The organism is Microbacterium sp. 8M (genome assembly GCF_902506375.1).
GTDB lineage: Bacteria > Actinomycetota > Actinomycetes > Actinomycetales > Microbacteriaceae > Microbacterium.
Genome location: NZ_LR733284.1, coordinates 3,549,575 through 3,605,743, shown reverse-complemented (window position 1 = coordinate 3,605,743; position 56,169 = coordinate 3,549,575). Strand labels below are relative to the sequence as shown.

The window sequence follows — 56,169 nt, the reverse complement described above, 5'->3', positions numbered from 1 at the left end:
AAGAAAGCAGGAACGGAAATGACCAGCAGGTCTCTCGGGCTGCGCAAGCTCGCAGCCGGGCTCGGAGTCGCGGCCCTCGCCGCCCTCGGCGCCCTCGCCGTGTCGCCGGCCGCCAACGCCGCCGACACGCTGAGCCCGTCGAACATCACGGGCACCACGGGCAGCATCACCATCCACAAGCACGCCGGCGACCCCGGCGCCGCGGGTGACGGCACCCAGATCACCGACCCGGCGAAGATCGCCGCGCTCGGGCAGGGCCTCGAGGGGGTCCAGTTCAGCGTGCAGCGCGTGAGCGCGAACGGCACGCCGATCGACCTCACCACCGCCGCGGGCTGGGACCAGGCGAAGACCGCGACCCCGGCGAACGTGTCGTCGGCGCCGTTCTCGCTCGGCACCGGCACGACCGCGACCACCGACGCCTCCGGGCAGGCCGTGGTCTCCGACCTGCCATACGGTCTGTACCTGGTGACCGAGACCAGCTCGGGCCCGAATCCGATCGTCTCGCCGGTCCAGCCGTTCCTGGTCTCCGTGCCCTACCCGAACCAGGGCACCTGGCTCTACAACGTGCACGTGTACCCCAAGAACAAGCTGAACACGACCGAGCCGACCAAGACCGTCGCCGACCCGAAGGCCCCGGTGCTCGGCTCGCAGATCGTCTGGACGGTCGACGCGCCGATCCCGGCCCTGGCCGCGGGTGACACCTACCGCAGCTTCTCGATCACCGACAACCTCGACTCGCGCCTGACCTACGTCGGCGCCGTGGTCAAGATCGACGGCACCACCCTCGCCGAGGGCACCGACTACACCGTCTCCGGCAACACCGTGATCACCTTCACCGCGACCGGTCTCGGCAAGCTCGCGGGCAAGACCGCGGTCACCGCCGACATCACCACCACCGTGACGTCGCTCGGCGCCGACGGCCAGATCCTGAACACCGCCGTCGTCAACACCAACGGCTCCGACCGCACCACCAACACCCCGCAGACCAACTGGGGTCCGCTGAAGGTCGTCAAGCAGGACGGCAACACGAAGAACACGCTCCAGGGCGCGATCTTCGAGGTCTACGACGCCAAGAACGGCACCAAGGTCGCCGGTCCGGTCACGACCGACGCCAACGGCCAGATCCTCATCGACGGCCTGTGGGTCGGCAACAACGACGTGAAGAGCAAGGACTACTGGCTCAAGGAGACGCAGGCGCCGGCCGGCTACGTGCTGCCCGCCGACCCGTGGACCCAGGTCACCGTGACCGCCAACGGTCAGGCCGACCCGACGAGCATCACGATCTCCAACACCCAGCAGTTCGGTCCGAACCTGCCGCTGACCGGTGGCGCGGGCAGCACGCTGTTCGCCGTCATCGGCGGCCTGCTGGTCGTCGCCGGCGTCAGTGCGATCCTGGTGCGTCGCGTGCGCGCCCGTCGTCACTGATGATCAGACGTCCGTGAGCGGTCCCCTCGAGGATCGCTGACGGACTCGAGGAGGGCAGGCCCCCAGAGCTCCTGCCCTCCTCTTCCCTTTCCCGCTGATCCTTCCCGCTCAGCACCCGAGCGGCCCGGATCCGCTCACATCAGCGCATCGAGGCTGAGAGGAGTCGTCGTGAGCCAGACCGTGCCGCTGCGCCGCCGCGACGCGAGGCCCGCGCCCCGCCCGCGCTGGCGGATGCCCTGGACGACCGCGCTGCTCGCCGCCGTCGCCTTCGTCGGCGTCCTCGTGCTGATGTACCCCACGGTGGCGAGCTGGTGGTCGCAGTACAACCAGTCGCAGCTGATCGTGAAGGTGGACGCCGAGGTCGGGGGATCCGCGACCGACGCCCGGCAGCAGGCGCTCGATCAGGCCAGCGCGTACAACCGGGCCCTGGTCGGCGGGGCGCTCGTCGCACCGGGGTCGCGCATCCCCACGAGCACCGCCGCCGCGCCCGGCTTCGACTACTCGCGCATGCTCAGGGCCGACGCCGACGGCGTCATGGCCCGGCTGCGCATCCCCGCCATCGGCGTCGACCTGCCGATCTACCACGGCACCTCCGACACGACGCTGACCAAGGGCGTCGGGCATCTCGAGGGCACGTCCCTCCCCGTCGGCGGGACCGACCAGCACTCCGTGCTCACGGCCCACCGCGGTCTCGCCGGCGCGACCCTGTTCGACAACCTCGACCAGCTCAAGGTCGGCGACACCTTCACCGTCGAGGTGTTCGGTGAGGTGCTGACCTATCGGGTGCGCGACACCAAGGTCGTCCTCCCCGAGGAGACGCAGACGCTGAGCGCGCAGCCGGGGGAGGACCTCGTCACCCTCGTGACCTGCACCCCGCTCGGCATCAACACGCACCGCATCCTGGTCACGGGCGAGCGCGTGACGCCGACCCCGCAGAAGGATCTGGATGCCGCCGGTGCGCCGCCGGACATCCCCGGCTTCCCCTGGTGGACGCTCGTGATCGGCGCCGCTCTCCTGCTGCTGGTCGGCGTCGTCGCCGCCGCCGGGCGTCCCCGTCGCGACGTCGCCCGCGGAGCAGAGGCCCTCGTCGAGGCGCCGGGATCCGTCGACGCGGGGACGGACGCGCCGATCGGCGTGTGACCGTCGCCCGGGGCAGGCGCCGCAGGACATCGCATCCCCTGCCGTCAAGCGGGGCGCAGCCCGTTCATCGCAGGCCGTCTTCGCACGTGCTGCCCGGGCGCTCCCTCGACCACAACTCGTGCGTGGACCGGGTGCTGGTCTCGACCTGCCACGGCGGAAAGCGGACGAACTCGTCCATCGCGAGACCCCACGTCGAGCCCTCCGCGGCCCGATGGGCCTTGGCCCATTCGTACATCCGCTGCCCGGTCCCGGACCAGTCCCGCTCGTTCATCTCCTGCGCGACGGCAGCAGGCATCGGCGCACTGTTCGGGGTGCTGTAGTCGTACGTGCAGGAGTAGGTCCGCCCGTCGTCGCCGACGTAGCTCAACGAGAGGGTGACGTTCGTCGTGTAGCGGGAGTCGCGCACCACGGCGAGGGTCACGGAGACGGCGGTGGCGGCGATCGCGATCGCGCCCACGACGGCGATCACCGCGATGAGCCACGGTCTGAGTCGACGCGTCCGGCCGGGTGCCACGAGGGGGTGGACCACGGATCCCTCCTCGGTCACCCCAGGAACTCCCGCGCCGCGACCGTGAGCGCCTTGACTCCGACCTCGATCGTCGGGTGGATCTCGACGGCGAAGTACGGGGAGTGGTTTGTCGCGATCTCACTGTCGACCGTGCCGTGGGCCACCGCGGCGGCGAAGCGGGCGGGGGCGATGCCGCCCCAGAACCAGAACACGAGAGGCACGCCGGCGTCGCGGGCGAACCATGACACGTCCTCGCTGCCGGTGAACAGCCCGGGGTCGACCACGTTGTCCTCGCCGAACGCGGCGCGGAAGGCCGCGGTCGCGCGCTCCGTGGCGGCGGCGTCGTTGATGGTGGCGGGGAGCGTGTGCAGCGTCTCGATCGTCGGCTCCTCCGTGGCGCCGCTCGCCATGGCCTCGGCCTTGATCACGCGCTCCACCTTCGCGAGCATCTTGGTCCGCAGCGCGTCGTCGGGGTAGCGCAGGCTGAGATCGAGCGTGGCCTCGGCCGGGATGATGTTGTTCTTGGTGCCGGCGTGGATGGCGCCCACCGTGACCACGGCGAGGTCGTGCGGATCCACCTCGCGCGAGACCACGGTCTGCAGGCGCATGACCGTGGCGGCGGCCATGACCACGGGGTCGATCGTGGAGTGCGGGCGGGAGCCGTGCCCTCCCCGGCCGTGCAGCACCACGTGCAGGCCGTCGGAGGCCGACATCTGCGGTCCGGGGCGCACGCCGATCATGCCGGCGGGGAGCGGGGTGACGTGCTGCCCGATGACGACGTCCGGCCGCGGGAACCGGTCGAGCGCGCCGTCGTCCAGCATCGCGCGGGCGCCGGCGCCGAACTCCTCGGCCGGCTGGATCACCACGACCAGAGTGCCCGACCACTCGTCCCTGGTGCGGACGAGCTCCTCCACGGCGCCGATCATGGCGGTCACGTGCATGTCGTGGCCGCAGGCGTGCATGATGCCGACCTCGCGGCCCTCGGCGTCCACGCCTCGCGCGGTGCTGGCGTAGGGCAGTCCCGACTCCTCGACGACGGGCAGGGCGTCCATGTCGGCGCGCGCCCAGACCACCGGGCCGTCGCCGTTGCGCAGCACGCCGACGACGCCCGTGCGCCCGACCCCCTGGGTGACCTCGAGCCCCAGGTCGCGGAGGTGCCCTGCGGCGATGCCCGCGGTGCGCACCTCCTGGAACGACAGCTCGGGGTTGCGGTGCAGGTCGATGAAGAGCGCTTCGAGGTCGATCGTCATAGCGCCGAGCCTACGCGGATCCGGCCGGGGGGCCCGCCGATGCGCCGTCACCGGCCGGCGTAGGTCTCCAGGGCGGGGCCCGGATGCAGCACGCCGTTGACGATCGCCTGGATCGCGAAGGCGCTGGCGTCGGCCAGGTCGACAGCCGTGGGGTCCAGCAGCCACTGCAGCTGCAGCCCGTCCATGACCGCGAGGATCGACGCCGCGGCCTTGCCGATCACGGCGGTGTCGGTCACGCCCTCCTGGGCGCACAGCTCGAGGAACGCCGCCGACACCTCGGTGCGGAGCTTGTCGTAGCGGTGCTCGAAGAAGGCCCGGGCGGGATGCCCGTCGGTCACCGACTCGTTCGACAGCACCGTGTACGTCTGCACGATCCCGGGACGTCGTTCGTTCGCGAGCGCTGTCTTGACCAGGTGCAGGAACAGTTCAGGGCCATCGGGGATGTGCTGATCGGCCAGCTCGGCGACGTCGCTCTTGTCGCGGTAGTCGAGCACCTCGAGCAGGAGCTTCTGCTTCGACCCGAAGTGGTGCAGCACCCCGGCGTGCGTCATGCCGACCTGCTCGGCGATGTCGGCGAGGGTGCCGTTGGTGGATCCTTTCGCGCCGAAGATCTCGATCGCCGCGTCGAGGATCTCCGTGCGCTTTCGCTCGGTCTCGGGCCGTGATTTCACGCGCGCCGACGTTGTCGTGACCATTTCGTCCCCTTCGCCGCTTGTCATCCAGCTTACTCATCGGTAACCTCACTCCTACTTACTTTCTCGCTAGTAAGTAAAGTTCCGCGGAAGCGGACCCCGCACCAGGTGGCGCACGATGGCCGTGCCCAGAAGGAGAAGCAATGAGGCTCACCAAGACCCTGCTCGTCGTCTCGGCGATCGCGGCCCTCAGCGCCGTCGCGCTGACCGGCTGCTCGTCGGGCTCCACCGCCGGCGCATCCGGCGGCGGCTCGCTCACGATCGCGAAGCCCGACGGCGCCGCGATCCTGTCGACCCAGACCAACAACCCGTTCATCTCCACCGGCTCGGGCATGTCGCTCGGATACGACCGGATGATCTACGAGCCCCTCGCGATCGTGAACCCCGTGGGGAAGAACGAGACGACCCCGTGGCTCGCCTCCAAGGTCGAGTGGAACGCCGACTACACGCAGCTCACCGTCACTCCGCGCGCCGACGTGAAGTGGAGCGACGGCAAGCCGTTCACCGCCGACGACATCGTCTTCACGTACACGATGATCAAGAACACCCCCGCGCTCGACCTCGGCGGCCTCAAGCTCGCCGATGTCAAGAAGGACGGCGGGAACGTGGTGCTCTCGTTCAGCGAGTCGAAGTTCGTGAAGCAGGGCGACGTGCTGCAGGTCACCATCGTCCCCGAGCACCAGTGGAAGGGGATCTCCGACCCCTCCAAGGACCCGGTCAAGGACGCGGTCGGCACCGGCCCGTACACGATCAAGAGCTTCTCCTCGCAGGGCGTGGTGCTGAAGGCCCGCACCGACTACTGGGGCGGCAAGGTGCCGGTGGGACAGCTCAAGTACCTCGAGTACAACGACAACACCGGACTCCTCCGCGCGCTGCAGAGCAAGGAGGCCGACTGGGCGCAGATCTTCATCACCGACTACCAGAAGAACTACGTCGACAAGGATCCGAAGCACAACGTGTTCTGGGGCGCGAACGTGCTGAGCCCGGACATGGTGCTCGTGAACACCACGAAGGCGCCGTTCAACGACGTCGCCTTCCGCAAGGCCGTCAACATGGTCGTCGACCGCAAGGCGCACGCCGAGAAGGCGCGCAGCAACGCCGGCCCCGAGCTCACCAGCGTCACCGGCATTCCGCAGCCCACCGGCGACCAGTACATCGCCCCGGAGTACAAGGACAAGACGTTCTCCGTCGACGTCGACGGCGCCAAGAAGGTGCTCACCGACGCGGGCTACACCTGGAAGGACGGTGCGCTGATCGATCCGTCCGGCAACCCCGTCTCGTTCACGCTGCAGGATCCGCAGGGCTGGAACGACTACGTCACCGGCATCCAGCTCGTGGCCACGCAGATCAAGAGCACCCTCGGCGCGGACGCCAAGGTGGCCACGCCCGACGCCGACACCTGGTTCACGAACATGGCGACCGGGAACTTCGACGCGGCGCTGCACTGGTCGGGCTCCGGCTCCAACCCGTGGCACATCTACGACGACGTGATGAACGGCGCCTACCTGGAGCAGGCCGCCGACGGCAAGGTCTCCGACAACTTCGGCCGGTACAACAACCCGGAGGCGACCGCGCTGCTCAAGCAGTACGCCCAGGCGTCGGACGACGCGACCCGCACCGAGGCGCTCAACAAGATCCAGAAGATCTTCGTCGAGGACGTCCCGGCCATCCCGATCGGCACCCACCCGCAGCTGGGCGAGTACAACACCCGCACCTTCACCGGGTGGCCGAGCGAGAAGGACCAGTACGCGACGGCGGACCCCACGCAGCCCTCGGCGGTCCAGGTGATCATGAACCTGAAGCCGGCCGGCAAGTAACCGCCCATCCCTCTCGGTCGTTGAGCGAGCGCACCGCGTTTCGTCTCGGTCGCGCTGCGCGCGGCCTCGCTCAACGACCGCTACCGGAGCATGCCCCTCATGAACGACACCCTTCTCTCCGTGCGCGACTTCTCCGTCGTGTACGACGTGGATCCGCCCGTGCGGGCGGTGAAGAACGTCACGATCGACATCCGGCGCGGTGAGATCGTGGGCCTCGCCGGCGAGAGCGGCAGCGGCAAGACCACGCTCGCCTACGGCGTGCAGCGGCTGCTCAAGCCGCCGGCCGTGATCACCGGAGGCAGCGTCGTCTTCCACGACGCCGACGGCTCGGACATCGACCTGCACGCCCTCGACGTCGAGCAGATGCGCCGGTTCCGCTGGGACAAGGTGTCGATGGTGTTCCAGGGAGCGATGAACGCGCTCAACCCCGTGGCGACGATCGGCGCGCAGCTGGACGACGTGTTCCGCGTGCACCGGCCGGGGATGAGCCGCGCGCAGCGCCGGGCGGAGGTCGTCGAGCTCCTCGAGATCGTGAAGGTCGGCGGCCAGCGGATCCGGTCATACCCGCACGAGCTCTCCGGAGGCATGCGCCAGCGCGTGATGATCGCGATGGCGCTCGCGCTGCGCCCGCAGCTCATGGTCATGGACGAGCCCACCACCGCGCTCGACGTGCTCGTGCAGCGCGAGATCCTGAAGCAGATCTCCCAGCTGCGCCACGAGTTCGGCTTCTCGGTCGTGTTCATCACGCACGACCTGCCGCTGCTGCTGGAGATCAGCGACCGCATCGCCGTGATGCGCGAGGGCGAGATCGTCGAGCTCGCCGACGCCGAGCGGCTGTGGACGGATCCGCAGCACGAGTACACCCGCGACCTGCTGCGCTCCTTCCCGCGCCTGACCGGAGAGCGGGGGGTGGTGGTGCGATGACCGTGCTCGAGTTCCGGGGCGTCACGAAGATCTACAACGTGCGCGGATCCGGTCAGCTGAAGGCCCTGGATGACGTGAGCTTCACGCTGCACTCGGGTCAGACGATCGGCCTGGTGGGCCAGTCCGGCAGCGGCAAGTCGACGATCGCCAAGATCCTCACCCAGCTCGAGACGCCCACGCGCGGCGAGGTGCTCCTCGACGGCGAGCCGATCCCGCGTCGTGGCAAGGGCCTGCGGAAGTACCGGCAGCAGCTGCGCATGGTGTTCCAGGATCCGTTCGCCTCGCTGAACCCGTACCACTCGATCCGCCACCACGTGGAGCGCCCCCTGCGGCTGGACCGCGTCGTGCCGCGCGAGCAGGTCGACGCCGAGGTGCGTCGGCTGCTCGAGCGCGTGCGGCTCGACCCGGACGCCGTGATGGAGCGGCGGCCTCACGAGCTTTCCGGCGGCCAGCGCCAGCGCGTCGCGATCGCGCGGGCGCTCGCGTCCCGGCCGGCGCTGCTCGTGGCCGATGAGCCGGTGTCGATGCTCGATGTGTCGATCCGCCTCGGCGTGCTGAACCTGCTCGCCGACCTGCAGCGCGAGGAGGGACTCGGCGTGCTCTACATCACCCACGACCTGGCGACCGCGCGCCACTTCAGCGACGAGATCATGGTGCTCAACCAGGGCCGGGTCGTGGAGAGCGGACCCGCGGACGACGTCATCCTGCGCCCCCGCGATCCGTACACCCGGGAGCTGCGGGCCGCGTCGCCCGATCCGGAGGAGTTCTTCCGCCGCCGGGCGGCACAGACCACGGGAGGTGCGCGATGAGCGCCGACACGTCCGCACCCGCGACCGAGGCGTCGCCCGCCGCGCCCGAGCCGGTGGATCCGACGCTCGTCGGCACGACCGCCACGCGCGCCGAGCGCGGCCGCATGCGCGTGCCCTGGCGGTTCATCGGCGGCCGGGCGGCCTTCTACGTGTTCACCGCGTGGGCCGCGATCACCATCAACTTCTTCATCCCGCGGCTGATGAAGGGCGACGCGGTCGACGCGTACATGGCGCGCAGCCAGGGCCAGCTCACGCCGGACGCCGAGAAGGCGCTGCGCCTCATGTTCGGCCTCGACCACTCGGTGCCGCTGTGGCAGCAGTACCTCGACTACTGGGGCATGCTGCTGCGCGGCGACCTCGGCGTCTCCATCTCGACGGGCATGGCCCCGGTCGGCGACGCGATCGCCGCCGCGCTGCCGTGGACCCTGGGACTGGTCGGCTTCGCCACGATCGTGTCGTTCCTCGTCGGAACCGTGCTGGGCGCCGTGATCGGATGGCGGCGCGGCGGGCGCCTCGACGTGCTGGTGCCCGTGACGACGTTCCTCGGGACCGTGCCGTACTTCTGGCTCGGGCTGATCTTCATCGCCCTGTTCTCGACCCTGCTCGGCTGGTTCCCCGCCGGGCACGCCTACGAGGTGGGCGTGGATCCGGGCTGGAACCCGGAGTTCATCGGCCAGGTGCTCTCGCACGCGGCCCTGCCCGTGATCACGATCGTGATCGCCTCGCTCGGCGGCTGGGTGCTCGGCATGCGCAACATGATGCTCACCGTGCTGGACGAGGACTACATCACCGTCGCCCAGGCCAAGGGCATGTCGAACCGGCGCGTGCTCTGGCGGTACGCGGCCCGCAACGCCGTGCTCCCGCAGATCCAGAGCTTCGCCCTCTCGCTCGGCTTCATCGTCGGCGGCACCATCGTGATGGAGATGGTGTTCTCCTATCCCGGGATCGGGCTGCTGCTGCTCGGCGCGACCAACGCGAAGGACTATGCGCTCATGCAGGGCATCTTCCTCGTGCTCGTGATGGCGGTGCTCGTCGCGAACATCATCGCCGACATCGCCTACGCCATCCTCGACCCGCGCACCCGTCAGACGGAGGCCTGATCATGACCACTCCCGTTCCCCCCGAGGTCGCGCAGCCGGCCGCCGGCGCCCCGGAGACCGCGGCGCTGCTCACCGCCGAGCGGCGGCCCGCGCCGCGTCGCACCTTCTGGACGCAGCTCAGGGCGTCGCTGGCCATGTTCGGCAACCGCAAGTCGGCCGCGGGCCTGATCATCCTCGGGGTGTTCACCCTCGTGGCGATCTTCGCGCCGTGGATCGCGCCGTACAGCCCGACCGCACAGCACCTCGACGCGACGCTGCAGCCGCCCTCCCTGCAGCACCTGCTGGGCACGACCCACATCGGCGAGGACGTGTTCAGCCAGCTCGTCTACGGCACGCGCGGCGTGCTCGTGGTCGGCTTCCTCGCCACGATCATGGCCACCGTGGTGGCGATCGTGGTCGGCGTGACCGCCGGCTACCTGCGCGGCTGGAAGAGCGAGTCGCTGTCGGCGCTGTCCAACGTGTTCCTGGTGCTGCCGGGGCTGCCGCTGATGATCATCATCGCCTCGCAGTTCCAGGATCCGCCCCTCGTCGTCATTGCGGCTGTGCTCGGCCTGACCGGCTGGGCGTGGGGCGCGCGGGTGCTGCGGGCGCAGACGATGTCGCTGCGCAACCGCGACTTCATCCAGGCGGCGCGTGCCAACGGCGAGCCGCTGCGCCGGATCATCCTCGTCGAGATGCTGCCGAACCTCATGGCGATCATCGCGTCGAGCTTCGTCGGCACCATGACGGCCGCCGTGCTCGGTCTCACCACCCTGGCGTTCATCGGCGTCATCCCGGTCTCGAACCTGAACTGGGGCACCATCCTGTTCTGGGCGCAGCAGAACAGCGCCTTCCCGGACTACTGGTGGTGGTATGTGCCCGCGGGCCTGTGCATCGCGCTGCTCGGAGTCGCGCTCGCGCTGATCAACTTCGGAATCGACGAGTACGTGAACCCGCGGCTGCGCTCCGCAGGGGAGCGGGCCCGCGCCCTGAAGAAGCGCGGCATCGACGCGAACGCCGCCGTGACGGCGGTGCGCACCGCCGGCGGCACCGACCGCTCCGGCGGCTCTGATCGCTCCGGCACCGACCGCACCGGCACCGACCGCTCCGGCACGGCCGGCCGCTCCGGCGGCGACGCAGAGGGCCGCACCGCGTGAGCAACGTCCTGCCCTTCCGTGACCCCGCGCTGTCCACCGCCGACCGGGTGGCCGACCTCCTCGGCCGCATGACGGTGGAGGAGAAGGTCGGCCAGATGCTGCAGCTCGACGCGCGCGACGACCTGCGCGACCACGTGCTGCGGCGGAATGCCGGCTCGATCCTGCACACCTCGCCGGAGCGGATCCTGGAGGCGAACCGGCTCAGCGCCGAGACCCGGCTGCGCATCCCGCTGCTCGTGGGCGAGGACTGCATCCACGGCCACTCGTTCTGGCCGGGCGCCACGATCTTCCCGACCCAGCTCGGCATGGCGGCGTCGTGGGACGGGGATCTGCTGGAGCGGGTCGCACGGGCGACGGCCGAGGAGGTTGCCGTGACGGGGGTGCACTGGACGTTCTCCCCGGTGCTGTGCATCGCCCGGGACCTGCGCTGGGGGCGGGTCGGCGAGACGTTCGGGGAGGATCCGTTCCTCATCGGCGAGCTCGCGTCCGCGATGGTGCGCGGCTACCAGGGCTCCGGGCTCGGCGACCCCACGGCGATCCTCGCCACGGCCAAGCACTTCGCCGGGTACTCGGAGACCCAGGGCGGCCGGGACGCGTCCGAGGCCGACATCTCCCGCCGCAAGCTCCGCTCCTGGTTCCTGCCGCCGTTCGAGCGCGTGGCGAGGGAGGGATGCCGCACGTTCATGCTCGGCTACCAGACCACCGACGGGGTGCCGATCACCGTGAACGACTGGCTGCTCAGCGAGGTGCTGCGCGGCGAGTGGGGGTACGGCGGCACCCTCATCACCGACTGGGACAACGTCGGCCGGATGGTGTGGGAGCAGCGGGTGCAGCCCGACTACACGCACGCGGCGGCGGCCGCCGTGCGGGCCGGGAACGACATGGTGATGAACACGCCGGGCTTCTACGAGGGCGCCCTGGACGCGGTGGAGAAGGGGCTGCTCGCCGCGGACGCGTTCGACACGGCCGTGGCCCGCATCCTCACGCTCAAGGTCGAGCTCGGCCTCTTCGAGGATCCGCGGCTGCCGTCGGAGCACCTCGATGCCGTCGTCGGCAGCACCGCCCACGCCGCCCTGAACCTCGAGGCGGCGCGGCGCTCGCTCGTGCTGCTGGAGAACGACGGCACGCTGCCCCTGAGCGTCTCGGCGGGGGCGGATCCGCTCCGCGTCGCCGTCGTGGGTCCGCTCGCGGACGACGCGCAGACCCAGCTCGGCGACTGGGCCGGCGGATCCGGTCAGGCCGGATGGATCGACGGCCAGCCGCGCGAGATGATCACGACCGTGCTCGGCGGGCTCCGCGCGACCGTGGGGCTCGCGGTGGGGTACGCGCAGGGCGCCGACATCCTCACCCTCGAGGAGGATCCGCTCGGCGCGACGTTCCCGGACGGTCAGCCGCGGCCGCCGGTGGTGGTGCCGGCCGCGGTCGACGAGGCCCGGCTCGCGGAGGCGGTGGCGGCCGCCGAGTCGGCGGACGTCGTGGTGGCGGTGGTCGGCGACCGCATCGAGCTCGTCGGCGAGGGGCGCTCCACGGCGACCCTCGAGCTCCTCGGCGGCCAGAACGCGCTGCTCGACGCCGTGATCGCGACGGGAACCCCCGTGATCGTGGTGCTGCTGGCGTCCAAGCCGCTCGTGCTCCCCGCCTCGGTCGCGAACGCCGCGGCCGTGGTCTGGGTCGCGAACCCGGGCATGCAGGGCGGGCGCGCGATCGCCGAGCTGCTCACCGGCGCGATCGAGCCGTCGGGGCGCCTGCCGATCTCGTTCGCACGGCACGTGGGCCAGCAGCCCACCTACTACAACCAGATCCGCGGGCAGCACGGCACCCGCTACGCCGATCTCACGCAGGCCCCGGCCTGGGCCTTCGGCGAGGGCCTGTCGTACACGACCGTGGCCTACTCCGCGCTCCAGCTCGCGTCGTCCGAGCTCGGCATGGGCGACACCCTCGTCGCGGAGGTCACCGTCGCCAACACCGGATCCCGTCCGGTGCGGGAGACCGTGCAGGCGTACGTGCGCGACGTCGTGACGAGCGCGAGCTGGGCCGACAAGGAGCTCAAGGCCTACCGCCAGGTCGACCTCGCGCCGGGGGAGGCCGCGCAGGTGCGGCTGGAGGTGCCCGTCGCCGACTGCACGATCGTCGACGGGGCGGGGGTGCGCCGGGTGGAACCGGGCGCGTTCGAGCTGCTGGTCGGGCCGTCGTCCCGGGACGAGGTGCTGCTCTCGGCCGCCTTCGAGGTGGTGGGCTGAGGTGCCGTCCGACAATTCGTCCGGAATCCTTGCAAAAGGGGCGCGCGACGGGATCCGCTCTGCTTGGATGACCTGGTGCGAACGACTGCTGACGACACCGGCTTCCGTGCCGGGGCCCTGATCTGGCTCGCCGTCGCGACCTTCTCGATGGGGATCGACGGCTACGTGCTGGCGGGACTGCTGCCCCAGATCGCCACCGACCTGCACGTGGACGCCGCGGCGGCCGGTCAGCTGATGAGCGTCTTCGCGGCGACCGGCGCGGTCGCCGGCCCGGTGCTCGGTGCGCTCACGGGGCGCTGGGAGCGCAAGATGACGATCGTGCTCGCGCTCGCCGTGTTCGTGCTGGGCAACCTGCTGGTCGGCCTCGCTCCGACGTACTTCTGGGCCATGACGGGCCGCGTCCTCTCGGCGCTGGGCGGGGCGCTGCTGAACGCCGTCATCGGCTCCTACGTGATCGCGCGCACCCCCGAGCACTACCGCGGCCGGGCGCTCTCGCTCGTGATGGGCGGCTTCCTGTTCGCGACGGCGCTCGGCGTGCCGGTCGGACTCGTGATCGGGCAGGCCGACTGGCGGATCCCGCTGTTCCTCGTCGTGGGCGTCGGCACCGCCGCGCTCATCGGCATCGTCGCCCGCGTTCCCGGTCTGCACCTGCCGCCGCTGTCGCTGCGCGCCGCGCTGAGCCCGCTCACGCGCCCGGCGATCCTGGCCGTGCTGCTGGTGCCGATGGGGCTCATGTGCGCGAGCTATCTCTGCTTCACGTACGCCACGCTGATCCTGGGTCCGCGGATCGGCGAGGGCTACCCCATGATCGGCGCGCTGTTCGGCTACGGCATCGTCAGCCTCGCGGGCAACATCGTGTCCGGTCGCGTGACCGACCGGCGCGGGCCGGTCGCCGTGCTCACCGTCATCGTCGCCACCGTGCTGGCGGCCGCGCTGCTCGGCTGGGCCGGCCTGATGCTGCCCGGGATCGCGGGCGCCGTCGCGGGCCTCGCCTGGTTCCTCACGTGCGCCTTCTTCAACGGCGGCTCCGGCGTCGCGGCGCAGACCCGCCTCGCCACGATGGTGCCGCCGGCCGTCGCCGCTCTCGTGCTCGCCCTGAACAACAGCGCCATGATGCTCGGCAGCGCGCTGGGCAGCGCTCTCGGCGGGGTCGCACTCGCCGTCGGCGCTCTGCCGGATCAGCTGCTGCCGCTGTCGGGCGCCGTGCTCGCGGCGACCCTGGGCGTGCAGCTGGCCACCGCGGCGGCGCACCGGCGCCGGGACACCGGCGGCCCGGTCGGCGTCGGAGAGCCGCCGGTGGGCGCGATCGAGCCCGTCTGAGCCGCGGGCCCCGCGTGGGTGCGGTCGGGCGCCGGCGCAGAGAGTGCGGCCCGGCGACGGCGCGGGGGGGCGTCCGGTGGTGGCTGCGGAGCGGCCGGGATGCTCAGGATGTGCGAGGCTGGGATCGGCGCCGCAGTGCGGTCATCCGGACCGCGCCTCATGGCACGGGTTCCGTGGCGACATGCAGACGAGACGGGTGAACCCGATGGGCTTTCTTTTCTATGGCAGTGCCGAGCACGAGATCGAGATCGAGGACCTCGCTCTCGCCCACCTCAAGGTCGTGATCGCGACCAAGCTCCGGCGCAACGAGAGCTTCACGCTGTCCTGGCGGCACGACGACGACCAGCCCCGCGGCAGGTCCACGATCTGGCTGCATCCCTCGATCCAGCTCCGCTTCGAGTTCGCCGACCCGGAGCCGCCGCAGCTCGACCCCGCGCGGATCCAGACCTACGCGAACTCCGCGAACACGTCCGGCGGCGTCCTCATCCCCGACGAGCACATCCTCGGCTCGAAGTGAGGCGGGTGCCCGGCGGCTTCTGCTGAGTCCGCGATCCGGGATCTCCGCGCTCCGGTCGTGCTGACGACGACGGCGCGGACCGCGGATCCGGATCCCCTGCCGTCGGGATCGGAGAGAATGGAAGACTCTGGACTTGCCGGAGTCCCGCCGTGCGGCCCGCCGCACCCTCGCTCCGAAGGATGCCCGCATGCCCCAGATCGTCAGGTTCCAGTCCCGCGAGCGGTCCGCGGTGGAGCAGGCGTGGGCGCAGTTCGCGCCCTCCGCCCGCCTGCACCGCGCCGAACCGGAGCTGCGCCTCGACTGGTCCTCTGCGGCGCTCGAGCACGTCGGGATCGTCGAATACCGGCTTTCGGCGGCGGCCGTGCGCTCGTCCGTGCGGCCGGAGGGGCAGCTGTTCGCGTGCAGCGTCCGGTCCGCGCGGGGCTCCGTCCGCAGCGGGCGCCAGGAGCTGGCCTCCGGTGCTCCCTGGCTCAGCGACGGACGCGAGGTGACGGCCCGCTGGGATGAGGAGGCGCACGTGCGTGCGGTCGTTCTCGACCCCGGTTGGGCGCAGGAGACGGCGCGCCGGATCCTCGGCGACGACCGCCTGCTGATCCGCGTGACGGACCCGGCGCCGGTGGACCGCCGAGCGGCGGCGCACTGGTCGCGGACCGTGGCCGGTCTCGCTGAGGAGGCGGAGGCCGCCGTCGGCCACCCGCTCATCGAGGCGGAGATCGCCCGGCACGCGCTGATGGTGACCCTCGCCGCGTTCCCGTCGGCCCTGCACGGCCGCGAGCAGCGGGCCGCGCAGACGGCGCCGGCTCCCTCGACGGTGCGTCGGGCGATGGCCTTCATGGAGGAGCACGCCCACGAGCCGATCACCGTGGACGACGTCGCCCGCGCCGTCCACATCTCCACCCGCGGTCTGCAGTACGCATTCCGGCGCGCGGCCGGCATCACCCCGCGTCAGCATCTGGTCCGGGTGCGCCTCGACGGCGCGCACCGTGACCTGCTGCGGGCAGGGCCGGGTGAGACCATCGCGGAGATCGGCCGTCGCTGGGGGTTCTCGCACCCGTCCCGGTTCGCCGCGGAGTTCCGCCGGGTCTACGGCCGAGCGCCGGCCGAGATGCGCGGCGACCGCTGACGTTCCGTGCCACCGCGTGGCGGCGGTGACGCGGCGCGCACAGTCCGTTCCGGCGGTGTCCTCATCCGGCCCGGCGCTGCCGGGGTCGAGCCGGCGCCGTCCTACGGTCGGGGAGATCGGAGGACGACACAGGAATGGGAAGCATCTACTACGGCCAGAGCTCTGAGCCGATCTACATCGAGGATCGGACCCTGGCGCATCTGAAGGTCGTCATCGCGACGAAGCTGCGGCGCAACGAGAGCTTCACGCTCTCCTGGCGCCACGAGGAGGGTCAGGAGCGCGGGCGCGAGACACTGTGGCTGCACCCGTCCATCCCGCTGCGCTTCGTCTTCGACGAGCCCGAGCCGCCCGAGCTCAGCGCGGAGTGGCTGCGTACTCTTGCCGGCTCGGCGAGCAGCACCGGCGGGATCCAGCTGCTGCCGGAGCACATGAACGCGTCGAACGGCGCGGTCGCGGCGAGCGCCGATGCGCGCGGATCCGCCGATGTCGGCTCGCCGTCGGAGGACTGATGCTCCCGCTGGCGTCAACGGGTCAGCGGGCCGCGGGCCCGGTCGGCTGACCGCGGCGCGTCAGCCCAGCGTGTACCAGGCGGCGGAATCCGGCGGCAGCACGGTGCCGGCCGCGGCGGCGCTGTGCACGACGACCGTGGCGCCCTCCGGCAGGGCGAGCGGCGCCGTGCCGAGGTTCGCGGCGACGTGCAGGTCGCCACGGCGGAACGCGATCGCGTCCGACCCGAGGTCCTCCCACACGAGGGAGCCGGATCCGAGTCCGCGCTCGCGGCGCAGGCGCAGCAGCCGCTTGTAGAGCTCGAGCGTCGAGCCGTCGGCGCCCTCCTCGGCGGCGCGGGCGTACTCCGCCCACTCCGCGGGCTGCGGCAGCCACGAGGCGCCGGTGTCGTTGAAGCCGTAGGACGGCGCCGTCCCGCTCCACGGCAGCGGCACACGGCAGCCGTCGCGGCCGTAGCGCTCGCCGTTCGTGCGGAACCAGCTCGGATCCTGGCGGAACTCGTCGGGGATCTCCATCGCCTCGGGCAGGCCCAGCTCCTCGCCCTGGTACAGGTAGGCGGATCCGGGCAGCGACAGCATCACCGTCGTCGCGGCGCGGGCGCGCGCGAGGCCGATCGCGCGGTCGGGCTTGGGCTCGTCCCGCGGGCCGATGCCGTCACCCTGCGGGTTGTCCCAGGTGAGGGCGAGGCGCGACGCGTGCCGCACGACGTCGTGGTTGGACAGCACCCAGGTGCTCGGGGCGCCGACTGCGCCGAACGCGTCGAGGGAATCGCGGATCACCGTGCGCAGCTCTTCGGCGTTCCACGCGGTCATCAGATAGTTGAAGTTGAACGCCTGGTTCATCTCGTCCGGACGCACCCAGAGGGCGATCTGCTCGAGGGTCGGCATCCACGCCTCGGCGCACAGCGCGCGCTCGCCGTCGTACTCGGCGAGCACGTCGTGCCAGTCGCGGTAGATCTCGTGCACCCCGGGCTGGCCCCAGTACGGCACGTCCTCCTGGTCGCCGCCCATGGAGTCCGCGCCCTCGTCGGGCGTGTAATCGGGCAGGCCGGCCTTCTTGATCATGCCGTGCGCCACGTCGACCCGGAAGCCGTCGACCCCGCGGTCGAGCCAGAACCGCAGCACGCTGCGGAACTCCTCGCGCACCTCCTCGTTCGTCCAGTCGAAGTCGGGCTGGCTGGTGTCGAAGATGTGCAGGTACCACTGGCCGGGAGTGCCGTCGGCCTCGGTCACGCGGGTCCACATGCCGCCGCCGAACACGCTCTGCCAATTGTTGGGGGGCAGCTCGCCGTGCTCGCCCTTGCCGTCGCGGAAGATGTAGCGGGCGCGCTCGGGGCTTCCCGGCGCCGCCGTGAGCGCCTCCTGGAACCACGCGTGCTGGTCGGAGGAGTGGTTCGGGACGAGGTCCACGATCACGCGGATGCCCCGGGCATGCGCTGCAGCGAGCATGGCGTCGAAGTCGTCGAGCGTGCCGAACAGCGGATCCACGCCGCGGTAGTCGGAGACGTCGTAGCCCGCGTCCTTCTGCGGGCTGGGCATGAAGGGGCTCAGCCAGATGGCGTCCACGCCGAGCTCGACGAGGGCGTCGAGGCGGGACGTGATGCCGGGCAGGTCGCCGATGCCGTCGCCGTTCGCATCCGCGAAGGAGCGGGGGTAGATCTGGTAGATGACGGCGGTGCGCCACCACTCGGATCCGGGGGCGGACTGCTGCTCGATCTGGGCCATTCGATCAGGCTACCGGGAGGCGCGCTTCCCGGAAAATCACGGATCGAATCGGTTCGAGCGCGCGGGTGTCGCCGGCCCTTCTACCGCGAGACTGCAACTGAACGACGAGACTGCGCGATTCTGTTGCAGTCTCGTCGCGTGGTTGCAGTCTCGCGGATCCGGAGGGGGTCGGTGGCGGATCCGGGGCCGCGTCAGTGCTCGATGAGGTTCAGCGGCTCCTCGCCGGCGAGCATGCGGTCGATCTGCGCGCGGATGAGCGCGGCGATGCGCGGCGCCATCGCGGTCGACGCCCCGCCGACGTGCGGGGTGAACAGCACCCCGGGGGCGTTCCACAGCGGGTGCCCCTCGGGGAGGGGTTCGGGATCCAGCACGTCCAGAGCGGCGCGGATCCGGCCGTTCTCGGCGACCAGCGCGTCGGTGTCGACGAGCGAGCCCCGCCCGACGTTGACGAGCAGCGCGTCGTCGGCCATGCGCGCGAGCATGGCCGCGTCGAACAGCCGGTGCGTGGCGGGCCCGCCCGGCAGCGAGAGGATCACGATCTCCGCCTCGGGGAGCACAGCCGGGAGGTCGGCGAGCGCGCGCACCGGGATCTCCCCGATGCCCTCCACCACCTCGGTGCGCGCGGTCTGCGCGACCGCGGTGACGGTGACCTCGAAGCCGGCGAGGCGACGGGCCACGGCCTTGCCGACACCGCCGATGCCGACCAGCAGCACGCGCCGGTCGGCGAGGCTCGAGGTGAACGCGCGGTCCCACACGCCCGCGTCCTGCGCGCGCACGAACCGGGGCAGTTCGCGCTGCGCGGCGAGGGTCAGGGCGAGCGCGAGCTCCGCCGTGGCGGGCTCGTGCACGCTCGCCGCGTTCGCGAACGGGACGCCGGCCGGGATCCGGTCGATGACGGCCTCGTATCCGATCATCTGCCCCTGCACGAGGCCGACGTCGAGGCCCTCCAGCGAGCTCAGGTGCTGCCTGCCGAGGTACGACGGCACGACGATGTCGATGCGCCGAGCCGGAGGAGGCGTCGCCATGTCCCATACCCGCACCTCGACGCCCGCGGGCATCCGGCCCCGGGCGATGACGTCGGCGGCGAGTTCGGCGGTGGGAACGGTGACGAGGAAGCTCACCCTTCGAGGGTAGAGCCGGAGCCGCCGGTGCGATCGGGCCACTCGAGCGCCGGTGGCCCCGGCGCGGCGTGCTGCGAGGGATCGAAGGCGGGAGAATCGGCTCGGCGCCGGGTCGGGGATTGACATTTCTGCGTTCTGTATACAGAATACGAAGCGCGTCCTACACCCGAATCTGCTCTTCCGACGATGAAAGAGGTGGCCTCATGCCTCGCTTCTCCTCTCGCTTCACCCGCTCGCTGGCCCTGGCCACCGCGGGCGTCCTCACTCTCGGACTCGCTGCCTGCAGCGGAGGCGCCGCCGGCGGTGGATCCGCCGGAGGGAAGACCACCGTGGTGTGGTCGACCTGGGGCAGCGCCGATGAGCTCAAGCGCTACCAGGAGTTCGATGCCGACTTCATGAAGCGCCACCCCGACATCACGGTAAAGCTGCAGCCCGTGGCCGGCTACGACGACTACCACTCCAAGCTGCTCGCACAGCTGACGAGCAACACCGCGCCGGACGTCTTCTACGTCGGAGATGACATGATCGGCCAGTTCGTCGGCTCGCACCGCCTCATGCCGCTCAAGGCGCTCATGAACGGCTCGAAGAGCCAGAGCAAGGAGGCCGACTTCTCTTCCGGTCTGTTCGGCGCCGCCGAGCAGGACGGCGAGATCTACGCCGCGCCGAACGATTCCAACCCCGATGTGTTCTGGTACGACAAGGAGGCCCTGAAGGCCGCCGGCGTGACGGACGACCCCGCGACGCTCGCCGCCGCCGGCAAGTGGACCACGAGCGCCTTCCTGGACATGAACAAGAAGCTGCACGATGCGGGCCTCACGGGCACGATGTTCTGGAACTACTGGGCCACCCAGTGGAGCTGGCTGAGCTCGCAGGGCGCATCGGCGCCCTATGACAAGAGTGGGAAGTTCGTGGCCAACAAGGACGCGGACGCGGTCAAGGTCCTCGACCAGTTCGGATCCCTCTTCCAGGACAAGACCTTCGTGGTCGCGGACACCCTGCCCGACGGGGCCGGAGCCGACAGCGTGTTCGTCGCGCACAAGGCCGGGTTCCTCGTGCAGGGCCGCTACACGATCGGAACGGTCGCGGCGGCCGGATCCAAGGACTCCTACGACATCGCGCCCTGGCCCACGCCGGACGGGAAGGCGGCGCCCACCGGCGTCGCGACCTCGTTCCTCGCGATCAACAAGGCCACCAAGGTGAAGGACGCCGCCTTCACGTTCTGGACCGAGTTCCTCTCCGCTCAGGGACAGACCTTCCGCCTGCAGGGCGGCGGCAACGCGGTCCCCTCCATCAAGGGCGCGGACAAGGTCGTCCTCGACGGCTACCCGGCGCACGCGCAGACCTTCCTCGACATGCGCGACATCGGCTTCGTGAACTACCCGACGGAGGCGCGCCTGCCGGGCATCCGTTCCGGCATCGGTGACCAGTTCCTGGCGCTGTACCAGGGCAAGCAGGACGCTCAGGCCACGCTCGACGCCGTCGCCGAGCTGGTCCAGGACGGCAAGTGAGCATGACCGCATCGTCGGTTTCCACCCGGGCGTCGTCATCGACGGCGCCCGGGTGGCGGCGCGAGGCCGCGTGGCGGCGACGCGACCGCCGCTGGGGCTACGCGTTCGTCGGCCCGCAGCTCGTAGGTATGGGGCTCTTCGTGCTGCTGCCGTTCCTCGCCAGCCTCGTGCTGGCGTTCGCGCGGTGGGACGGGCTCACCGACCTCAGCTGGGTGGGGTTCGAGAACTTCGGCACCGAGCTGGCGGATCCGCTCTTCGGGCGCGCGATCCTGAACACGCTGCTCATCGCGATCATCACCGTCCCGATCGGCCTGGGACTCGCGGTCGTCATCGCGGTCGCCCTCGAGAAGCTGAAGACCCGAACCCTCTACCTCGTGCTGTTCTTCGCGCCGGTGGTCACCTCGACGGTCGCCGTCGCCATGATGTGGCAGCAGCTGTTCCGCGCCGACGGCGTGCTGTCCACCACGATCTCGAAGGTCTTCGGGATCGCCCCTCCGGACTGGCTGCAGGATCCGCGCCTCGCCCTGATCGCCGTGTGCATCGTGACGATCTGGTCGTCCCTGGGACTCAACGTGATCATCTTCCTCGCCGGCCTCCAGAACATCTCGCCGTCCGTGATCGAGGCGGCCCGGATCGACGGCGCCGGCGCGTGGCGGCTGTTCACCGCGATCCGGCTGCCGCTGCTCTCGCCGATCGTGTTCTTCTCCTCGGTGATCGCGTTCATCTCCTCGCTGCAGACCTTCGACACCGTGTACGTGCTCGTGCGGAACGCAGGACCCGACAACGCGACGCGCACGATCGTCTATCACATCTACGACCTCGGCATGAAGAAGTTCGAGTTCGGGCTCTCGTCGGCGGCGAGCATCATCCTGCTCCTGCTCACGCTGGTCATCACGGCGATCCAGTTCGCCGCGCAGAAGAAGTTCGTCCACTACGAGGATGACCCCGCATGAGCATCGACACCACGAGCCTCACCCGCGGCGGCGCCGCCCCCGCCACCGATTCCACGATCGCCATCGTCGCGCCCGGTCGTCGGGTCCGGCCGAAGCCTGCGGGTCGGGGACGTCGTCGCGTGTCCGCGACGGTCCTCCACGTCGTGCTGATCGCGGCCGGCCTCGGCATGGTCTTCCCGTTCGTGTGGATGATCCTCACCTCGTTCAAGACGCTGCCGCAGCTGCTGAAGGATCCGCTCTCGCTGTTGCCGAATCCCTGGACCTTCGGCAACTACGCCGAGGCGTGGAACGCCGTGCCGTTCGCGCAGGCCTACCTGAACAGCGCCTACATCGCCGTGCTCGTCGTCGTCGGCACGCTCATCACGGCGTCGATGGCCGGGTACGCGTTCGCGCGGATCCGCTTCCGCGGATCCCGGGTGCTGTTCATCGTGTTCCTCGCGACCCAGATGATCCCCAAGCAGGTCACACTCATCCCGTTCTACCTGCTGATGACCCAGCTCGGCTGGGTGGACTCGCACCTCGCGCTCATCGTCCCCGGCATGATCGCGAACCCGTTCGCGGTGTTCTTGATGCGCCAGTTCGTGCTGTCGCTGCCGAAGGAGCTCGAGGAGGCGGCGCTGGTGGACGGCGCGGGGCGGATCCGCACGTTCTTCCAGGTGATCCTGCCGAACCTGAAGCCCGGCCTCGCCGCACTCAGCATCATCGTGGCGCTGGACGTGTGGAACTCGTTCCTGTTCCCCCTGGTGCTGCTGAACACCCCCGACCTGTTCACGGTGCCGCTGCTGCTGCAGTCGTTCCAGGGCCAGTTCGGATCCGTCAACTACGGCCTCGTCATGGCGGCGTCGGCGATCTCGACCGTGCCGATGCTGATCGTGTTCGTGATCGGCCAGCGCCGGATCCTGAACAGCATGGCGGCGTCCGGCCTCGGGGGGCGCTGATGGCGGTCGTCGCTCCGTCCGCGGCGGAGCTTGCGCTCGCGGCGGGGCGCCATCTCGACCTCGTCACCGCGCCCTTCACGATCCCGAGGTCGCGGCTGCTGGTCTTCCGCGAGGGTGCAGGCGTGCGTGTGCACACCTCTGAGTACGAGCGGGGACTCGGCGAGTGCCGGGTGCTCGACGAGCTCGGGGTCGTCGACGCGGAAGGGCGCCTGCTGCCCGTGGTCGACGTGCAGCCGCATCGGATCCGGTTCGCGGCCGACGGCTCCGCCTCCGTGACGCTGACGTTCGACGGGCTGCGCGCATTGAGCCTCGGCGGGAGCGGGAGCGCCACGGTGCGCCTGGTGCTCCCGGACGGGACCGCGGCCGAACACCCGCTGGGTACCGGCCTGCGCATCGACGTCGCGGCCGACCGGACCACGACCGTGACCGCGCAGTCGGCGGAGGCGCACGAAGCCGCCGAGGCCGCGCTCGAACGGGAGTGGGCGGACTGGTTCACCCGCTGTCCGCGCGTGCGCGACGACCTGCAGGACATGACCGCCTTCTGCTGGTGGGTGCTCGGGGCGAACATCGTCGAGCTGCCCGCGCTCGCCGGCGCCCGCGCCGTCGTGCCGTCGAAGATCGGCTACGTCGGGCTGTGGCAGTGGGACGCGTACTTCATCGCGGTCGGCCTGCGCCACGGCGACCCCGCGCTCGCCCGCGAGCAGCTCGAACTCGCGTTCCGCTTCCCGCGCGACAACGGGCAGCTGCCCGACGTGGTGCACGAGGAGGGGATCCTCGCCACGAGCGACGACCTGCCGGATGCGGACCGGGCGAACCTGCGCCGAGCGGGATCGCAGGTCGCCGACCCGTCCGCCCCCGTGCCGCTGACCAAGCCGCCGCTCGCCGCCTGGGCGCTGCGCCTCGTGCTCGAGGTCGAGGACGCGCCGGAATGGGCCGCCGAACAGCTGCGGCGCGTGATCCGCTCGCAGGACTGGTGGTTCGCCGGCCCGGAGCAGAACGGATCCGACCTCGACGGCGACGGGATGCCCGAGTACGGTCACCCGTACTCGTCGGGGCTCGACGACAGCCCGGTCTTCGACGGGCCGATCCCGACGGCCGCGCCGGACCTCGCGTCCTACCTCGTGCGGCAGGACCGGGAGATCGCGGCGCTCGCCGAGCGGTACCTGCCCGGCCACGACGTCGGCCGGCACCGGGCGCGGGCCGACCGCACCGAGTCCCTGATGCTGCGGCAGATGTGGGATCCGATGGAGCGCCGCTTCTTCGCGCACGGCCCGGAGGGCGAGCGCATCGCCAGTGACACGGTGCTGGGCCTGCTGCCGCTGCGCACCGGGACGCTCCCGAGCGAGGTTCGCAAGGCGCTCGTGGAGGCCCTGGACGACCCCGCGCGCTATGCACTGCCCTGGGGGCTGCCGACCGTGGCGGCATCTGATCCCGACTTCTCGGCGGAGCGCATGTGGCGCGGCCCGATCTGGATCAACACGAGCGCCCTTGTCGCCGAGGGCCTGGATGCCTCCGGGCTACCGGAGCGTGCTCGGGCGCTGCGCGAGCAGACCGCGCGGCTGGTGATCCACGGCGGTGGCCCGCACGAGTACTACAACCCGCTCACGGGCCTCAAGGCGCCGCGCGCGACGACCGCGTTCGGGTGGTCCGCGGCGCTGTTCATCGATCTCGCGGTCACCCTCAGCCGCTGACGCGCGCCCAGCGCGCGATGAGCTCGGCGTCGAAGCCCCTCGCGACGTCGAGGCCCCCTCGCATGCGCGCAGCGGCGAGGGGGCCTCGACGGGCTGAGGGGGCTTCGATGTGTGCAGTCTGTGCCGCGCGCGGCAGGTCCAAGAGGGCCAGCTGCCCTCGCGGACGGCCTGGTGTTTGCGTAACCACGCGTGTACTGTATGCAATATCCAATTCTGACAAGGAGGTCATGATGAAGCGACGCGGCATGCTCGCGCTGGCGATCGGGGCGACGGCGGCCGTCGCGCTGTCCGGATGCGCGTTCGGAGGAGGAGCGCCCTCGAGCGAGAAGCCCCTCGCCTCGGATGCGAAGGCGACGGGCACGATCACCGTCTGGTCGTGGGACGTCGCGGCCACCGCGCTCAAGCGGCTCGGCGCCGACTACGAGAAGGCGCACAAGGGCACCACGATCAAGGTCGTCGACATCGGCTACGACAACGCCTACGACAAGATCTCGGTCGGCCTGCAGGCCGGCACCGGCCTGCCCGACCTCATCACCCTCGAGACCGACCACGATCAGAGCTACCTCACGCAGTTCCCCAAGGGCTTCGCGGACCTCTCGCCCGTGCTCGGCGACAAGAAGGCCGACTTCGATCCGTTCAAGTGGTCAACGGGATCCGACAAGGACGGCAAGCTGCGCATGGCGCCCTGGGACTCCGGCACCGTCGGCCTCTACTACCGCACCGACTACTTCCAGGCCGCGGGCGTGGATCCGTCGGCCGTCAAGACGTGGGACGAGCTCGTCGCCGCGGGCGAGAAGATCAAGGCCGCCACGGGGCACACCCTGCTCACGGCCGACCTTTCGGCGGGCGGCTCCCTGGCGATGTACCTGCAGCAGCAGGGCCAGGGCTACTTCGACGACGAGGGCCGGATCACAGTGAACTCGCCCGCCGCGGTGCGCGCGCTCACCCTGCTGCAGACGATGCAGCAGAAGGGCCTCATCACCAATGCCAAGGGCTGGGACGCGAGCGTCACCAGCGCCAAGGACGGCGACTCCGCCGTCACCCCGGAGGCCGTCTGGTGGATCGGGACCCTCGAGGGCGAGGCGCCCGAGCTCAGCGGCAAGTACGCGGTGCGCGATCTGCCGGTCTTCGACGACGCCAGCGCCCCGACGTCGAACAACGGAGGATCCGGACTCGCGATCCCGACGCAGGCGAAGAACCCGCAGCTCGCGGCCGACTTCCTGACCTACGTGCTCGCGAACACCGAGAACCAGTCGAGCATGATGCAGAAGGAGGGCCTGTTCCCGGCCTACCTGCCGGCGCTGAAGTCCGGCTTTTTCGAGCAGCCGAGCGACTACTTCGGCGGGCAGAAGGTGTTCCAGACCTTCGCCGGGCTGACCCCGAAGATCCCCTCCATCTCCTTCACGTCCGACCAGTCCGTCGCGAGCGACGCGGTGGCCAACGCGGTGGGCGCCGCGGTGCTGAACGGCGAGGACCCGAAGAAGGCTCTCGACGATGCGGCGGCGCAGATCGCGAACTCGACCGGCCGCAAGATCGCAGGCTGAGATGACGGTCGCCACGATGCGGCGGCCCGCGCGCGAGGGGGATCGGGACGGGATCCGTCGCGATCCCCCTCGGCGGGAACGGCGCTTCGCCGCGCGCATGCAGCGCCCCGGGATGTGGTTCGCCCTGCCCGCGGCCGCGCTGCTCACGCTGTTCTTCGCCTATCCGCTCGCGGTGTCGCTACTGCAGAGCCTGTTCCGCACCTCGGGAGGGGTCAGCGCGTTCGTGGGCGTCGAGCAGTACGCGCGCATGCTCCGGGATCCGCTCGTGCTGAAGAGCCTGGGCAACGCGCTGCTGATCCTCATCGTGCAGGTGCCGCTGATGATGGCGCTCGCCGTCGGCCTCGCCTATCTGCTGAACCAGGCCTGGCTGCGCTTCCGCGCAGGATTCCGGCTGCTCACGTTCCTGCCTGCCATCACCACGCTGGTGGCCTACTCGGTCGTGTTCCGCGTCATCATGACCACCGACGGGGGCATGCTGAATCAGGCCCTCGCGCTGTTCGGCGCGGCGCCGATCGACTGGCTCAACAACGAGTGGTGGGCGCGGGTCGCCGTGATCGCCTCGATCACCTGGCGCTGGACGGGCTACAACATGGTCATCATCCTCGCCGGGCTCCAGTCGATCCCGGCCGAGCTCTACGAGGCCGCACGCATCGACGGCGCAGGGCGGTGGCAGACCTTCCGGCACATCGTGGTCCCCCAGCTGCGCCCCGTGCTCGTCTTCACCAGTGTCACCTCGACCATCGGCGCCCTGCAGCTGTTCGACGAGAACTACATCCTCACCGGGGGCGGCCCCAACAACGCGACGCTGACTCCGGTGCTCTACCTGTACAAAGTCGGCTTCCAGCAGTTCGACTTCGGCTACGCGAGCGCGATCGCCTGGATGCTCGTCGTCCTCACCGGGATCATCGCGCTGATCCAGTTCCGCATCATGAGGGAGAAGCCGTGACCACGCAGCTGATCACCACCGGCCGGCCGCGCCGCAGCGGTCAACCGTCGACGCACGGCGGACAGCCGCTGCTGCGCCGGATCGCTCTGCGTGCCCCCGTCTACCTCGCCCTGATCCTGGCCAGTGCGCTCGCGCTCATCCCGTTCCTGTGGATGGTCATCGCCTCGACGCATCGGACGAGCGACCTGTTCGTCACGCCGCTGCCGATACTCCCGGGCGGCGAGTTCTGGCAGAACCTGGGCCGGCTGCAGGAGAGCGTCGGGTTCGGGCAGGTCATGCTCAACAGCGTGCTCGTCGCCGTGATCTACACCGTGTTCAGCTCGATCGTGAGCATCATGTGCGGATACGGCCTGGCCACGTACCGGTTCCGCGGGCGCGGGGTGCTGCTGGGGGTCATCCTGGTCACGATGATGATCCCGATGCAGGTGCTGCTCGTGCCGCTGTTCCAGATGATGGCGAGTGCCGGCTGGATCGACAGCTACCAGGCGCTCATCGTGCCGTTCCTGGCGAACGCGTTCGGCATCTTCCTGATGCGGCAGGGATTCCTCGACTTCCCTCGGACGCTGATCGAGGCGGCGCGCATCGACGGGGCGGGCGAGCTGCGCACGTTCTACCGGATCGTGCTGCCGGTCGCCCGCCCGCAGATCGCGGCGCTCGTGATCTACACGTTCATCAGCCAGTGGAACTCGTTCATCTGGCCGCTGCTCATGCTCAACTCCGAGGACCGGTACACGGTGCCGGTCGCGCTGAACACGATGATCGGGCTCAGCCGCGTGGACTACTCGGGGCTCATGCTCGGATCCCTGCTGGCGACCCTGCCGCTGTTCGTGCTGTTCCTGGTGTTCCAGAAGCAGTTCGTCGCGGGCCTGCTCGGCGGCGCCGTCAAGGGCTGAGGGGTGTCCGGGTCAGGCGGAGAAGTAGGCGCTCGAGGAGTTGTCGAGGATCCGCCGCATGCCCTGCATCCAGTTGACCTTGAGGGCGGCGACGGCCGCGGGCACGTCACCGGAGGCGAGGGCGTGCGCGATCGCGGCGTGCTCGGCGGCGACGCGGTCGATCTTCACGTCCTCAGCGACGAGGAGGGCCTCGTAGCGGTGGAACGCCCCGCGCACGCTCTCGATCACGTCCAGGAGGCGGCGGTTGGGGCAGGCCGACAGCATGACCGCGTGCCACTCATCGTCCTTGGTCATCACGAGCGCGTGCTCGACGTGCTCGTCGGTGAACTCCTCGGCGAGCTGGACCAGGCGGACGCCGACGCGCTTCAGCTCGTCGACGGGGCTGAGCTCGAGCGCGAGACTCTCCAGCGTCGCCATCACGGGCGCGAGATCCTCGAACTCGCCGGCGCTGAGCGGGACGAAGCGGAAGCCCTTGCCGTTCTCGCTCGTGATCTGCCCCTCGGACTCCAGGGCGATCAGGGCTTCGCGCAGGGGCGTGCGGCTGACGCCGAGCTCGGCGGCCAGCTGCACCTCGTTGATGCCTTCGCCAGGCTGCACCTGGCCGGTGCGCATGCGGCTGAGCAGCTCCTCGCGCACCTGGGAACGCAGGTTCTTGCGTTCGATCGCCATTCGTTCTTCCCCTTCGGCCGGTGCGGTCAGCCTACGGCTTGACCAGATCTCTCATTCGTCTTACGCTTCCTGTATACAGAATACATTGAACAGCGCAGGTGTACAGACTCAGAGAGGAACCTCCGTGGCGCAGCTTCCCGACGGCGAGCGGATCCGCGAGGTCCGCATCGACGCCCTGGCATACGGCGGCGACTACAACCCGGACCAGTGGTCCGAGGACGTCTGGCGCGAGGACATCCGGCTCATGCTCGAGGCGGGCGTGAACATGGTCAGCCTGCCGATCTTCAGCTGGCCGCAGCTCGAGCCCGAGCCGGGCGTCTACGACTGGGGCTGGCTGGACCGGATCCTGGATCTGCTGCACGAGGCCGGGATCCGCATCGACCTCGCCACGGCCACCGCGACCCCGCCGTCGTGGCTGCTGCGCGCGCACCCCGAGATGGCTCCGTGGGACTCCGACGGGCACCGGCTCGAGTTCGGCTCCCGCCAGACCTACTGCCCGTCGTCGCCGGTGTGGCGCGAGAACGTGGCGCGGATGACCCGCGCCATCGCGGAGCGTTACGGCGACCACCCGGGGCTGGCGATGTGGCACATCTCGAACGAGTACGGCGACCACGTCTCGCGGTGCTGGTGCCCCGAGTCCGCCCGGCACTTCCGACGCTGGCTGCAGGCGCGCTACGGCGACCTCGACGGCCTGAACGAGGCCTGGGGCGTGAACGTGTGGGGCCAGCGCTACACCGCCTGGGAGCACATCGAGACGCCGAAGAAGGCGCCCGGGCCGGTCAACCCCACGAAGCTGCTCGACTTCGAGCGGTTCTCCTCCGACGCGATGCTCGAGCTGTTCCAGGTGGAGATCGACGTGCTGCGCGAGGTCACCCCCGACATCGCGGTGACCACGAACTTCATGAGCATGTTCCGCGACCTCGACTACTGGCGCTTCGCCGAGCGCGAGGACGTCGTCACCGACGATGCCTACCCGGATCCCATGGATCCGACGTCGCACATCGGCGCGGCGCTCAACTACGGTCTGATGCGCTCGCTCAAGGCCGGCCAGCCGTGGCTGCTGCTGGAGTCGTCGGCGAGCGCGACGAGCTGGCGCGACATCAACGTGCCCAAGGCTCCGGGCAAGATCCGCGTGGAGAGCCTGCAGGCCGTGGCGCACGGATCCGACGCGGTCATGTTCTTCCAGTGGCGCCAGGCCAAGTACGGCCAGGAGAAGTTCCACTCCTCGATGCTCGGCCACCGCGGCGAGCGCTCCCGCTCGTTCCAGGAGACGAAGGCGCTCGGCAACGAGCTGCGCCTGCTCGAGCCGGTGCGCGGAACCCGGGTGCGCTCCCGCGTCGCCCTCGTCGTGGACTGGGACTCCTGGTGGGGATCCAGCGCGAGCGAGTCGCTGCCGTCGCAGCGGCTGCAGTGGGCGGAGCAGGCCCGCGCCTGGCACCGCGCGCTCTACACGCTCGGCCACCCCGTCGACACGGTGCGGGCGGGCGGCGCTGACGCCGGCACCCCGTTCGACGGCTACGACGTGGTCGTGGCGCCGAACCTGTACATTCTGGAGCGGGCGCAGGCCGACGCCCTGCGCGCGTTCGTGGAGCGCGGCGGCACCCTGGTGGTCGGGCCGTTCTCGGGCGTCGTCGACGCGACCGAGAAGGTGCACGACGGCGGCGCTCCCGGACCGCTGCGCGACCTGCTCGGGGTCGAGGTGGACGAGCAGTGGCCGATCGCCGACGGCCGCACCGAATTGCTGGCCTACAGCGGCGACGTGCTCGAGGTGCCGAGCTGGAGCGAGTGGCTCGACGCCGACGCGGACGTCGAGGTGCGCGGCACGTACGCCTCGGGCGAGCTGGCCGGTCTCCCGGCGGTCACACGTCGCGCGGACGGATCCGGATCCGCCTGGTACGTCAGCGCGATGCTGACGCCTGAGGGCCTCGTCGCGGTGTTCCGCGACGTGCTGCGCATCGCCGGACTCCCGGCTCGCGACGAGGTGTCGGTGGACGCCGAGGCCGTGACCCGCAGCGACAGCACCACCGACTACACGTTCCTGCTGAACCACGCGACCGAACCCGTCACCTTCCACCTGCCGCAGCCCGGGCACGACCTGCTCACCGGCTCGGAGACCACCGGATCCCTCACGCTCGGACGCCATGGCGTGGCGGTGATCGCAGCGCCCCGCGCCGACACGATCCCGTTCGTCACCCTCTCGCTTCCCGAACCCCTGACCATCCCGCCGAAGGAGCAAGCATGACGCAGACGTTCGTGCACCCCTACATCCCGAACACGGCACCCGAGACCCGCGCGGCGATGCTCGCCGAGACGGGCGCCGCATCGATCGACGAGTTCTACGCCGACGTCCCGGAGGATCTGCGGCTGCGCACGCCGCTGGATCTGCCCGAGCCGCTCGTCGCCGAGCAGGACCTCGCGCGCCACGTGCGCGGGCTGCTCGCGAGGAACCGCTCCACTCAGGAGCGGCTGAGCTTCCTCGGCGCCGGCACCTACAACCACTACGTGCCGGCCGTCGTCGACGAGGTCATCGGCCGCAGCGAGTTCCTCACCGCCTATGCCGGCGAGCCCTACGAGGATCACGGCCGGTTCCAGGCGCTGTTCCAGTACCAGTCGATGATGGCCGAGCTGCTCGAGATGGACGTCGTCAACGTCCCCGTCTACGACGGCTACCAGGCCACCGCCACGGGGCTCACGATGTCGGGCCGCCTGACCGGCCGGAAGCGGATCCTGGTCGCCAGCGACGTGCTGCCGGCGAAGCTGTCGAAGGTGCGCGACTACGTCCGCGCTCACGTCGAGCTCGAGATCGTCCCGACGGTGGACGGCAGCGCCGACGTCGAAGCCGTCCGCGCTGCGCTGGGCGATGACGTCGCCGCGGTGTGGATCGAGACCCCCAGCGCGACGGGGGTGGTCGAGGCGGCCCTGCGCGAGATCGCCGATGCCGCGCACGCCGCGGGAGCGGTGGTCGTCGTGGGCACCGACCCGATCGGCTACGGCGTGCTGGCGACCCCGGCGTCGCAGGGCGCCGACATCGTCACAGGCGACATCCAGTCGCTCGGCGTCCACCAGTGGTACGGCGGTGGTCACGGTGGCTTCATCGCCGTGCACGACGAGCCCCGGTTCGTGATGCAGATGCCGTCGCGCCTGTTCGGCCTCGCCTCCACCGACGTCGAGGGGGAGTACGGCTTCGGCGACGTCGCGTACGACCGCACCTCCTTCGCGCACCGCGAAGAGGGCAAGGAATGGGTCGGCACCGCCGCCGCTCTCTGGGGCATCGCCGCGGGCGTCTACCTCGCGCTGATGGGCCCTGCCGGCATGGCCGACCTCGGCGAACTTCTGCTGGCTCGCACCCGCTACGCCCAGCAGAGGCTCGCCGCTATCGACGGGGTCCGGCTCACCGACTCCGCGCTGCACCTGCGCGAGTTCGCCGTCGAGCTCCCGGTGCCTGCCGCCGACGTCGTCGCGGCGCTGCGTGCCCAGGGCATCGAGCCAGGCGTCGTGACCGGCGAGCGCACCCTGCTCGTGTGCGTCACCGAGGCCACCGGCCAGTCCGATATCGACCGTCTGGCCGCCGCGCTGGCCGCGGTCGTCGCTCCCTCCCCGATCCCTGCAGAGGAGCAGAACCGATGCGATGCACTGAGCGACAACTGCAAGGAGGAGACGAAGTGAGCCTTCCCGTCGCGCCCAAGCCCGCGCTGCGCCGCTTCCACCAGGCACGGTGGGACGAGCCGGTGATCTTCGAGCTGTCCACCCCGGGCGAGCGCGGGGTGCTGGTCACCCCGGTCGAGCCCGGCGTGCGCTCCGCCGTCGGCGACGTCGTCGGATCGCTTCCGGCGTCGCTGCGTCGCCGCACGGCGCCGAAGCTGCCCGAGATGGGCCAGATGCGCGTGCTCAAGCACTACCTGCGCCTGAGTCAGGAGAACCTCGGCGCCGACTTCAACGTCGACATCGGACAGGGCACCTGCACCATGAAGTACTCGCCCAAGATCAACGACCAGCTCATCGGCGTGCCGCAGCTCACCGAGATGCACCCGCATCAGGATCCGGCCGACGCGCAGGGCGTGCTCGAGATCATGTGGCGCCTGGAGCGGATGATCGCCGAGATCAGCGGCATGGACGAGGTCTCCCTGCACACGCAGGGCGGATCCGCCGCGATCTGGTCGAACATCGCGATGATCCGCGCGTACCACGAGGCGAACGGCGAGGGGGAGCAGCGCCGCGAGGTCATCACGACGATCTTCAGCCACCCGTCCAACGCCGCGGCGGCGAAGGCTGCGGGCTACGAGGTCGTCACGATCTTCCCGGATGCCGAGGGCTATCCGGACCTCGCCGCGATGAAGGCCGCGCTCTCCGAGCGGACGGCGGCCATCATGGTCACCAACCCCGAAGACACCGGCATCTACAACCCGGCCATCCGGGAGTGGGTCGACGCCGCGCACGCGGTGGGCGCGCTCGCCTCTTACGACCAGGCCAACGCGAACGGGATCCTCGGGATCACCCGGGCGCGCGACGCCGGCTTCGATGTGTGCCATTTCAACCTGCACAAGACGTTCTCCACTCCGCACGCGTGCGGCGGCCCCGGTGCGGGCGCCAACGCCGTCAGTGCGGCCCTCGCGCCGTTCCTGCCGGGCCCCCGGATCGTGCGGGAGGACGATGGATCCTTCGCCATCGCGGAGGCGGGGGAGAAGTCGATCGGGTCGGTCGCGCCGTTCCACGGCGTGATCCCCAACCTCGTCCGCGCGTACTCGTGGATCATGGCGCTGGGAGCCGACGGCCTGCTCGCCGCGGCCGAGATCGCCGTGCTCAACAACAACTACCTGCTCAAGAAGGTCACCGACATCCCCGGTGCATCGGCACCGTACGCGACGGGTCGCCGCCGCATCGAGCAGGTGCGCTACTCCTGGGAGGAGCTGTTCCAGGAGACCGGCATCAGCTCGGAGGAGATCGGGATCCGCCTGAGCGACTTCGGCATGCACTACTGGACGAGCCACCACCCGTATGTGGTGCCGCAGCCGTTCACGCTCGAGCCGACGGAGTCGTACTCGAAGGCGGAGATCGACGAGTACGTCGCCGCCCTCGCCGAGGTCGCCCGGGAGGCGCGGGAGAAGCCCGAGGTGGTGCGCACCGCGCCGCACAACCAGACCGTGCACCACACCCACCACGACGACCTGGACGACCCTGAGCGCTGGGCGATCACGTGGCGCGCCTACCGCCGCAAGTACTTCGGCGAGCAGCCGGCCGGCGCCGTGGCGAGCGGCCTGCCCGGCTCGACCGAGGCCGCACCGCTGGGCGTGTGGGAGCACTGATCCCGTGATCGGACTGGTCGTCAACCCTGTCGCCGGAGTCGGCGGGCCCGCGGGCCTCGCCGGCTCCGACGGGGAGGCCGTGCAGGCCAGGGCGGCGGAGCACGGCTCCCTGCCCCGCGCGCACGAGCGCGCGGGGCAGGCGCTGGCGGTCCTCGCCCGTTCGCGTCCCGGAACGCGGATCCTCACCGCGGCCGGGGCGATGGGCGCCACGGCCGTGGCCGAGGCAGGGCTCGACCCGGTGGTGGTGTTCGCGCCGTCGGCGGGGAGCACCACGCCCGATGACACCGCCGCCGCGGTCGCCGGCGTGGCCGCGGCCGGGGCGACGCTTGTGCTCGTGGTCGGGGGCGACGGCACTCTCCGGGATGCGGTGCGGGGGCTCGGCGACGGGCCGGCGCCGGCCGTGCTCGGGATCCCCGCCGGCGTCAAGATGTACTCACCGGTCTTCGCGGTCTCCCCGGTGGCCGCCGGGGCGATCGCGGCGGACTGGCTCGGGCCGGATCCGGTGCCCACCGCCGAGCGCGAGGTGCTCGACATCGACGAGGCGGCCCTCCGCCGCGCCCGCGTGGAGCCCGTGCTCTACGGCACCCTGCGCGTGCCGCAGCGCCTGGGCCGCACCCAGGCGCGCAAGGCGCCCACTCCGGTCACCGAGCAGGACGCGGTCGCGGCCGCCGCCCGGGGAGCCGTGCGCGCGATGCGCCCCGGCGTGCGGTACCTGCTCGGCCCCGGCGGCACAACGGCACGCATCGCGGCGGAGCTCGGCGTCGCCAAGACGGCGCTCGGCGTCGACGTCGTGCTGGACGGACAGGTCATCGCCCCGGGCGCCGACGAGCAGCGCCTGCTCGCAGAGGCCGCCGCGGGGCCGGCGAAGGCTGTGGTCACGGTGATCGGTGGTCAGGGCTTCCTGCTCGGCCGGGGCAACCAGCAGCTGTCGGCGCGCGTGATCAGCGCGCTCGGGCCGGATCCCCTGCTCGTCGTCGCCCCTGAGCAGAAGCTCATCGATCTCGGCGGCCGCCCGCTGCTGGTCGACACCGGCGATGGGGAGGTCGACGCCTCCCTCGCCGGACACATCCGCGTCATCACCGGCGCCGCAGCCACGGCGTTCTACGCTGTCGCCGCCCCCGAAGTCCTCGTCCCCTGACCCATCCCGGTCCCTGAGCCCGTCGAAGGGACCCGTACCCCAAGCCCCGATCCCTGAGCCTGTCGAAGGGACGCGCACCAACCCGATCCCTGAGCCTGTCGAAGGGATCCTGACCGCCCCCGCACCATCCGCCCGGAAGGAAACCCATCATGCGCCTGCAGAACAAGAACGCCATCGTCACCGGAGGCGCCGGCGGCATCGGCCGCGCCACGTCCCTCGCCTTCGCCGCGGAAGGCGCTTCGGTCGCCGTCGTCGACCTGAACGCCGACGCCGCCGAAGCCGTGGCCGAGGAGATCCGCGCCGCGGGCGGCACGGCGATCGCGATCGGCGCCGACGTGTCGAGCGAAGCCGACATCGAGCGGGTCGTCTCGGCGGCCGTCGACGCGTTCGGCGGCATCGACGTCGTCTTCAACAACGCCGGCATCATCCGGCGCACGACGGCCGTCGAGACCACGGTCGAGGAGTGGGACCGCGTGTTCGGCGTGAACGTGCGTGCGATCTTCCTGATGTGCAAGCACGTCGTGCCGATCATGGCTGCGAACGGCGGCGGGTCCATCGTCAACACCGGATCCGGCTGGGGCCTCAAGGGCGGCGGCCAGGCGATCTCGTACTGCGCCTCGAAGGGGGCCGTGGTGAACATGACCCGCGCGCTCGCGATCGATCACGGCCCGCAGGGGATCCGCGTCAACTCCGTCAACCCGGGCGATGTGAACACGGGCATGCTGCGCGACGAGGCCCGCCAGCTCGGTCAGGACCAGGCCGGCTTCCTCGCCGAGGCCGCCGAGCGTCCGCTCAACCGCATGGGCGAGCCCGAGGAGATCGCCGCGGCGGTCGTCTGGCTCGCGAGCGACGAATCGTCGTACGTGACCGGATCCGCCCTCGTCGTGGACGGCGGCGGCATCGCCTGAGTCTGTGAGCGCCGGCGCGCCGCTCCCGAAGCGCTGTAGATATGTCGGAGATTTCCGACGTATCATGGATCCGTGCTCGATGTGTTCTCCGTCCTCGCGAACCCGATCCGCCGGGAGATCCTGGACGTGCTGCGGTCGGGCCCGCAGACGGTGAACGAGCTCGCCGCGCGTTTCGAGATCGGCCGCCCCGCCGTCTCGGAGCACCTCCAGGTGCTGCGTGCGGCGGGTCTCGTCCGTGACGAGCCCAGAGGGCGGTCGCGGATCTACCGCCTGGAGGCGGCTGGACTCGCAGAGGCCGCCGACTGGTTCCACCCCTTCGAACGCTACTGGCGCGGTCGCCTGCGCGGCCTGCGCGAGACGCTCGACGAGCTGCACGCGGCGACACCCGACCCTGACGAAGAGACCCATGACTGACATTCGCTTGATCGAGTGCGACGAGTTCCTGCCCTACCCGGCCGAGACCGTGTGGGAGGCGATCACGACCCCGGAGTTCGTGGCGAAGTGGTGGGCCGAGGGCGACATCCGCCCCGCGGTGGGGCACGCGTTCACTCTCGACATGGGGCCGTGGGGGAAGCAGCGCTGCACCGTGCTCGAGGCCGACGAGCCGCGGCTGCTGCGGTACACGTTCAGCGAGGGCGGGCTCGACTCGACGCTCACGTTCCGGCTGGTGCCCGAGGGCACCGGCACCCGGCTGCTCTTCGCACACGACGGCCTCGACCTCGACGATCCGCGCGGTCGGCAGGCGTTCGAGGGCATGGGCCGGGGCTGGCCCGGCGTGATCCGCCGCATCGCGGCTGTCGTCGCCTGAGCACGGCGGGCCTGAGCGCGGCGGCGGCCTGGGTCGCTCTTCTCGCACCCAGGCCCCCTCGGGCCGCCGAGACCCCCTCGGGCTCGCGCCGTTGCGCGGGGGTCTGGACGGCGGAGGGGGGCGACGACGAGGGGCCGGGCCGGCGTTCAGCGCGCTCGCGTAAAATCGTGACAATGACCGACGCCCCCTCCGACGCTCCGTCGTCCCCGAGCGATCGCAGCGCCAGCACGGACGACGACGTCGTCGGATCCGGCATCGATCCCGCCGATCTCGCGACCACCCTGCGGGTGCTCGCCGAGTTGCACCACCTCGACCAGCAGCACCCCGACTTCATCGCCGTGCGCCGGGCGACCTCGGCCATGTTCAAGGCCGCCAAGCGCGTGCGCCGCCGTGAGATCCGCGATGCGATCGCCGAGGCGGATCGCGCCGTGATCGCGGCGACCGCGACCGGCGCCCCCGACCGCATCGACGACGAGACGCGCGGCCTCGACCTCGCCAGCAGCGTGGTGGACGCCCCGACGGCGGGCGAGCTGCTCAAGCCCCGCAACTGCTACATCTGCAAGCAGCCGTACACGACGGTGGACGCGTTCTACCACCAGCTCTGCCCCGACTGCGCCCGGTTCAGCCACGGCAAGCGCAACGCCCGCACCGACCTCACCGGCAAGCGGGCGCTGCTCACCGGCGGCCGCGCGAAGATCGGCATGCACATCGCGCTGCGCCTGCTCCGCGATGGCGCGCACACCACGATCACCACGCGCTTCCCGCGCGACGCGGTGCGCCGGTTCGCGGCCCTGCCCGACGCCGCCGACTGGCTGCACCGCCTGCGCGTGGTCGGCATCGACCTGCGCGACCCCGCCCAGGTGATCGCCCTGGCCGACTCGGTCGCCGCCCAGGGGCCGCTCGACATCCTCATCAACAACGCCGCGCAGACCGTGCGCCGCTCGCCCGGCGCGTACTCGCTGCTCGTCGACGCCGAGCTGCAGCCGCTGCCGAACGGGCCGCTGCCCGAGATGGAGACCTTCGGGCACACCGCGGATCCGCACCCCGAGGCGCTGCAGGCCTCGGTCGACGCGCACCCGCTGCTGTCGATTGCCTCGCTCGGCGGCACGATCGCCGAGCAAGGCGGCCAGGCGCTCACCGCCGACGAGCTCGCCCGGCTCGCGATGGCTCCCGGATCCTCGTCGCTCGCCAAGCACGCCGACGGCACCGCGATCGATGCCGGCGGGCTCGTGCCCGACGTGAACCGCGTGAACAGCTGGGTGCAGAGCGTCGACCAGGTGGATCCGCTGGAGATGCTCGAGGTGCAGCTCTGCAACACCACCGCGCCCTTCCTGCTGATCAGCCGGCTGCGGCCCGCGATGGCGGCCTCGCCGGCGCGGCGCAAGCACATCGTGAACGTGTCCGCGATGGAGGGCCAGTTCTCCCGCCGGTACAAGGGCCCGGGCCACCCGCACACGAACATGGCGAAGGCCGCGCTGAACATGCTCACCCGCACCAGCGCCGGGGAGATGCTGGAGACCGACGGGATCCTGATGACCGCGGTCGACACCGGCTGGATCACCGACGAGCGCCCGCACTACACGAAGGTGCGCCTGGCCGAGGAGGGCTTCCACGCCCCGCTCGACCTCGTCGACGGCGCCGCCCGAGTGTACGACCCGATCGTGCGCGGCGAGGCCGGGGAGGACATCCACGGCGTGTTCCTGAAGGACTACCAGCCCAGCCCGTGGTGACCGCTCACCGTGGTGACGTCGCGCTTCCCTCGCGGCGTCGGGTCGCAGCGGTACTCTGAGCGCACCGGTGCGCCGTGCGCGTCCGGCACCGACGCGAGGAGGCTGTGATGGTTCCCGAGATCAATTACTGGGCCGTGCTGCTGGCGACCGCCTCGAGCATGGTCGTCGGATCCATCTGGTACGCCCGTGGTGTGCTCGGCACCCGCTGGGCGCGGTTGGCCGGCGTGGACCTCGACCACCCCAAGGGCAACCCCGTGCTGGCCATCATCGCGACGGTGATCGTGAGCTTCCTCACGGCGTGGGTGCTCGCCGGGGCCACGGTGATCGCCTGGCACTTCTACGGCGGATCCTTCTTCGTCTCGGCGCTGGTCACGGCGATCACCCTGTGGATGGGCTTCACGGCGGCGCGGTTCATCACGCACGACGCGTTCGAAGGGCGCCCCAGCTCCCTGACCGTGCTGAACATCGCGCATGAGCTCGTCACCGCGATCGTGATGGCCGCCATCATCGGCGTCTGGCCGCCCGCCCTCGGCTGACCGCCGGTCGCCGCGTGCACCCGCGCCACCCGCGTGCACCCGCGCGCCCCGCTCGTCGCGCCGGTCAGTGCCGCACGGCGTAGCGGTGCAGGGTGACGCCCTCGTCGTACGCCGCCTGCTCGAGCAGGTCGACCACCACGGGCGGACGGGTCTCGCCGGGTCGCGGATCGTCGAACAGCGGCCTACCGGATCCCAGGATCGCCGGATGCGTGAACAGCAGCAGCTCGTCGAGCAGGCCGGCATCCAGCAGCGCCGTGGCGATCGTCGCCCCGCCGACGCCGATGTCGCCCTCGGTCTCGGCCCGCACCTCGGCGAGCCGGGGGAGTGCGTCGTCGCCGATCACGCGGGTGTTGTACGGCGCCTCCGTGCGGGTGCGCGAGATGAGGATCTTGGGCTTGTCGGTCCAGATCGCGCCGTACTCCTGCATGTACGCGGGCAGCGAGGCGTCGTCCCGCGCCGCAGGCCAGAAGTCCTCCATGATCTCGAACACGCGCCGGCCCTGCACCATGAGCGCGAGGTCGCTCGCACGCCGGTTGAATTCGCGGTGCAGCGGCTCGCCGATCCGCATCCAGTCGCCGCCGCCGTCCTCACCGGGCACGGCCTCGATCCGCAGATCCAGCGACACGTTCATCCAGTACACGAACCGGCCCATGGGATCCTCCTCGCCGCGGCGTCCGATTCGACGGTAGACCGGGGCGGGGTGCGGTGCAACGGATCCGGAGCAGCGTCTCAGGACGCGACGTTTGCAGGATCGCGTCACGCCTGCACGACGGAATCGCGGATCCGGACGTGCGGGTGTCGCGGGATCCTGCATCCGTCGCGGCGAGGCGGGCGAAGCGCGGCGAGGCGGCGGGGTCACCCGCGCGGGCGCCGGAGGGATTACGCGGCGACGCGGGCGACCGCGGCGATCGCGCTCGTGAAGAACGGCAGGCCGTCGACCCCGCTGCGCATCGCGGCGGATGTGTCGGGGCCGAAGCCGGGCTCGGTGGCGTGCTCGGGGTGCGGCATCAGGCCGACGACGTTGCCCGCGGGGTTGGTGAGGCCGGCGATGTCGCGGAGGGATCCGTTCGGGTTCACCCCGGCGTAGCGAAAGGCGACCAGGCCCTCGCCCTCGATGCGGTCGAGCGTCTCGTCGGACGCGATGTAGCCGCCCTCGGCATTCTTCAGCGGGATGATGATCTCCTGGCCGCGCGTGAACTCGTTCGTCCAGGCGGTGTCGGCGTTCTCGACCGTGAGCTTCTGGTCGCGGCGCACGAAGTGCTGGTGGTCGTTGCGGATCAGGCCGCCGGGCAGCAGGTGCGCCTCGACGAGCATCTGGAAGCCGTTGCAGATCCCGAGGATCGGCATGCCCTTGGCGGCGGCGTCCTTGACCTCGGTCATGATCGGCGAGAGCGCTGCGATCGCACCCGAGCGCAGGTAGTCGCCGTAGCTGAAGCCGCCGGGCAGGATCACGGCGTCGACGCCCTCGAGGTCGTGCGAGCCGTGCCAGAGCGCGACGGGCTCGGCGCCGGCGATGCGCACGGCGCGCTGCGCATCCCGGTCGTCGAGGGATCCGGGGAAGGTGATGACCCCGATACGGACGGTCATTCCGCGACCTCGACGCCCACGACGTTCTCGATCACGGAGTTGGAGAGCACCTCTTCGGCGACCCGGCGGGCCTCGGCGAGCACGTCGTCGGTGACCTCGCCGTCGACGGTGAGCTCGAAGCGCTTGCCGATGCGGACGTCGCTGAACGCGGTCACGCCGGTGCGGGCGAACGCTCCCGAGACGGCCTTCCCCTGCGGGTCGAGCAGTTCGGACTTGGGCATGACGTCGACGACGATGGTGGGCATGAACGGCTCCGGGAGTCGCGGGCGGGGGCACGCTCAGTCTATCGTGCGGTCGCGTGGCCTCCGGCCGCGGCCGGAGTCTCCGTCACGCGGTCCGCGGCGAGGCCGTCGGCCCCGCCCGTGGCGACGGCGGGCCTCGCGGACTCTGCCGGCCGGGGGCGCAGCGGCGCACGCAGGATGAGCGCCACCACCAGCGTCGCGCCGAGCACGACGCCCGCGACGATCGCCCACAGCAGCGCAGGGTCCTCGACGGCGAGAGTGGGGATCCGCCGCCCCGGGACGAACGCCGCGAACGCCCCTGCCGTCACCGTGCCGGCCCAGGATCCGATCATCATGCCGCGGTGCAGCGGCACGTTGCGCCGGCGGATGGCGATGATCCCGATCGTGGTCGTGGTGAACGTGAAGATCGCCAGCGCGTGGAACAGCGTGAACCCGCCGATCGTGTAGATGAACATGCCGGACACGCACACGAAGTACATCATGAGCGCGAACGTGCGCCCCAGGATCCTGTGCCGCACGTCCTTGCGACGGCGAAGGAAGTTGACCGGGCCGAGCAGGATCACGAAGCTCGCCGCCACAGCGTGGATGCTGATGAGGGAGATCTGCAGGATGTCCATGCGCACACGGTAGGTTCGCGGGCACGCGACCGCATCCTGGATAGCGGATGCGGGATCCAGGATCCAATCGTCCACGGCAGGGAGGCAGCATGAAGCTCGCGGAGCTCGCGCAGCGCACGGGCGCCTCGAAGGCCGCGATCAAGTACTGGATCCGCGAGGGCGTGCTGCCGCCGGGTCGTCTGCGCAATCAGACCACGGCTGTGTACGACGAGCGGCACGTCGAACGCGTGGCGCTGATCCAGACCATGCGCACGGAGTTCGACGCGTCGATCGAGCGGGTCCGCGCGCTCACCGCCCTGATCGATGCGCCCGGCACGCCGGTGGTCGACGTGATGCAGGCCTGCCAGCTCATCGCGACCGGCCTGGCCGCAGACGAGGAGCCGCCGACGTGGTTCGCGCAGCAGGTGGACGAGCTCATCCGGCGTGCGGGCTGGCCGCAGGTCGACAGCGTCGCCGCGCGGGCGCTGGCTGCGGCGCTCGCGGCCTCGGCCCGCGGCGGCTTCGTCTACGAGCTGGATCAGCTCGCCGAGTATGCGCGAGGACTGGCGCCGCTGGCGGACGGCGACATCGACAGCATCCGGCCCGACGCGACCCTCGACGTGATGGCGCGGAACCTCCTCATCGGCGCCGCGACCCAGAACCGCATGTTCGCGGCGCTCAACCAGCTCGCGCACACCTCGGCGGCCGTGCGCCGCATGTCCGGCGAGGGCGCCGGTGCGCCAGGCGCCGGAGGGGTGTGAGCGATCGGGGTGCCGGACGGCTCCGCTCAGCTGCGGAACACGGTGTGCACGTCGCCGACCACGTCGCGTCCGCCGAGACCGTCGATCTCGAAGAGCACCGAGATCCCCGCGACCGTGTAGCCGAGCTGCTCCACGATGCGCCGGCCGGCGGCGAGGGTGCCGCCGGTGGCGAGCACGTCGTCGATGAGCAGGATCCGGGATCCGGCGGGCAGATCCTCGTGCATCTCGATCGTCGCGGTGCCGTACTCCAGCGCGTAGTCGACCGCAGCGGCGGGGAGCGGCAGCTTGCCGGCCTTGCGGATCGGCACGAACCCGGATCCCGCCTCGATCGCGGCGGCCCCGGCGAGGATGAATCCGCGTGCTTCGATGCCCGCGACCACGTCGAACGCGCCGCGGAACGGGGCGACGAGCGCCTCGGTCGTCGCCTGCAGCGCCTCGCGGTCGGCCAGCAGAGGCGTGATGTCGCGGAACAGGATGCCCGGCTGAGGGTAGTCGGGCACGGAGCGGATGAGCGATTCGGCGCGGACGAGCGCGGGCGAGGAGGTCACCGGACCAGGGTACGCGTCATCCGCGCGCCCGGCTGTTGACAGCTGTGGGAGCGCTCCCATAGCCTGTCCGGGATGCGCGGACCCCCGTCCGATGCGCCGCGCCGCCACCGCGAAGGAGCAACCACCCGCATGAGCACCGTGGATGAGTCCGCCCGCCGGTTCCCCGACGGCTTCCTGTTCGGCGCGGCCACAGCCGCCTACCAGATCGAGGGCGCCGCCTTCGAGGACGGCCGCACCGCCTCGATCTGGGACGCGTTCGCGCGCGTGCCGGGCGCGGTGCAGAACGGCGACACCGGCGATGTGGCCTGCGACCACTACCACCGTTATCCCGACGATGTGCGGCTGATGCGCGAGCTCGGCCTTCAGGTGTACCGCTTCTCCACCTCCTGGGCCCGGGTGCGGCCCGACGGCGGCGCGGTGAATCCGGCGGGCCTGGCGTTCTACGACCGTCTCGTCGACGAGCTGCTCGCGAAGGACGCGGACGGCCATGGGATCGTGCCCTGGCTGACGCTGTACCACTGGGACCTCCCCCAGGCGCTCGAGGAGAAGGGCGGGTGGACGTCTCGCGACACCGTGGACCGGTTCGTCGAGTACGCGCTCAGCGTGCATGACGTGCTCGGCGACCGGGTGAAGCACTGGACCACGCTGAACGAGCCGTGGTGCTCCTCGTTCCTGTCGTACACGGCGGGCGTGCACGCGCCAGGGCGGGTCAGCATCGAGGACGGCATGCTCGCCGCGCACCACCTGCTGCTCGCGCACGGCCGCACGGTCCAGGCGCTGCGCGAGCGGGATCCCCAGCTGGACCTGGGCATCACGCTCAACCTCACGGTCGCGGATCCGGCCGATCCGCGCGACCCCGCGGACGCCGATGCGGCGCGGCGCATCGACGGCCAGTTCAACCGCTGGTTCCTGGATCCGCTGCTGCGCGGCGCCTACCCGGCCGACGTCGTCGCGGACATCCGCGAAGTGGATCCGGTGGCCGTGCGGCGCTGGGCCGCGGCGATCCACGACGGCGACCACGACACGATCGCCACGCCCCTGGACTGCCTGGGCGTCAACTACTACCACGGCGAGCTGCTCTCCGGCACGCCCCAGCCGGGCAGTGAGGGCACCCCGCACGACGGCGGCGGCGACGGGGTGACCGTACGGCGCACGCGCTCGCCGTTCCCCGCTGCCGACGACGTGCACTGGGTCGAGCGCGGGCTGCCCCGCACCGGCATGGACTGGGAGGTGCAGCCCGAGGGGCTCACCCGTCTGCTGCGCCGCCTCGGCGCCGAGTACGCGCCGGGTCTGCCGCTCTACGTCACCGAGAACGGCGCGGCCTACGACGATGTGGTCGAGGACGGACAGGTGCACGACGCCGAGCGCGCCATGTTCCTGCGCGAGCACATCGCGGCCGTGTACGACGCGATCGACGAGGGCGTGGACGTGCGCGGGTACTTCGCGTGGTCGCTGCTCGACAACTACGAGTGGGCCTGGGGCTACGACAAGCGGTTCGGGATCGTGCGGGTGGACTACGGCACCCAGCAGCGCACGGTGAAGGACTCCGGCCGGGAGTACGCGCGGATCATCGCCGCACGGGCGGTCTGAGCTCATGGCCGGGACGACGGATCCGGATCCGCTCCGCGCACCCCGCGCGACGATCGAGGAGGTCGCCACCGCCGCGGGGGTGTCCCGGTCGACCGTGTCCCGCGTGGTGAACGGATCGACCGCGGTGAGCCCCGAGGCGCTCGCCGCCGTGCAGGACGCCATCGCGCGCCTCGGCTATGTGCCCAATCGGGCGGCGCGCTCGCTCGCGCTGCGGCAGACGCACGCGATCGCGCTGGTGGTGCCGGAGGACACCCGGCGCTTCTTCGGGGATCCCTATTTCGGCGCCGTCGTCGCGGGCATCGGCGACCGGATCGCGCGCTCCGACTACATCCTCAACCTCCTCATCGCGAGCGACGACCCCGGCGGGCGGATGACCGGCTTCGTGCGCAACGGCGGAGTGGACGGCGCGATCATCCTGTCGCACCACAACAGCGACGCGTTCGTGGACCGCATCGTCGAGGCCGTTCCCGTCGTGTTCGGCGGGCGGCGCGCCAACGGCCGGGACGACGACTGGTTCGTGGACGTGGACAACGTGGCCGGCGCCCGGCAGGGCGTCGCGCACCTGGTCGCCACCGGGCGGCGCCGGATCGCGACGGTGACCGGGCCGCTGTCGATGGCGGGGGCGGTGGACCGCCTCGCCGGGTTCCGGGACGGGCTCGCCGCGGCGGGCCTCGCCCCGTTCGCCGAGCTCGCCGGCGACTACTCCGAGGCGAGCGGCGCGCGTGCGGCCCAGGAGCTGCTGGCCCGCGCGGCAGAGCCGGGCGGCGTGCTGCCCGATGCGGTCTTCGCGGCGAGCGACCTCATGGCCCGCGGCGTGCTGCGCACCCTCCGTGGCGCGGGCGTGCGGGTGCCCGAGGACGTCGCGATCGTCGGCTTCGACGACTCCACGGTGGCGCTGTCGACCGACCCGGCGCTCACGACGGTCCGACAGCCCATGCATGCGCAGGGAGAGGCGCTCGCCGGCGTGCTCATCGACCGGCTCACCGGATCCGCTCCGCCACGGCGCACGATCCTCGGCACCGAGCTGGTGGTGCGCGGCTCCGCCTGACGGGTGACGGTTCTTAGGAGGAATTCGGTGCCAGGCGTGCGGGTCCGCCGTGCGGCCGTGAACACGCGCAGATCGTCCTGAGAACGGTCAGCCTCCCGAGCGGGATCCTCGCCGCGCATCCGGCGGCGCGGATCCTGGCCGATCGGATGATGCGGGTCCGGATCCGGGCTGCCTAGGCTGAGGCCATGGACGAGGCGGGGCAGGGCGCGAGCGACGGCGCACGCGGCATCCTCGCCCCGGTGCGCTTCGGGCGGGCGCTGCAGGTCGTGCTCATCGCCCTCATCGTGGTCAGCGCCATCCGGTACCTCCTGCGCCACGGCGAGGGGGAGAACGCGATCGCCGTGATGGCGGGCGCCGCGGTGCTGGTCGGGGCCGCCGTGCTGCAGGGCGTGGTGCCGCGCCGCGGTGCGTGGCCCGCGGTGTGGACCCTCGTGGTGTGCGCGCTCTGGGCCGTGCTCACCCTGATCGCTCCGTCGTTCGCGTGGTGCGCCGTGCCCCTCGCCTTCGGCGTGCTGCAGATCCTGCCGTTCTGGCCGGCGACGGCGGTGATCGCCACGATGACGGCGGTCGTGATCGCCGCCGAGCTGCGGCTCGCGGCGCTGTTCGACCCGACGCTCGTCGCGGGACCGATCGGCATCGCGTTCGCCACGATCGTCGCCTACCGTGCCCTCGACCGCGAGGCCCGCGCCCGGCAGCAGCTCGTGGACGAGCTCACGGCGACGCAGGCGGACCTGTCTGCGGCGCAGCACCGCGCCGGGGCGCTCGCCGAGAGGGCCCGCCTGTCCCGCGAGATCCACGACTCCGTCGGTCAGGACCTGTCCAGTATCAACCTCCTGCTGCAGGCGTCGGAGCAGGGCTGGGAGCGTCGCCCCGACGTGGCCCGTGCCCAGGTGCGCTCCGCCGCCGGCACGGCGCGTTCGGCCCTGGAAGAGGTGCGCCGGGTGGTGCGCGACCTCGCGCCGGGTGAGCTCGAGGGCGCCGCCGGATCCCTGCCCGCCGCGCTCGCGCGCGTGGTCGAGGAGGCCTCCGGCCGCGGTGTGGACGTGCAGTTCGCCAGCCACGGAACGGCCACCGAGGTGCCGTTGCCGGTGGCGTCGGCGATCATCCGCACCGTGCGCGGCGCGCTCGCGAACGTGACCGAGCACGCCCGCGCAACGCGGGCGGTGGTGAGCCTCACGGCGCAACCGGACGAGCTGCGCCTGGACATCCGCGACGACGGCGTCGGCTTCGACGCCCGGCCCGCGGCGATGAGGGCCCGCGCGGCGCAGCGGCGTGCATCCGGCCGCGGTCAGGGGATCCGCGGCATGGCCGAGCGCATCGCGCAGCTCGGCGGCGAGCTGCAGGTGGAGAGCGCGCCGGGAGAGGGCACGACGGTGACGCTGGTGTTCCCGAGGAGCGCCGACGGCGCGGACGGATCCCGCATGGAGGACGGATCCGGCGTCGCCGAAGGTGCCCCGGTGGAAGGTCGATCCCGCACGGAGGACGGATCCGGTGCGGATCCGCAGAAGGAGACCCGATGACCCTGCGGATCGTGCTGGTGGACGACCACCCGGTGGTGCGCGCGGGCCTGCGCGCCCTGCTCGAATCCTCCGACGACCTCGTCGTGGTGGGCGAGGCGTCCAGCGCCGCCGATGCTGTCCGGGCGGTCGAGGCGGAGCGGCCGGACGTGGTGCTGATGGACCTGAGCCTCGGCGACGGGGAGGGCGGGATCGCCGCGACGGGACGCATCCGGACGCTGCCGGATCCCCCCGCCGTGCTCGTGCTGACCACCTACGACAGCGAGTCCGACATCCTGCGTGCGCTCGACGCCGGCGCCGCCGGGTACCTGCTCAAGGACTCCCCGCCGGATCAGCTGTTCGCGGGGATCCACGCGGTGCACCGCGGCGAGCCCGCGCTCGCGCCCTCGGTCGCGGCGGTGCTGATCCGCCGCGCCTCCTCTCCCGAGCCGCGCATGACGGAGCGCGAGGTCGAGGTGCTCGAACTGCTCGCCGACGGGCTCGGCAACCGCGAGCTGGCGAAGGCGCTCTTCGTCTCCGAGGCGACCGTGAAGTCGCACCTCTCGCACATCTACGGCAAGCTCGGCGTCGACACCCGGGCGGGCGCGGTGGCGGCGGCCATCGAGCAGCGGATCATCCGGCGCTGAGCCGTCCTCGCGCCTCGGTTGTGCCTCGCCTCCCGGCCGTGCACGGCTCGGAAGGCGAGGCATCGCCGACCGATCCCCCAGAAACCGGTCACCCGCGGTGTGCCCCCTAGACGCCCGCGGCTTCCTCCGGTGACGTGATCAACATAGGTTGAATCCACGTTCAGTGATTAATCTAGCGAATGGATCCGTCACCCGGCAACGGAACCGGAAGGCGTCGCGCATGGCACGCTCTGCGGAGCAGAACCGTCTCGCCAGGGAGCGTTCGCGCGAGAGCCTCCTCCAGGCGGCGATCGACGTCTTCGCCGAGCGCGGCATCGAGGGCGCCACCATCGCCGAGATCACCGGTCGCGCCGGCGTCGCCCAGGGCATGGTCAACTACTACTTCGGCGGCAAGGAGCAGCTGATCGGGGCGATCGTGGACCGCTGGTTCGAGGTGCTCTTCGGAATCGCGCACGGCACCGCGGACGCGGAGGAGACGCCCCGCAACGCGTCCGCCGCACCGCCGCCCGAGGTGCGCCTCGCGGGCATCATCGACACCGTGCTCGGCATGACCGCCGTCGCGCTCCCGCTGCAGCGGGTGATCTTCGCCCTGCAGCAGCGGCCGTCGACGCGGGAGCTCTTCGCCGCGGCGGAGCGCCGGCACGCCGCCGCCGTGACCGCCGCCGAGGACGCGGTGCGCGCGATCTTCCGCGAGCGCGGCGAGGAGGATCCGGCGATCCAGGAGATCATGCTCCGGAGTCTGCTGGACGGCATCGTGGGGCAGTGCATCATCTACGGCGACTCCTACCCGCTGGAGCCGGCGCGGCGCTGGGTGCACCGGCTGTACGACCTGCCGGATCCGCAGACGCCGCTGCACCGCCTGACGTCCCTGCCCGGAGGCGGAGACGGATCCGAGCCCCGCGCTCGCGCGTCGCAGTGACGCGCGAGCGCCGGACCGGTCAGGCCGGGTCGCCGCCCATCGGGCCGACCGCCTCGAGCGGACGCGGGTCGTCCGCACCGCTCCTGCGGAGCCGGGCGATCGCGTTTCCGCCGTGGTAGATGACGATCGCGGCGACCGTGGCGATCACGATGCCGCCGAGCATGAAGCCCGAGTCCTTGATGGAGATCGAGAAGCCGCCGACGGCGATGATCAGCGCGACCGCGGCCGTGTACTGGTTCACCGGGCGGGAGAAGTCGACGCGGTTGTCCACCCAGATCTTGATGCCGATCACGCCGATGAGGCCGTAGAGACCGGTGGTGATGCCGCCGAGGACGCCGGCCGGCACGGAGTTGATGATCGCGCCGAACTTGGGCGAGAGGCTGAGCAGGATCGCCGCGATGCCGGCCACCCAGTAGGCCGCTGTCGAATAGACGCGCGTCGACGCCATGACGCCGATGTTCTCGCCGTAGGTCGTGGTGCCGGATCCGCCGAAGAATCCGGCGAGGGTGGTCGAGACGCCGTCCGCGATGAGCGCCTTGCCGGTCTGCGCGTTGATCTCCGGATCCTCGACCATCGTGGCGACGCCGCGCACGTGGCCGACGTTCTCGGCGATCAGCACGAGCACCACCGGCAGGAACATCGCGATGCCGCTCCACACCGTGGGCGTGCCGAAGTCCGGGAAGTGGAAGGTCGGAAGTCCCACCCAGGCGGCCTTGTCGACAGCCGAGAAGTCGAGCTCGCCGCGGAACGCCGCGAAGATGTAACCCGCGATCACGCCGAGGAAGATCGAGATGCGGCCCAGGAATCCGCGGAACAGCACGGCGAACACGATGGTGATCGCGAGCGTGAAGGTCGCCGTGACCGGCGCCTTCGCGAAGTTGCCGTAGGCGGCGCCGGCGAGATTGAACCCGATGAGGGCGACGATCGTGCCGGCGAGCACCGGCGGCAGGAACCGGTCCACCCACTTCACGCCGGCGACGTGCACGACGACGCCGATGAGCGCGAGCAGCACGCCGACCGAGACGATGCCCGCGAGCGCGGCGCCGATGCCCTTGTCCGCCCCGGTCGCGTGCGCCGCCGTCGCGGCCGTGACCGGTGCGATGAACGCGAACGAGGATCCGAGGTAGCTGGGCAGCTTGTTGCGCGTGATCAGCAGGAAGAGCAGCGTTCCCACGCCGCTGAACAGGAGGGTGGTCGGCACCGGGAATCCGGTGAGGATCGGCACCAGGAAGGTGGCGCCGAACATCGCGACGACGTGCTGCACGCCGATCGCGATCGTGGCGGGCCAGTTCAGGCGCTCATCGGGGCGGACGACGGCGCCGGGTTCGACCGTGCGTCCGTCGCCGTGAATGGTCCACAGGGCCATGCGGGCTCCTCGGGATCGGGGGAGGGGGTCGCGAAAACCCTATCCTGGGCGTTCCCTGGGGAGCGTGCTGTCCGCGCCGGATCCGCGGCCGCAGCGGCGCGACGGGTCAGGCCGTCAGCCGGTCCAGCAGCTCGGCGTAGCGCTCGGCCGTCCGGGCGACCACGTCATCGGGCAGCAGCGGCGGAGTCCCCTGCTTGTCCCAGTGCGCGGCGAGCCAGTCGCGCACGATCTGCTTGTCGAAGCTCGCCATGCGCTCCGCGGGGGTGGATCCGCTCCGCCACGCCTCGGCGTCCCAGTATCGCGAGGAGTCGCTCGTGAGCACCTCGTCGGCCAGGCGCAGCACGCCGTCGGCATCGACGCCGAACTCGAACTTGGTGTCGGCGAGGATGAGACCGTGCTCCTCCGCGATGGCGGCGGCGCGGCGGTACACGGCGAGCGAGACGTCGCGCAGCTGGGCGGCGCGTTCGGTGCCCACGATCTCGGCGGTGCGCTCGAAGGTGATGTTCTCGTCGTGCTCGCCCTTCGGCGCCTTGTACGCCGGGGTGAACAGCGGCTCGGGCAGACGGTCGCCGTTCTGCAGGCCGGCCGGCAGCGGGATCCCGCACACGGTGCCCTCGGCCTGATACTCGGCCCAGCCGGATCCGGTGAGATAGCCGCGCACGACGCACTCGATCGGCAGCATCTCGAGCTTCATCGCGAGCATCGCCCGGTCGGCGACCTCGGCGGGGATCTCGCCGGCGACGAGGTGGTTCGGGATCGGGTCCGGGCCCTCGGCGAGGCGGTCGAACCACCACCGGCTGAGCGCGGTGAGCAGCGCGCCCTTCTTCGGGATCCCGGGCTCGAGCGCGAAGTCGAAGGCGCTCACCCGGTCGCTCGCGACGACGAGCAGACGCTGGTCATCCGGATCCGCCGGGGTGTACAGGTCGCGGACCTTGCCGGAGTAGAGGTGACGCCAGCCGGGGAGATCGAGGGGTGTGCTCACGCGTCCATTATCGCGGTGCCCGGGGGGCCCGATGTCCGTGGCCGCGCGTAGGGTGCACGGGTGAGCGACGCGTTCCCCCTCGAGATCACGACCGACCGTCTTGTGCTGCGCCGCCCGGAGCCGGGCGATCTCGCCGCGGTGTTCGCGATCCACACGGATCCGCGGGTGTGGACGCACTTCCCGAGCCTGCGCCCCACCGACCCCGACCAGATCGGTCCGATGATGGCGCGCTGGTGGCGCAGCTGGGAGCGCGCGGGGCTCGGCACCTGGACGGTTCTCCTCCGCGAGACCGGCGAGCTGATCGGGAACGGAGGCTGCACGCTGCTCGCCCCCGATCCCGACGCGCCCTCGGCGCAGGTCTGGAATCTCGGCTACCGGCTCTCCGGCGACCACCACGGGCGCGGGTACGCCACCGAGCTGGCGCGCGCGGCGCGGGCGGCGGCGGCCGAGGTCGCGCCCCAGCGGCCGGTGATCGCGTATCTCGTCGAGCACAACCGGGCCTCGGCCGCGGTCGCGGAGAAGGCGGGGCTGACGCTCGTGCACCGCGCCCCCGACGCGGGCAATCCGGATCCCTCCGTGATGCGCCTCGTGTACGCGGATCGTGCGCTCACGCCCGCCCAGCTGGCCACCGCACTGCGATGAGGGCCGGATCCGGGCTGGTGCCGACGATCGGATCAGCGTAAAGTCCTCTACGGATAGTCCACATGGACTAATCGAAATGGAGTGATGGTGAAGGATCCGGCGCTCACGCCCCTGGGGGTGATGGTGCTCGCGCTGCTGCGCGAGGGCGACATGCATCCGTACGAGATGGCGCGGCTGCTGCGTGCACGCCGCGACGACCGGATCGTGCCGATCTCCGCGGGGACGCTGTACCACACCGTCGCCCGCCTGCACGGGCAGGGCCTGCTCGAGGAGGTGGGCGTCGACCGCGAGGGCAACCGCCCCGAGCGCACCACCTATGCGGTCACGCCGGCCGGCACCGAGGCGGTGCGCGAGTGGGTGCGGCGCGAGCTCGGCGGCAGCCGGCGGCGGACGCCGTTCCGGGTCGCCCTCGCCGAGGCGCACAACCTGGAGCGGGACGAGGTGGTCGAGCTCCTCACCCAGCGGCTCGAGCTGCTCCGTCACGAACTCGAGACGCTGAGCGCGGCCCTGGACGGCGCCGCCACCCGTGCCGTCCCCGAGCAGTACCTGCTGGAGGTGCTCCGGCACCGCCTCCTGCTGCAGGCCGACGTCGACTGGCTCGGCGACCTGATCCCCCGGATCGCCTCCCCTGAGTTCTCCTGGGGGCCGGATCCGGACCACCTTCTTGCCAAGCGAAAGGCACACCACGATGGCTGAACCCGTCAGCACGTCGACCGGCGCGTACGCCGCCGGTCACAAGCCGAAGAGCCCCTGGCCCGCCCTCTGGGCGCTGGTCATCGGCTTCTTCATGATCCTCGTCGACACGACGATCGTCTCCGTCGCGAACCCCGCCATCAAGGCGGCGCTCGATCCGGCCACGAGCAACCTCGACAACGTCGTGTGGGTCACGAGCGCCTACCTGCTCGCCTACGCGGTGCCGCTGCTCATCACGGGTCGCCTCGGCGACCGGTTCGGCCCGAAGAACATCTACCTCATCGGCCTGACCGTGTTCACTCTGGCCTCGCTGGGCTGCGGCCTGTCCAGCAGCCTCACGATGCTCGTCGTGTTCCGTGCGGTGCAGGGCCTGGGTGCGGCGCTCATGACGCCTCAGACCATGGCCGTCATCACGCGCACCTTCCCGGCCGAGCGCCGGGGCGCCGCGATGGGGCTCTGGGGCGCCACCGCGGGGGTGGCCACCCTCGTCGGGCCGCTCGCCGGCGGTCTGCTCGTGGACGGCCTGGGCTGGGAGTGGATCTTCTTCATCAACCTGCCGGTCGGCGTGATCGGCTTCGTGCTCGCATGGATCCTCGTCCCGCGCCTGCAGACGCATGAGCATCGGTTCGACCTGGTCGGCGTCTTCCTCAGCGCCATCGGCCTGTTCCTCATCGTGTTCGCGCTGCAGGAGGGCGAGCACTACGACTGGGCCGGTTGGATCTGGGGCATGATCGCCGCCGGTGTCGTGGTGATGGCGGTGTTCCTCTGGCAGCAGGCGAAGACCCGCAGCGAGCCGCTCGTGCCGCTGGAGCTGTTCCGCGACCGCAACTTCTCCGTCGCGAACCTCGGCATCGCGGCGGTGGGCTTCACGGTGACGTCGATGTCGCTGCCGATGATGTTCTTCTACCAGCTCGCCCGGGGGCTCACGCCGACCGAGGCGGCGCTGCTGCTCATCCCGATGGCCGTGCTCTCGGGCGTGCTCGCCCCGCTCGCCGGACGGATCCTGGACCGCGTCGACCCTCGCCTGCTGCTCGTGCCCGGTCTCGGCCTCACCGTGCTGGCGCTGGTCTGGTACGCGCTGCTGATGAACCCGGACACGCCGATCGGCATGTTCCTGCTGCCGTCGGCGCTCATGGGCATCGGCCAGGCGGGGATGTGGGGGCCGCTGGCCACCACGGCGACCCGCAACCTCGCGCCGCGTCAGGCCGGCGCGGGCGCGGGCATCTACAACACGACGCGCACGATCGGATCCGTGCTGGGATCCGCCGCCATCGCCGCGTTCATGCAGAACCGTCTCGTGGAGAACCTGCCGGGGGCGGCCGAGCACGGCGGCGACTTCGGGTCGGGCAAGCTGCCCGAGTTCGTGGTCAAGGGCTTCTCCGCGGCGATGTCCCAGACCATGGTGCTGCCGACGCTCGTGCTCGCCGTCGGCGTGATCGCGATCCTGTTCATGAAGCGCCCGGAGCACCTCCGCGCGCGCTGACCAGCGGACGCTCCCCGTGAGAGAGGCGCCGCTCCCGGAACCGGGGCGGCGCCTCTTCATTTCAGATCGGCAGCGCTGTGAAGGATGCCGGGTCCGCCGGCATCCGCACGGTCGCGGAGGACGCCCGGGACCGCTCGGCCGCCCAGACCACCTGGTGTGAGACGAGGCTCTCCTCCGGGGTCGAGAGGCGGGAGGCGTCCCCCGTCCGCAACGCGTGCAGGAAGTCCCGGACGAGGGCTCCATCCGCGCCGCCGTGACCGTCGGCCGCGCTTCCGCTGCCGTCGACGTCGATGGCGATCGTCTCCTGTGCGCCGGTCACGAAGTCATGCACCTGCAGCGTGCGTCCGTCGCCCTCGATGCTGCCCCGGGTGCCGAACACGCGGGTCTTGCGGAAGTCGAGATCCGTGAACGCGGTCACCGTGAACGACGCCGTGGCGCCGCCGGCGAACTGGAAGTTCACCACCTGGTGGTCGGCCACATCGTTCCGGCCGAGATACACGCACTCGCCATAGGGTCCGGTCTCGAGCGCGCGCTCGATGTTCTCCGGCGAGACGACAGGATCCAGTACCGCGAGCGGCCACCGTTGGTAGGCGGGCTGACCGAGGAATCCTCGGTAGATGCGCGTGGCGGAGTAGGCGCAGTCGTTCTGCAGGGGGCAGTCGATGCAGCGCTCGGCGGCCTGCGGCGGCTTGTTCTCGGGACGGAAGTGGAAGAGACCGCCGAAGGACGAGACCTCCTCCACGGGCCGCCCGACCAGCCGGATCAGCCAGTCGACGTCGTGGCTCGACTTCGCCATGAGCATGGGGGACGATGTCTCCTCCCGCGCCCAGTTGCCGCGCACGTACGAGTGCGCGAAGTGCCACCATCCGATCGGCTCGAGGTGCTCGACCGAGACGAGGTCGCCGATGCGCCCCTGGTCGACGAGCGCGAAGAGGCGCTGGGAGTAGTCGCTGTACCGAAGGACGTGGCACACGATGAGCAGCACGCCGTTGCGGCGGGCGGCGTCGACCATCGCGCGCGCTTCGTCTTCGGTCGACGCCATGGGCTTCTCCACCAGCAGGTGGAACCCGGCCTCGGCCAGGCCGATCGCCGGCTCCGCGTGCGCCCGATCCGGGGTCGCGATGACGACGGCATCCGCGAGGGCGCGGTGGGCGGCGAGCTCCTGCCACGAGTCCAGCACGCGCACGTACTGGTCGGGGAGAGCGGCGAGGAGCGCGGCCACGCGCGCGGGATCGGGGTCGACGACCGCGGTGATCCGCGCGCCCTGTGCGGCGGCGAGCTGCGCGTAGCCGAGGCCGCGGGAACCCGCGCCCAGGATCGCGAGTCGAGGTTCGGTCATTGTCCGTTTCCTTCTGTTCGAGTCAGCGGCGCCCTGGTGATGTTGCTGATCAGCCAGCGGCCGTCCTGCTTCACCAGGTCGATGGTGCGGTGTTGCGTGTAGGGCGTGTCGAGTGCGAGTCGGTTCTTCGCCAGGAAGTCGTCATCGGCTCGGGTGAACTCGAACGTCGCGTCGATCTCGGCGCGTCCGGTGGTGCGGTCCGCCGAGAGGGTCGAGACGTACCACGAGATCGAGAGAGGAGCCGTCGTGAGCTGAGCATCCTCGAAGAGCGCGACCGTCTTGTCGGCGTATCCGTCCTTGCGGAGAGCCTCGGAGAACGAAGCCGTGTAGAACGTCATCTCGGTCGCGATGTCCTGGCTGACGGTCTCGGATGCGCGGCGGTCGACGGCGGACGTCTGCAGCGCGATGACCTTCTGAGCAGACTGCACTTCTGCGTCGTCATCGGGGATCGCCTCGGTGCCCGGCCCACCGCTGCCGTCGGATACGCGCCAGATGCTCTGCCCTGCCGTGAACGACGGAGAGGGCGGCGACGACGGCGACGGTGTCGACGACCCGGTGCAGGCCGTCACGCTGCAGGCCAGCGCGACCGCGACCGTCAACGTCGAGATGACTCTCATCGGGCTTCTCATCAGGTCCTCCTGGGGCGGCCGCAGGTTCGCGGCCGCCCCGTGCATGTCCGTGGTGCGTCAGTTCTTCACGTAGTCGAAGGCCCACTGCGCGGACCAGGCCGTGTTCTGGATGTTGCTGTACTGCACCAGACCGTTGTTGGCCTCGACGTTCATCGCGGCGCCCGTCTGGCGGTTCACTATCCGCTTGTAGCCGTTGAGATTGTTGAGGGTCCAATCCGCGGTCCACTGCGTGGGACTCACGGTGCCGACCTGCACGTTGCCGGTGTTCTGCTCGGTGTGCATGTACTCGCCGGTCCAACGGTTCTTGAAGCGGGTGAATCCGTCGGCGGTGGGCACCTCGGTCCACTGGCTGGACCAGTAGGTGGCGGGCACGGACGAGGACTCGAGGTTTCCGGTGCGGTTCTCGATGTTGAGGTACTTCCCGGTGTAGCGGTCCTTGATGCGCTCGTAGACGCCCGGGTAGCCGCCGTCCTTGGTGTAGGTGCGGAGATAGTCGACCTGCCAGGTCTTGGGCCAGACATCGTTGTGGACGCCTGATCCGGCATCGGTGTAGATGCCGAGGATCAGCCCCATCGCCTCGTTCGGCGCGTCGTTGATCGTCTTGAACAGCTGGCCGTCGAAGTAGAAGTCGAGCTTCGTGGGCGACCAGTCGAGCCCGTACGTGTGGAACTCGTTCTGGGTGT

Annotated in this window: 54 protein-coding genes (1 of these 54 running past the window's edge); 38 read left to right on the top strand and 16 right to left on the bottom strand. The window is 70.9% G+C overall.

Going from position 1 to position 56,169, the window contains the following annotated elements; genetic code table 11:
* Nucleotides 1-18: 18 nt before the first annotated feature.
* Nucleotides 19-1,425 carry a SpaH/EbpB family LPXTG-anchored major pilin gene (locus AERO9AM_RS16970; RefSeq protein ID WP_159577210.1) on the top strand — a complete coding sequence of 469 codons (1,407 nt, stop codon included), beginning with the start codon at nt 19-21 and terminating at the stop codon, nt 1,423-1,425.
* 168 nt (nt 1,426-1,593) lie between these two features.
* A complete protein-coding gene (locus AERO9AM_RS16965) occupies nt 1,594-2,565 on the top strand; it encodes a class C sortase (RefSeq protein ID WP_236602664.1) in 972 nt (323 codons plus the stop codon).
* Between the two features lie 64 nt (nt 2,566-2,629).
* Here AERO9AM_RS16965 and AERO9AM_RS16960 read toward each other — a convergent pair whose 3' ends face one another.
* From AERO9AM_RS16960 to AERO9AM_RS16950, 3 genes are read right to left on the bottom strand one after another with little or no spacing between them, the layout of a single operon-like run.
* The gene (locus AERO9AM_RS16960) at nt 2,630-3,094 is read right to left on the bottom strand and encodes a hypothetical protein (RefSeq protein WP_159577209.1); all 465 of its coding nucleotides are present in this window, start codon (nt 3,092-3,094) and stop codon (nt 2,630-2,632) included.
* Between the two features lie 14 nt (nt 3,095-3,108).
* On the bottom strand, nt 3,109-4,323 hold the full coding sequence (locus AERO9AM_RS16955; RefSeq protein ID WP_159577208.1) for an amidohydrolase: 1,215 nt from the start codon (nt 4,321-4,323) through the stop codon (nt 3,109-3,111).
* A gap of 47 nt (nt 4,324-4,370) precedes the next feature.
* Entirely contained in the window at nt 4,371-5,018 is a 648-nt protein-coding gene (locus AERO9AM_RS16950; protein ID WP_159577207.1) for a TetR/AcrR family transcriptional regulator, read from the bottom strand.
* 140 nt (nt 5,019-5,158) lie between these two features.
* Here AERO9AM_RS16950 and AERO9AM_RS16945 point away from each other — a divergent pair, with 140 nt between their 5' ends.
* The 10 genes from AERO9AM_RS16945 (at nt 5,159) to AERO9AM_RS16900 (ending at nt 16,510) form a co-directional block, all read left to right on the top strand.
* The gene (locus AERO9AM_RS16945) at nt 5,159-6,832 is read left to right on the top strand and encodes an ABC transporter substrate-binding protein (protein WP_159577206.1); all 1,674 of its coding nucleotides are present in this window, start codon (nt 5,159-5,161) and stop codon (nt 6,830-6,832) included.
* 99 nt (nt 6,833-6,931) lie between these two features.
* A complete protein-coding gene (locus AERO9AM_RS16940; protein ID WP_159577205.1) occupies nt 6,932-7,756 on the top strand; it encodes an ABC transporter ATP-binding protein in 825 nt (274 codons plus the stop codon).
* Nucleotides 7,753-8,565 carry an ABC transporter ATP-binding protein gene (locus AERO9AM_RS16935; protein WP_159577204.1) on the top strand — a complete coding sequence of 271 codons (813 nt, stop codon included), beginning with the start codon at nt 7,753-7,755 and terminating at the stop codon, nt 8,563-8,565. The genes AERO9AM_RS16940 and AERO9AM_RS16935 overlap by 4 nt, the downstream gene beginning before the upstream one ends.
* 104 nt (nt 8,566-8,669) lie before the next feature.
* Entirely contained in the window at nt 8,670-9,665 is a 996-nt protein-coding gene (locus tag AERO9AM_RS16930; protein WP_201298727.1) for an ABC transporter permease, read from the top strand.
* 2 nt (nt 9,666-9,667) lie between these two features.
* Nucleotides 9,668-10,801: an ABC transporter permease gene (locus tag AERO9AM_RS16925; RefSeq protein ID WP_159577202.1), complete on the top strand. Its 1,134-nt coding sequence runs from the start codon at nt 9,668-9,670 to the stop codon at nt 10,799-10,801.
* On the top strand, nt 10,798-13,041 hold the full coding sequence (locus AERO9AM_RS16920; RefSeq protein ID WP_236602663.1) for a glycoside hydrolase family 3 N-terminal domain-containing protein: 2,244 nt from the start codon (nt 10,798-10,800) through the stop codon (nt 13,039-13,041). Before AERO9AM_RS16925 ends, AERO9AM_RS16920 begins: the two co-directional genes overlap by 4 nt.
* A 75-nt stretch (nt 13,042-13,116) precedes the next feature.
* Nucleotides 13,117-14,361, top strand: coding sequence for an MFS transporter (locus tag AERO9AM_RS16915; RefSeq protein ID WP_236602662.1), 1,245 nt, complete (start codon nt 13,117-13,119; stop codon nt 14,359-14,361).
* Between the two features lie 205 nt (nt 14,362-14,566).
* Nucleotides 14,567-14,878, top strand: a complete 312-nt coding sequence (locus AERO9AM_RS16910; RefSeq protein WP_159577608.1) for a DUF7882 family protein — start codon at nt 14,567-14,569, stop codon at nt 14,876-14,878.
* 187 nt (nt 14,879-15,065) lie between these two features.
* A complete protein-coding gene (locus AERO9AM_RS16905; RefSeq protein WP_159577201.1) occupies nt 15,066-16,001 on the top strand; it encodes a helix-turn-helix transcriptional regulator in 936 nt (311 codons plus the stop codon).
* Between the two features lie 134 nt (nt 16,002-16,135).
* On the top strand, nt 16,136-16,510 hold the full coding sequence (locus tag AERO9AM_RS16900) for a DUF7882 family protein (protein WP_236602661.1): 375 nt from the start codon (nt 16,136-16,138) through the stop codon (nt 16,508-16,510).
* Between the two features lie 60 nt (nt 16,511-16,570).
* On the opposite strand, the gene AERO9AM_RS16895 is transcribed toward AERO9AM_RS16900, so the two are convergent.
* Nucleotides 16,571-18,232 carry a glycoside hydrolase family 13 protein gene (locus AERO9AM_RS16895; RefSeq protein WP_159577200.1) on the bottom strand — a complete coding sequence of 554 codons (1,662 nt, stop codon included), beginning with the start codon at nt 18,230-18,232 and terminating at the stop codon, nt 16,571-16,573.
* Nucleotides 18,233-18,423: 191 nt separating this feature from the next.
* A complete protein-coding gene (locus tag AERO9AM_RS16890; protein WP_236602660.1) occupies nt 18,424-19,353 on the bottom strand; it encodes an NAD(P)-dependent oxidoreductase in 930 nt (309 codons plus the stop codon).
* A 203-nt stretch (nt 19,354-19,556) separates the two neighbouring features.
* Here AERO9AM_RS16890 and AERO9AM_RS16885 point away from each other — a divergent pair, with 203 nt between their 5' ends.
* The 7 genes from AERO9AM_RS16885 (at nt 19,557) to AERO9AM_RS16855 (ending at nt 27,826) form a co-directional block, all read left to right on the top strand.
* A complete protein-coding gene (locus AERO9AM_RS16885) occupies nt 19,557-20,861 on the top strand; it encodes an ABC transporter substrate-binding protein (RefSeq protein ID WP_159577198.1) in 1,305 nt (434 codons plus the stop codon).
* Nucleotides 20,862-20,863: 2 nt separating this feature from the next.
* A complete protein-coding gene (locus tag AERO9AM_RS16880) occupies nt 20,864-21,814 on the top strand; it encodes a carbohydrate ABC transporter permease (protein WP_159577607.1) in 951 nt (316 codons plus the stop codon).
* Nucleotides 21,811-22,752, top strand: coding sequence for a carbohydrate ABC transporter permease (locus AERO9AM_RS16875; RefSeq protein ID WP_159577197.1), 942 nt, complete (start codon nt 21,811-21,813; stop codon nt 22,750-22,752). The genes AERO9AM_RS16880 and AERO9AM_RS16875 overlap by 4 nt, the downstream gene beginning before the upstream one ends.
* Nucleotides 22,752-24,443: an amylo-alpha-1,6-glucosidase gene (locus tag AERO9AM_RS16870; RefSeq protein ID WP_159577196.1), complete on the top strand. Its 1,692-nt coding sequence runs from the start codon at nt 22,752-22,754 to the stop codon at nt 24,441-24,443. The genes AERO9AM_RS16875 and AERO9AM_RS16870 overlap by 1 nt, the downstream gene beginning before the upstream one ends.
* A gap of 227 nt (nt 24,444-24,670) precedes the next feature.
* Nucleotides 24,671-25,987 (top strand): ABC transporter substrate-binding protein, encoded by a 1,317-nt coding sequence (locus tag AERO9AM_RS16865; RefSeq protein WP_236602659.1) that lies wholly within the window; start codon nt 24,671-24,673, stop codon nt 25,985-25,987.
* 1 nt (nt 25,988) lies between these two features.
* Nucleotides 25,989-26,933 carry a carbohydrate ABC transporter permease gene (locus AERO9AM_RS16860; protein ID WP_236602658.1) on the top strand — a complete coding sequence of 315 codons (945 nt, stop codon included), beginning with the start codon at nt 25,989-25,991 and terminating at the stop codon, nt 26,931-26,933.
* Nucleotides 26,930-27,826 carry a carbohydrate ABC transporter permease gene (locus AERO9AM_RS16855; protein WP_201298671.1) on the top strand — a complete coding sequence of 299 codons (897 nt, stop codon included), beginning with the start codon at nt 26,930-26,932 and terminating at the stop codon, nt 27,824-27,826. Before AERO9AM_RS16860 ends, AERO9AM_RS16855 begins: the two co-directional genes overlap by 4 nt.
* Before the next feature lie 12 nt (nt 27,827-27,838).
* Here AERO9AM_RS16855 and AERO9AM_RS16850 read toward each other — a convergent pair whose 3' ends face one another.
* Entirely contained in the window at nt 27,839-28,495 is a 657-nt protein-coding gene (locus AERO9AM_RS16850; RefSeq protein WP_159577195.1) for a GntR family transcriptional regulator, read from the bottom strand.
* 124 nt (nt 28,496-28,619) lie between these two features.
* Here AERO9AM_RS16850 and AERO9AM_RS16845 point away from each other — a divergent pair, with 124 nt between their 5' ends.
* The 9 genes from AERO9AM_RS16845 to AERO9AM_RS16805 all read left to right on the top strand — a co-directional run bounded on the left by AERO9AM_RS16845 (nt 28,620) and on the right by AERO9AM_RS16805 (nt 38,918).
* Nucleotides 28,620-30,737, top strand: a complete 2,118-nt coding sequence (locus AERO9AM_RS16845; RefSeq protein WP_159577194.1) for a beta-galactosidase — start codon at nt 28,620-28,622, stop codon at nt 30,735-30,737.
* Nucleotides 30,734-32,161 (top strand): aminomethyl-transferring glycine dehydrogenase subunit GcvPA, encoded by a 1,428-nt coding sequence (gcvPA, locus tag AERO9AM_RS16840; RefSeq protein ID WP_159577193.1) that lies wholly within the window; start codon nt 30,734-30,736, stop codon nt 32,159-32,161. The genes AERO9AM_RS16845 and gcvPA overlap by 4 nt, the downstream gene beginning before the upstream one ends.
* Nucleotides 32,158-33,798 carry an aminomethyl-transferring glycine dehydrogenase subunit GcvPB gene (gene gcvPB / locus AERO9AM_RS16835; RefSeq protein ID WP_201298670.1) on the top strand — a complete coding sequence of 547 codons (1,641 nt, stop codon included), beginning with the start codon at nt 32,158-32,160 and terminating at the stop codon, nt 33,796-33,798. The genes gcvPA and gcvPB overlap by 4 nt, the downstream gene beginning before the upstream one ends.
* A gap of 4 nt (nt 33,799-33,802) precedes the next feature.
* Nucleotides 33,803-34,936, top strand: a complete 1,134-nt coding sequence (locus tag AERO9AM_RS16830; RefSeq protein WP_159577191.1) for an ATP-NAD kinase family protein — start codon at nt 33,803-33,805, stop codon at nt 34,934-34,936.
* 149 nt (nt 34,937-35,085) lie between these two features.
* Nucleotides 35,086-35,844 carry an SDR family NAD(P)-dependent oxidoreductase gene (locus AERO9AM_RS16825; protein ID WP_159577190.1) on the top strand — a complete coding sequence of 253 codons (759 nt, stop codon included), beginning with the start codon at nt 35,086-35,088 and terminating at the stop codon, nt 35,842-35,844.
* A gap of 72 nt (nt 35,845-35,916) precedes the next feature.
* Nucleotides 35,917-36,258 (top strand): ArsR/SmtB family transcription factor, encoded by a 342-nt coding sequence (locus AERO9AM_RS16820; RefSeq protein WP_159577189.1) that lies wholly within the window; start codon nt 35,917-35,919, stop codon nt 36,256-36,258.
* The gene (locus AERO9AM_RS16815; RefSeq protein ID WP_159577188.1) at nt 36,251-36,652 is read left to right on the top strand and encodes an SRPBCC family protein; all 402 of its coding nucleotides are present in this window, start codon (nt 36,251-36,253) and stop codon (nt 36,650-36,652) included. Before AERO9AM_RS16820 ends, AERO9AM_RS16815 begins: the two co-directional genes overlap by 8 nt.
* A gap of 173 nt (nt 36,653-36,825) precedes the next feature.
* Nucleotides 36,826-38,382, top strand: coding sequence for an SDR family NAD(P)-dependent oxidoreductase (locus AERO9AM_RS16810; RefSeq protein ID WP_236602657.1), 1,557 nt, complete (start codon nt 36,826-36,828; stop codon nt 38,380-38,382).
* A 107-nt stretch (nt 38,383-38,489) separates the two neighbouring features.
* Entirely contained in the window at nt 38,490-38,918 is a 429-nt protein-coding gene (locus tag AERO9AM_RS16805; protein ID WP_159577187.1) for a DUF1761 domain-containing protein, read from the top strand.
* Between the two features lie 64 nt (nt 38,919-38,982).
* Here the strand turns inward: AERO9AM_RS16805 and AERO9AM_RS16800 are convergent, their stop codons facing one another.
* From AERO9AM_RS16800 to AERO9AM_RS16785, 4 genes are all read right to left on the bottom strand, one after another.
* Nucleotides 38,983-39,570 carry a dihydrofolate reductase family protein gene (locus AERO9AM_RS16800; RefSeq protein WP_159577186.1) on the bottom strand — a complete coding sequence of 196 codons (588 nt, stop codon included), beginning with the start codon at nt 39,568-39,570 and terminating at the stop codon, nt 38,983-38,985.
* Between the two features lie 227 nt (nt 39,571-39,797).
* Complete coding sequence (gene purQ, locus AERO9AM_RS16795) at nt 39,798-40,505, bottom strand: phosphoribosylformylglycinamidine synthase subunit PurQ (protein WP_159577185.1); 708 nt, start codon at nt 40,503-40,505, stop codon at nt 39,798-39,800.
* Nucleotides 40,502-40,750, bottom strand: a complete 249-nt coding sequence (gene purS / locus AERO9AM_RS16790) for a phosphoribosylformylglycinamidine synthase subunit PurS (RefSeq protein ID WP_159577184.1) — start codon at nt 40,748-40,750, stop codon at nt 40,502-40,504. Before purS ends, purQ begins: the two co-directional genes overlap by 4 nt.
* A 38-nt stretch (nt 40,751-40,788) precedes the next feature.
* The gene (locus tag AERO9AM_RS16785; RefSeq protein ID WP_159577183.1) at nt 40,789-41,364 is read right to left on the bottom strand and encodes a DUF2306 domain-containing protein; all 576 of its coding nucleotides are present in this window, start codon (nt 41,362-41,364) and stop codon (nt 40,789-40,791) included.
* 89 nt (nt 41,365-41,453) lie between these two features.
* On the opposite strand from AERO9AM_RS16785, the gene AERO9AM_RS16780 reads away from it, so the two are divergent.
* Nucleotides 41,454-42,104 carry a MerR family transcriptional regulator gene (locus tag AERO9AM_RS16780; RefSeq protein ID WP_159577182.1) on the top strand — a complete coding sequence of 217 codons (651 nt, stop codon included), beginning with the start codon at nt 41,454-41,456 and terminating at the stop codon, nt 42,102-42,104.
* 26 nt (nt 42,105-42,130) lie between these two features.
* Here the strand turns inward: AERO9AM_RS16780 and AERO9AM_RS16775 are convergent, their stop codons facing one another.
* Complete coding sequence (locus AERO9AM_RS16775; protein ID WP_236602656.1) at nt 42,131-42,652, bottom strand: adenine phosphoribosyltransferase; 522 nt, start codon at nt 42,650-42,652, stop codon at nt 42,131-42,133.
* 129 nt (nt 42,653-42,781) lie between these two features.
* On the opposite strand from AERO9AM_RS16775, the gene AERO9AM_RS16770 reads away from it, so the two are divergent.
* The 5 genes from AERO9AM_RS16770 to AERO9AM_RS16750 all read left to right on the top strand — a co-directional run bounded on the left by AERO9AM_RS16770 (nt 42,782) and on the right by AERO9AM_RS16750 (nt 48,352).
* Nucleotides 42,782-44,242, top strand: coding sequence for a glycoside hydrolase family 1 protein (locus AERO9AM_RS16770; RefSeq protein ID WP_201298669.1), 1,461 nt, complete (start codon nt 42,782-42,784; stop codon nt 44,240-44,242).
* Nucleotides 44,243-44,246: 4 nt separating this feature from the next.
* A complete protein-coding gene (locus tag AERO9AM_RS16765) occupies nt 44,247-45,290 on the top strand; it encodes a LacI family DNA-binding transcriptional regulator (RefSeq protein WP_159577180.1) in 1,044 nt (347 codons plus the stop codon).
* A gap of 185 nt (nt 45,291-45,475) precedes the next feature.
* Nucleotides 45,476-46,810 (top strand): sensor histidine kinase, encoded by a 1,335-nt coding sequence (locus AERO9AM_RS16760; RefSeq protein ID WP_159577179.1) that lies wholly within the window; start codon nt 45,476-45,478, stop codon nt 46,808-46,810.
* Nucleotides 46,807-47,433, top strand: a complete 627-nt coding sequence (locus tag AERO9AM_RS16755; protein WP_159577178.1) for a response regulator — start codon at nt 46,807-46,809, stop codon at nt 47,431-47,433. The genes AERO9AM_RS16760 and AERO9AM_RS16755 overlap by 4 nt, the downstream gene beginning before the upstream one ends.
* Before the next feature lie 220 nt (nt 47,434-47,653).
* Nucleotides 47,654-48,352, top strand: a complete 699-nt coding sequence (locus tag AERO9AM_RS16750; RefSeq protein ID WP_159577177.1) for a TetR/AcrR family transcriptional regulator — start codon at nt 47,654-47,656, stop codon at nt 48,350-48,352.
* A 19-nt stretch (nt 48,353-48,371) separates the two neighbouring features.
* Here the strand turns inward: AERO9AM_RS16750 and AERO9AM_RS16745 are convergent, their stop codons facing one another.
* Both AERO9AM_RS16745 and AERO9AM_RS16740 read right to left on the bottom strand, forming a co-directional pair.
* Nucleotides 48,372-49,718: a uracil-xanthine permease family protein gene (locus tag AERO9AM_RS16745; RefSeq protein ID WP_159577176.1), complete on the bottom strand. Its 1,347-nt coding sequence runs from the start codon at nt 49,716-49,718 to the stop codon at nt 48,372-48,374.
* Between the two features lie 106 nt (nt 49,719-49,824).
* Complete coding sequence (locus AERO9AM_RS16740) at nt 49,825-50,700, bottom strand: phosphoribosylaminoimidazolesuccinocarboxamide synthase (protein ID WP_159577175.1); 876 nt, start codon at nt 50,698-50,700, stop codon at nt 49,825-49,827.
* Nucleotides 50,701-50,760: 60 nt separating this feature from the next.
* Here AERO9AM_RS16740 and AERO9AM_RS16735 point away from each other — a divergent pair, with 60 nt between their 5' ends.
* The 3 genes from AERO9AM_RS16735 to AERO9AM_RS16725 all read left to right on the top strand — a co-directional run bounded on the left by AERO9AM_RS16735 (nt 50,761) and on the right by AERO9AM_RS16725 (nt 53,518).
* A complete protein-coding gene (locus AERO9AM_RS16735) occupies nt 50,761-51,342 on the top strand; it encodes a GNAT family N-acetyltransferase (RefSeq protein ID WP_159577174.1) in 582 nt (193 codons plus the stop codon).
* 84 nt (nt 51,343-51,426) lie between these two features.
* The gene (locus AERO9AM_RS16730; protein WP_159577173.1) at nt 51,427-52,038 is read left to right on the top strand and encodes a PadR family transcriptional regulator; all 612 of its coding nucleotides are present in this window, start codon (nt 51,427-51,429) and stop codon (nt 52,036-52,038) included.
* Nucleotides 52,031-53,518 carry a DHA2 family efflux MFS transporter permease subunit gene (locus AERO9AM_RS16725; protein WP_159577172.1) on the top strand — a complete coding sequence of 496 codons (1,488 nt, stop codon included), beginning with the start codon at nt 52,031-52,033 and terminating at the stop codon, nt 53,516-53,518. The genes AERO9AM_RS16730 and AERO9AM_RS16725 overlap by 8 nt, the downstream gene beginning before the upstream one ends.
* Nucleotides 53,519-53,579: 61 nt before the next feature.
* Here the strand turns inward: AERO9AM_RS16725 and AERO9AM_RS16720 are convergent, their stop codons facing one another.
* Entirely contained in the window at nt 53,580-54,857 is a 1,278-nt protein-coding gene (locus AERO9AM_RS16720) for a Gfo/Idh/MocA family protein (RefSeq protein ID WP_159577171.1), read from the bottom strand.
* Nucleotides 54,854-55,285 carry a hypothetical protein gene (locus AERO9AM_RS16715; protein ID WP_159577170.1) on the bottom strand — a complete coding sequence of 144 codons (432 nt, stop codon included), beginning with the start codon at nt 55,283-55,285 and terminating at the stop codon, nt 54,854-54,856. Before AERO9AM_RS16715 ends, AERO9AM_RS16720 begins: the two co-directional genes overlap by 4 nt.
* 79 nt (nt 55,286-55,364) lie before the next feature.
* Between AERO9AM_RS16715 and AERO9AM_RS16710 the strand changes: the two genes are divergently transcribed.
* The gene (locus tag AERO9AM_RS16710; RefSeq protein ID WP_159577169.1) at nt 55,365-55,559 is read left to right on the top strand and encodes a hypothetical protein; all 195 of its coding nucleotides are present in this window, start codon (nt 55,365-55,367) and stop codon (nt 55,557-55,559) included.
* Here AERO9AM_RS16710 and AERO9AM_RS16705 read toward each other — a convergent pair.
* Nucleotides 55,544-56,169 carry the final stretch of a glycoside hydrolase family 16 protein gene (locus tag AERO9AM_RS16705; protein ID WP_159577168.1) on the bottom strand. 649 nt of this gene lie beyond the right edge of the window, so 626 of the gene's 1,275 nt are visible here — the last part of the coding sequence; the start codon falls outside the window, past its right edge; it ends in the stop codon at nt 55,544-55,546. The two genes, AERO9AM_RS16710 and AERO9AM_RS16705, sit on opposite strands and share 16 nt — an antisense overlap.

Bases quoted from the DNA above. Each gene is read 5' to 3' on its own strand.
- AERO9AM_RS16950 (WP_159577207.1), bottom strand. From the start codon at position 5,018: ATGGTCACGACAACGTCGGCGCGCGTGAAATCACGGCCCGAGACCGAG.
- AERO9AM_RS16925 (WP_159577202.1), top strand. From the start codon at position 9,668: ATGACCACTCCCGTTCCCCCCGAGGTCGCGCAGCCGGCCGCCGGCGCC.
- AERO9AM_RS16955 (WP_159577208.1), bottom strand. From the start codon at position 4,323: ATGACGATCGACCTCGAAGCGCTCTTCATCGACCTGCACCGCAACCCC.
- AERO9AM_RS16880 (WP_159577607.1), top strand. From the start codon at position 20,864: ATGACCGCATCGTCGGTTTCCACCCGGGCGTCGTCATCGACGGCGCCC.
- AERO9AM_RS16865 (WP_236602659.1), top strand. From the start codon at position 24,671: ATGATGAAGCGACGCGGCATGCTCGCGCTGGCGATCGGGGCGACGGCG.
- AERO9AM_RS16730 (WP_159577173.1), top strand. From the start codon at position 51,427: ATGGTGAAGGATCCGGCGCTCACGCCCCTGGGGGTGATGGTGCTCGCG.
- AERO9AM_RS16780 (WP_159577182.1), top strand. From the start codon at position 41,454: ATGAAGCTCGCGGAGCTCGCGCAGCGCACGGGCGCCTCGAAGGCCGCG.
- AERO9AM_RS16755 (WP_159577178.1), top strand. From the start codon at position 46,807: ATGACCCTGCGGATCGTGCTGGTGGACGACCACCCGGTGGTGCGCGCG.
- AERO9AM_RS16725 (WP_159577172.1), top strand. From the start codon at position 52,031: ATGGCTGAACCCGTCAGCACGTCGACCGGCGCGTACGCCGCCGGTCAC.
- AERO9AM_RS16870 (WP_159577196.1), top strand. From the start codon at position 22,752: ATGGCGGTCGTCGCTCCGTCCGCGGCGGAGCTTGCGCTCGCGGCGGGG.
- AERO9AM_RS16785 (WP_159577183.1), bottom strand. From the start codon at position 41,364: ATGGACATCCTGCAGATCTCCCTCATCAGCATCCACGCTGTGGCGGCG.
- AERO9AM_RS16945 (WP_159577206.1), top strand. From the start codon at position 5,159: ATGAGGCTCACCAAGACCCTGCTCGTCGTCTCGGCGATCGCGGCCCTC.
- AERO9AM_RS16910 (WP_159577608.1), top strand. From the start codon at position 14,567: ATGGGCTTTCTTTTCTATGGCAGTGCCGAGCACGAGATCGAGATCGAG.
- AERO9AM_RS16760 (WP_159577179.1), top strand. From the start codon at position 45,476: ATGGACGAGGCGGGGCAGGGCGCGAGCGACGGCGCACGCGGCATCCTC.
- AERO9AM_RS16905 (WP_159577201.1), top strand. From the start codon at position 15,066: ATGCCCCAGATCGTCAGGTTCCAGTCCCGCGAGCGGTCCGCGGTGGAG.
- AERO9AM_RS16850 (WP_159577195.1), bottom strand. From the start codon at position 28,495: ATGGCGATCGAACGCAAGAACCTGCGTTCCCAGGTGCGCGAGGAGCTG.
- AERO9AM_RS16800 (WP_159577186.1), bottom strand. From the start codon at position 39,570: ATGGGCCGGTTCGTGTACTGGATGAACGTGTCGCTGGATCTGCGGATC.
- AERO9AM_RS16875 (WP_159577197.1), top strand. From the start codon at position 21,811: ATGAGCATCGACACCACGAGCCTCACCCGCGGCGGCGCCGCCCCCGCC.
- AERO9AM_RS16750 (WP_159577177.1), top strand. From the start codon at position 47,654: ATGGCACGCTCTGCGGAGCAGAACCGTCTCGCCAGGGAGCGTTCGCGC.
- AERO9AM_RS16745 (WP_159577176.1), bottom strand. From the start codon at position 49,718: ATGGCCCTGTGGACCATTCACGGCGACGGACGCACGGTCGAACCCGGC.
- AERO9AM_RS16940 (WP_159577205.1), top strand. From the start codon at position 6,932: ATGAACGACACCCTTCTCTCCGTGCGCGACTTCTCCGTCGTGTACGAC.
- AERO9AM_RS16770 (WP_201298669.1), top strand. From the start codon at position 42,782: ATGAGCACCGTGGATGAGTCCGCCCGCCGGTTCCCCGACGGCTTCCTG.
- AERO9AM_RS16900 (WP_236602661.1), top strand. From the start codon at position 16,136: ATGGGAAGCATCTACTACGGCCAGAGCTCTGAGCCGATCTACATCGAG.
- purS (WP_159577184.1), bottom strand. From the start codon at position 40,750: ATGCCCACCATCGTCGTCGACGTCATGCCCAAGTCCGAACTGCTCGAC.
- AERO9AM_RS16720 (WP_159577171.1), bottom strand. From the start codon at position 54,857: ATGACCGAACCTCGACTCGCGATCCTGGGCGCGGGTTCCCGCGGCCTC.
- AERO9AM_RS16825 (WP_159577190.1), top strand. From the start codon at position 35,086: ATGCGCCTGCAGAACAAGAACGCCATCGTCACCGGAGGCGCCGGCGGC.
- AERO9AM_RS16805 (WP_159577187.1), top strand. From the start codon at position 38,490: ATGGTTCCCGAGATCAATTACTGGGCCGTGCTGCTGGCGACCGCCTCG.
- AERO9AM_RS16810 (WP_236602657.1), top strand. From the start codon at position 36,826: ATGACCGACGCCCCCTCCGACGCTCCGTCGTCCCCGAGCGATCGCAGC.
- AERO9AM_RS16895 (WP_159577200.1), bottom strand. From the start codon at position 18,232: ATGGCCCAGATCGAGCAGCAGTCCGCCCCCGGATCCGAGTGGTGGCGC.
- AERO9AM_RS16765 (WP_159577180.1), top strand. From the start codon at position 44,247: ATGGCCGGGACGACGGATCCGGATCCGCTCCGCGCACCCCGCGCGACG.
- gcvPA (WP_159577193.1), top strand. From the start codon at position 30,734: ATGACGCAGACGTTCGTGCACCCCTACATCCCGAACACGGCACCCGAG.
- purQ (WP_159577185.1), bottom strand. From the start codon at position 40,505: ATGACCGTCCGTATCGGGGTCATCACCTTCCCCGGATCCCTCGACGAC.
- AERO9AM_RS16935 (WP_159577204.1), top strand. From the start codon at position 7,753: ATGACCGTGCTCGAGTTCCGGGGCGTCACGAAGATCTACAACGTGCGC.
- AERO9AM_RS16815 (WP_159577188.1), top strand. From the start codon at position 36,251: ATGACTGACATTCGCTTGATCGAGTGCGACGAGTTCCTGCCCTACCCG.
- AERO9AM_RS16970 (WP_159577210.1), top strand. From the start codon at position 19: ATGACCAGCAGGTCTCTCGGGCTGCGCAAGCTCGCAGCCGGGCTCGGA.
- AERO9AM_RS16885 (WP_159577198.1), top strand. From the start codon at position 19,557: ATGCCTCGCTTCTCCTCTCGCTTCACCCGCTCGCTGGCCCTGGCCACC.
- AERO9AM_RS16860 (WP_236602658.1), top strand. From the start codon at position 25,989: ATGACGGTCGCCACGATGCGGCGGCCCGCGCGCGAGGGGGATCGGGAC.
- AERO9AM_RS16930 (WP_201298727.1), top strand. From the start codon at position 8,670: ATGCGCGTGCCCTGGCGGTTCATCGGCGGCCGGGCGGCCTTCTACGTG.